This is a genomic window from Streptomyces speibonae, assembly GCF_984686075.1.
On sequence record NZ_OZ480260.1, the window covers coordinates 5384709 to 5441486 of the forward strand.

Consider the following 56778-nt stretch of genomic DNA (forward strand, 5'->3'; position numbering starts at 1 on the left):
CGGTGAGCGGCTCCCGTCTCCTCCAGGGAGAAGACCGTGTCCACCGCCGGGCGCAGCTCGCCCCTGGCCACATGACGGGCCAGGCCGTCGAAGTCCGCCCGCCGGGGGTTGCCGCTGAAGAAGCGCACCCGGCCGCGTCCGCGCAGCGCGCTTCCCGCGATGTAGCCCAGCGACGCGACGGGCCGGCTCAGGTCGAAGGCGATGGTGACCATGCGCCCGCCGGGGTTCAGCAGCCGCCGGAAGGCCCGCAGGTCGGTCCCGACGGTGTCCAGGACCACGTCGAAGCGGCCCAGGTCCGCCGGGCGCACGCTCCGGTGGTCGAAGGCCTCGTGCGCGCCGAGCCCGCGGACGAAGTCCAGGTTGGCCGCGCGGGCCAGGGCCGTGACCTCGGCGCTGTACGCCCGTCCGAGCTGGACGGCGGGGCTGCCGACACCGCCCGCCGCGCCCCGGACGAGGAGCCGTTCGCCGGGGCGCAGACCGGCCTTGTCCCGTAGCGCGATGACGGCCGCGGTGGCCACCGGGAGCGCGGCGGCGTCCACCGGGTCGAGGCCGTCGGGGAGCCGGCCGACGCGCTCGGCGGGCACGGTCACGTACTCGGCGGCGCTGCCGAACCCCGATGCCCGGCCCAGGACCCCCCACACCCGGTCACCGGCCGCGAACGCCGTGACTCCCGCCCCCGCTGCGGCGACCTCACCGGTGAAGTCCAGGCCCACGCGCTTGGGGAAGCGCCGGCCGAGCAGGAGGCGGAGACGGCCCGAACGGGCCGCCGTCTCCCCGCCGTTGACACTGAACGCGCTCACCTTCACCAGGATCTCGCCGGGTGCCGGCTCGGGACGGGGCACGCGGCCCACGTAGAGCACGTCGGGGCTGCCGTAGCGGTCGTACAGCACTGCCTTCATCTTGCCGTCGTTCATCGTTCCGCCTTCGCCGCGGGTCGTTCGGGGGGATGGCACCGACCGTAGGCTGGCAAACGGACGCGATCGTCCGTTTGGAGCGGAAGCGAGAGACAATGACGAGGGAATCCTCTCGGAACACGGCCCGGCACACGGTGCGGGCGGACGCCCGGCGCAACCGGGAGCGGCTTCTCGTCGCGGCCCGTGCGGTCTTCGCGGAGCAGGGGATCGACGCCCCGATGGCGACCGTGGCCCGGCGGGCGGGGGTCGGCGTGGCGACGCTGTACCGGCATTTCCCGACCCGGGAGGAGCTGGTGCGGGGTGCGTTCGCGCAGCAGATGAGGACGTGTGGCCAGGCTCTCGCCGATGCGCTGGCCGCCGACGACCCGTGGACGGGGTTCCGGCACCTGGTCGAGACGGTCTGCGCGCTGCACCGGGAGGAACGCGGATTCCCGGCCGCGTTCCTCGATGCCTTCCCCGAGACCAGGGCGGAGCACGCACGGTCCCGGGAACTGGCCGAGCGGGACCTCACGACCCTCGTGCGCAGGGCCCAGGCGTCCGGCGCGATGCGGGCGGACTTCCACCCCTCCGACCTCTTCGTGGCCCTGGTGGCCCACTGCGGTCTGGTGAACGCCCTGCCGGGCGACGACGCGGCGTCCCGGCGCCTGGTGGCCTATCTGCTCCAGTCCTTCCGCGCCGCCCCGGCGGACGAACCGCTGCCGCCGTCGGCCGCGCTGACCCTGCGTAACCTTCCTAAGCACTGCTAGTGCTCCGACCGAAGCGTCTGCCGCCAGATCTTCAAGCCCCGCAGTTGAGGAACGATCGTTCTTGACTGATCGTTCCTCAACTGTCTACTCTCGTGGTCATGGGCAGGCCAAGAGCGTTCGACGAGGACGAAGCGGTGCGTGCCGCCGTGGATCTGTTCGGTGGACGCGCCTATGACGGCGTGTCCGTCGACGACCTCGTCAGCCACCTCGGCGTGCACCGCAACAGCCTGTACAAGACGTTCGGCAGCAAGCGCGGCCTCTACCTGATCGCTCTGCGCCGCCACCTCGCCGACGATGTCCGCCCTTTGACCGACGCCCTCGGCGGCGCGTCGGATGCCGCGGCCGCGCTGCGACTCGTCACCTCGGCCGACCTCCGCCTGCTTCTGCTCGCGACGATCGAACGCGCACCGGTCGACGAGGAGGTCGCCTCCGAGGTGACGGCCGCGTTGGCCGCCGTCGATCAGGCGATCGCCGACGCGCTCGGCGTTCCCGCTGACCTGGCCGCCGCCCTCACCGCCGCCGCGCTGGGCATCCTCCTGCGTGGCAACCCCGACAACGGCACCACCGCGCTGGCCCGGCACCTCGGCCCATTCTCCTGCAAGGGACACCGACATGGCACTGCTACGTATCGACGGTGACGACCTCGTCGTCGTGATCGAGGGTCTCGACAAGCTCTGGTCTTTCAAAGGCAGCCTGACCATCCCGCTGGCCAACGTCCGTGGCGCGACCGCCGACCCCGGTATCGCCGCCGACCCCAAGGGAATCCGCGCGCCGGGCTCCCACGTACCCGGTGTGATCACCGCTGGCACCTTCCATCAGGATGGCGAGAAGGTCTTCTGGAGTGTCAGGGACCCATCAAAAGCTGTCGTGGTCGAACTCGCCGACGAGCGGTACGCGCGCCTGGTGCTCCAGGTCGATGATCCCCGCGCGGCTGTCGCCCTGGTCGAAAACGCCCTTGCATAGAAGGAGGTGAGTCGATGTTTCGCCACTTAGCGGCAGCAGTGCTGGCACTGGCCGCCGTCACCGCCGCCCCGGCCGAGGCAACACCCGGGCTCGTGCCTGCCGCCGACCGCGAGGTCACCTTCACGGCCGACGGTACGACCGTGTACGGCACCCTGCACGTTCCCGAGCATCGTGCCGGGCAACGGCTGCGGGCGGCACTGCTGCTGCCCGGCAGCGGACCCACCGACCGCGACGGCAACCAACCGCCCGCGTCCTCACCGGACACGCTGGCACAGTTGGCCGACGCGCTCGACGGGGAGGGAATCGCCACGCTGCGGTTCGACAAGTACGGCACCGGCCGCACCGGACTCGGCGCCTACCGGGACCACCCCGAAGAGCTGGACTACCCGGCATTCGTCCGCCAGGCACGGGCCGCCTACGAGTCGTTGCGCGATCAACCGGAGACCGACCCTCACGAACTGCTGGTCGTCGGACACAGCGAGGGTGCGATGACGGGACTGCTGCTCGGCGGCACCGTCCGCCCGCGCCCTGTCGGCCTGGCGCTGCTGCAACCCCAGGCGATCCGCCTGCTGGACCTGGTCGCGCTCCAACTCAAAGCCCAGATCGCCGAAGCAACCCGACAGGGCCGGTTCACACCGGAGCAGCAACGCACCGTCAACGCGGCCATCGACGCCGCCGTCACCTCCCTGCGCGAACACCGACCGGTCGACACCACCGACCTGCCTCCCGCGATCGCCCAGCTCTTCGAGGCATTTCAAGGCCCCAACGCCCGGTTCGTGGAAAGCGACGACGCCGTCCACCCACCGGACACCGCCGCCGCTCTCCGGCGGGGAACCAAGGTGCTGCTGACGTGCGGCACGAACGACGCCCAGGTCCCTTGCGTCACGACGAACGCCCTGACGAACGCCCTGCGCCACGCGCATGCCGGCGGACCGGGCCGAGTGACACTGCCAGCAGTGGACCATCTGATGCACGACCCTGACCACCCGAACACGCTCGCGCCGTCCGTACTCCGCGCCTTGCACCGGTTGGCCCGACGCTGACGCCGGCCGAGGACGCCCCCGCGCAGTACCAGGTACGGCAAGGACCGCTAGGTACGGCGCAGGGCGAACCACAGTTCCATGCGGACGTCCGGGTCGTCGAGGTCCGCCTCCAGCAGCGCCGCGCACCGCGCGATGCGCTGCCGCACGGTGTTGCGGTGCACGGACAGTGCCACCGCGGTGCGGTCCCAGCTGCCGTGCAGCGAGAGCCATGTGCGCAGGGTGTCCGTGAGGGCCGGGATGGCTGCTATCGGTGCGAGCAGCGCCCGCGCGTGGGCGTCCGCGTCCTGCGCCGGGACCAGGTCGGTGAGGGCGGGTCGGTCGTGATGCCGGACCATCCGGGCGCGGGTGGCGCGGGCGTGGGCCAGGGCGCGGGCGGCCTGGGTGTCGGCGGCGGGCCAGTCGGGCGGGGCGGCTGCGGAACTGACGCCGATGGTCCAGCCGGGGGGCGGGTCGATGCGGTGGCCGGCGGGGACGAAGACGCGGACGGTTCTGTCGTCGGAGAGGTCGACGAGGGGGGAGCCGAGGGCGGTGCCGAGGGCGGAGGCGGCCAGGGAGTCGGGGGCGGTGGGGGTGTCCGATTGTGCGTGCACCACGCGGTGGCGGGTTTCGCCCAGGAGCGGGGCGACTTCTTCGGGCTGCGCGCCCAGGAGGAGACGCACCAGTGCGGAGGAGCGGGCGGTGGCGGTGCGGCTGTGCTGTTCTCCGGTGAGGAGGGAGAGGAGGACGGCGGCGACGGAGGCGATGGCGTGGTCGCCGGGGTCGCGGTGCGGGGTGGCGATGCCGAGGACGAAGCCGTGGCCGGGGGCGAGGGTGTAGGCGGCGAGGTGGGTGCCGCCTACTGTGTCGCTGGCGGAAGTGGGGGCTGGGCGGGGGGTGCTTCGCTGCTCAGCGCCCCGAGGTGCCTCCCCCACTCTCGGCTTCGCTCGAGCGGGGGCACCCCCATCGCCCACCCTCCCCCACTCCCGGCTTCGCTCGAGCGGGGGGACCCCCATCGCCCCAGCGGCACGATTGCCCGCAGCTGCGGCGGCGGGGTTGACCCGTTGGGCCAGGTTGGCCAGGGTTTCCCTGGTCGTTGAAGGCGGCGGGCTGCCCGCTGTGGCTGTTTCACTGGTGTCCGGGGCGTAGAGGACGGCCCAGCCGCTGATGCGCTGGGCCAGTTGGTGGAGGACCGGGCGGACCGGGTCCGGGCGGGACGCCGCCGTGGCGAGGCTCTGCTGGGCCTCCGTGACCCGGCGCAGCTCCGCCATGCGGGCCTGTGCCATCAGCTGCCAGACCGCCCGCGCCACCCCCGAGAACGTGGTCCGCGGCGGCACCTCCAGCAGGGGCAGCCCGTGCATCTCGCACGCCTCCACCAGCGCCGCCGGCACCGTTTCGTGCACCGGCGCCACGCCGAAGCCGAGCGCCGCCCCGCCCGCCGCCACGATCCGCGCGACATAGGCGTCGAAGTACCCCGTGCCCGCCCCCTCCGGGATGTGCACGCCCGCCGACAGCAGCAGCTCCCCGCCCAGCAGGTACGGGTACGGGTCCGCCATCTCCGAGGTGTGCACCCAGTGGATGACGGCACCGGGGTCCTCGGGGCCCGCGATGCGGCGCAGCCCGAGGTCCGCGCGGGCCAGCAGCGCGTCCAGCGGCACGGGGGGCGTGGGCGGAACCGTGGGGTCCGGCATGGTGGACGTTTCCTCCATCCTGCGCGGCTCGTATGGATGAAACGTACACTTCGCAGTCGCTTTTCGGCCACCTAGGGTCGGGTCGACCGGAACACGCCACCGACAGCGCGCGAAGGAGGCCCCGCATGGCCGTCGACATCCGGTCGTCGTCGTCCGTCCGGCGCCCCGGCCCACCCGCGCCGCCGTACTCGCCGCCCGGCGTGAACGTCTCGCCGGCCGCACCCCCCGCATCCGAAACCGTGTCCGAACACGTCCCCGCCGCCCATTAGCATCATCAGGGCAGTCAGTACATACGCGACGAAGCGCAGAAAAGAGATCAGTTCCCCCATGAGCAGCAACGAGACGCCGCGCGGCCCCGTCGACTCCTCCCGCGTCCCGCGGTACGCCGGCCCCGCGACCTTCGCCCGGCTGCCCCGCCTCGACGAGGTCGGCCGCGCCGACGTCGCCGTGGTGGGCGTGCCGTTCGACTCGGGTGTCTCCTACCGTCCGGGCGCCCGCTTCGGCGGCAACGCCATCCGCGAGGCCTCCCGGCTGCTGCGCCCCTACAACCCCGCCCAGGACGCCTCCCCGTTCGCGCTCGCGCAGGTCGCCGACGGCGGCGACATCGCGGTCAACCCCTTCCACATCAACGAGGCCGTGGAGACCGTCGAGGCCGCCGCCGACGACCTGCTCGGCACCGGCGCCCGCCTGATGACCCTCGGCGGCGACCACACCATCGCCCTGCCGCTGCTGCGCTCCGTCGCGAAGAGGCACGGGCCGGTCGCGCTGCTCCACTTCGACGCCCACCTGGACACGTGGGACACCTACTTCGGCGCCGAGTACACCCACGGCACCCCGTTCCGCCGCGCGGTGGAGGAGGGCATCCTCGACACCTCCGCCCTCTCCCACGTCGGCACCCGCGGCCCCCTCTACGGCAAGCAGGACCTCACCGACGACGAGAAGATGGGCTTCGGCATCGTCACCTCCGCCGACGTCTACCGCCGGGGCGCCGACGAGGTCGCCGACCAGCTGCGGCAGCGCATCGGCGACCGCCCGCTGTACATCTCCATCGACATCGACTGCCTCGACCCCGCCCACGCGCCCGGCACCGGCACCCCCGAGGCGGGCGGCATGACCTCCCGTGAGCTCCTGGAGATCCTGCGCGGGCTGGCCTCCTGCAACCTGGTGTCCGCGGATGTCGTGGAGGTGGCGCCCGCGTACGATCACGCCGAGATCACCTCGGTGGCCGCGTCCCACACGGCGTACGAGCTGACCACGATCATGTCCCGGCAGATTGCGGAGGTCCGAGCCAAGTGACGCACGACCACGACCTGGTGCTCCGCCCGACCGCCGCACAGACGGAGGCGGCGCTGAATCCCCCTCCCGGCCGCAACGGCGGAGACCTCGTCGTGGAGACCCTGGCCGGGCTCGGCGCGACCACCGTCTTCGGCCTGCCCGGCCAGCACGCCCTCGGCGTGTTCGACGCGCTGCGCCGCTCCGACCTGCGGTACATCGGCCTGCGGGTGGAGAACAACGCCGGGTTCGCGGCGGACGCGTACGGCCGGATCACCGGCGAGGCCGCCCCGCTGCTGCTGTCCACCGGCCCCGGCGCGCTGACCTCGCTGGCCGCGCTCCAGGAGGCGGCGGCGGCCTCCGCGCCCGTGCTGGCGATCAGCAGCCAGGTCCCGACGGCCGGGCTGGGCGGCGGCCGACACGGCTATCTGCACGAGCTGCCCGACCAGTCGGCCTCGTTCCGCGGTGTGGTCAAGTCCGTCCACCCGGTGCGCACCGCGTCCCAGATCCCGTCCGCGATCACGGCGGCCTGGAAGTCGGCGCTGACCGTCCCACACGGCCCGGTGTGGGTGGAGATCCCGCAGGACGTCCTGCTCGCCGAGACGGTCCTGCCGGTGGTGACGGCGATGGACGCCACCCCGGACGAGCTGCCCCCGCGCCCGGAACTGACCGCCCTCGCCGCGCATCTGCTGGCGCACGCGGAGCGCCCGGCGATCGTCGCGGGCGGGGGAGTGGTCCGCTCGGACGCCTCCGGCAAGCTGAAGCAGCTCGCCGAGCTGATCCAGGCGCCGGTCGTCACCACCCCCGGCGGCAAGGGCGCCTTCCCCTGGACGCACCCGCTGTCGCTCCAGTCGTGGATGGAGGACCGGCACACCACCGAGTTCCTCCAGGACGCGGACGTCCTGCTCGTCGTCGGCTCCGGGCTGGGCGAGCTCTCCTCCAACTACCACACGTTCCGGCCGCGCGGCCGCGTGATCCAGATCGAGGCCGACCTCGGCAAGCTGGAGTCCAACCACCCGGGCATCGGCATCCACGCGGACGCCCGCCTCGCGCTCCAGGCGCTGCTGGAAACGGTGGAACCGCGCGAGGACGCGTCGGCCCCGGAGCGCGTACGGCGGCTGCTGGACCGGGTGCGCGCCCGCATCGCCGCCCAGGGACTCACCCTGGAGCAGCAGATCCTCGCGTCGGTCCGCAGTGCCCTGCCCACCAGCTCGCCGTCCTTCTGGGACATGACCATCCTGGCCTACTGGGCCTGGTCCGCCTTCGACGCCATGGGCCCCAACCACCTGCACTCGGCGCAGGGCGCGGGCGGCCTCGGCTACGGCTTCCCGGCCGCCCTCGGCGCGGCGGCCGCCGACCCCACCCGGCCGGTGCTGGCGGTCTCCGGGGACGGCGGCGCCCTGTACTCCGTCGCCGAACTGGCCACGGCCCGCCAGTACGACCTCGACGTCACCTGGCTGATCGTCGACGACGGCGGCTACGGCATTCTGCGCGAGTACATGACCGACACCTTCGGCGCACCCACGGCGACGGAGCTGACCCGCCCCGACTACGTGGCCCTGGCGGAGTCCTTCGGCGTGCCGGGGCTGCGCACCACCCCCGAGACCCTGGAGCAGGACCTCGCCAAGGCCCTGGCGACCCCGGGCCCGTCGGTCGTGGTCCTCCCCGCGGTGCTGCGGATGTTCGCGCCGACGCACCTGAACGGAGCGGTCGGAGCGGACGGAGGGGACTGAGCGGACGGAGCGGACCGAGCGGGTCCGGTCGCGCGGTGCGTGCTCCCGGTGCCTACCAGATCGACTCGACCCACTCCGGGTGGTCGATGAACGGGTTCCGGTTGTGCTGGTAGGAGTCGAAGATGACCTGGTTGCGGCGCTGCTCGAAGGCGTCCGGCGGGTCCTCGGCGTGCCAGGCCTTGAGGACGGCGAGCTTGCCGATGTACGGGGTGCTGCCGTTGTTCACCTGCCCGTTGGGCTCCAGGTCGGGCCAGCCGTCGTCGCCCTCGTAGCGGACCGCCATGTAGAGGATCATGCGGGCCACGTCGCCCTTGACGGCGTCGCGGGGCTCGAAGGAGTCGGAGTCGGTGAGGCTGCCGCCGCTGTCGGTGAAGGCGCTGCCGCCGTTGTCGAAGTCCTTGTTGCCCCGCACGCTGTTGACGCGGACGTCCGAGGGGCGCAGGTGGTGGATGTCGGTGCCGGGACCGGTGGAGGTGCCGAAGCCGCCGTGCGACTTGGCCCAGACGTGCTCGCGGTTCCAGTCGCCGCTGTCGCCGCCGTTGAGGGACTTGCTGCGGGAGATCCCGGAGTAGAGCAGGATCACGTTGCCGCTGTTGCCCGGGTCCTGGTCGGTGTCCTTCAGGGCGTCCCAGACGGCCGAGTAGGAGAGTTTCGTCTGGTCGCTGATGATCGTGTGGAGCGCGGCCTTCAGGCCGGCGCCGGTCTTGCCGAGCGCGTCCTGGTAGTACGTGTCGTCGTAGGCGGTGGCGGCGGCTGTCGAGGCCGTCGCCGTGGGGGTCAGGGCGGGGGCGGCGACGGCGAGGGCCGCCGCCGCGGCGAGGACCGCCGCCGTGCGGCGGGGTATGCGTATCGCGAGCATGTGGGGTGTCCGATCTACGCGGGTTGCACAAGGGAGATACCCGAGAGAGTGGCATGCACATGCAGTCAGGTGAGTGGAGGGAAGGTGGCGATTGCGTGACGAGACCCCGTCCGTCCGCTCTCGGCGTACGCCGCCGATCGTTGCGGAGGGATGAAATCCGCCGCTCGTCGCGTTGGTGCCTTGCGGAAGATCAGGACGATCGGAGGGCACCCGCGTGACACCGCAACGGGGATGGGCACGGCGACTGGCCGCATACGCGTGGCGGCACCCCAAGGACGTCGTCCTCGCCCTGGGCGCCTCCCTCGGCGGCATGGCCGTGATGGCCCTGGTCCCGCTGATCACCAAGGTGATCATCGACGACGTCATCGGCGACGAGACCAGGGACATGGCCACCTGGGCCGGACTGCTCGTCGGCGCCGCGCTCGTCGTCTACGCCCTCACCTACGTCCGCCGCTACTACGGCGGCCGGCTCGCCCTCGACGTCCAGCACGACCTGCGGACCGAGATGTACGGCACGATCACCCGGCTCGACGGCAGACGCCAGGACGAGCTGTCCACCGGGCAGGTCGTCGGACGCGCCACCAGCGACCTGCAACTGATACAGGGCCTGCTCTTCATGCTGCCGATGACCATCGGCAACCTGCTGCTGTTCCTGATCTCCCTCGTCATCATGACGTCGCTGTCCCTGCCGCTCACCGGCGTCGCCCTCGCCGTCGCCCCCGCCCTGTGGTGGATCGCCAAGCGCAGCCGCACCCGGCTGCACCCCTCCACCTGGTACGCGCAGGCGCAGGCCGGAGTGGTCGCCGGAGTGGTCGACGGCGCGGTCAGCGGCGTCCGCGTGGTGAAGGGCTTCGGGCAGGAGGAGCAGGAGACCGGCAAGCTGCGCGAGGTCGGACGGCGGCTGTACGCGGGCCGGCTGCGCACCATCCGGCTGAACTCCCGGTACACGCCGGCGCTCCAGGCCGTACCCGCCCTCGGCCAGGTCGCGATGCTCGCCCTCGGCGGCTGGCTCGCGGTCCAGGGGCACATCACGCTGGGCACCTTCGTCGCCTTCTCCACCTACCTCGCCCAGCTCGTCGGCCCGGTCCGGATGCTCGCCGTGGTCCTCACCGTCGGCCAGCAGGCCCGCGCGAGCACCGAGCGCGTCCTTGAGCTGATCGACACCGAGCCGACCCTGACCGACGGCACCAGGGAACTGCCCGCCGACGCCCCCGCGACCGTCGAGTTCGACGACGTCTCCTTCGGCTACGACCCCGACCAGCCGGTCCTCGACGGGCTCTCCTTCGGCATACGCCCCGGCGAGACCCTCGCCGTCGTCGGCGCCTCCGGCTCCGGCAAGTCGACCGTCTCCCTCCTCCTGCCGCGCTTCTACGACGTCACGGGCGGCGCCGTCCTCGTCGGCGGGCACGACGTGCGGGAGCTGACCGCCGAATCGCTGCGCGCGGCGATCGGACTGGTCCCGGAGGACTCCTTCCTCTTCTCCGACACCGTCCGCAACAACATCGCCTACGGCCGCCCCGACGCCACCGACGAGGAGATCACCGCCGCCGCCCGCGCCGCCCAGGCCGACGGCTTCATCCGCGAGCTGCCCGACGGCTACGACACCACCGTCGGCGAGCACGGCCTGACCCTCTCCGGCGGCCAGCGCCAGCGCGTCGCCCTGGCCCGCGCGATCCTCACCGACCCGCGCCTGCTGGTCCTGGACGACGCGACCTCCGCCGTGGACGCCCGCGTCGAGCACGAGATCCACGAGGCGCTCAGGAACGTCATGCGGGGCCGCACCACCCTGCTGATCGCCCACCGCCGCTCCACCCTCAACCTCGCCGACCGCATCGCCGTCCTCGACGGCGGCCGGCTCTGCGACATCGGCACCCACGACGAGCTCCAGCGGCGCTCCGCCCTCTACCGCAGGCTGCTCACCGACCCCGACGAGCTCGGCGCCGTCTCCCCGGGCCACACCCCGCCCGCCGGACCGCAGGAGGAGGACACCTCCGTCCGCGCGGAGCTGGACGCGGAGTTCGACGCCGAGCGCGGCGTCACCCCGCGGCTGTGGACGGGCGACCGGGAGCCCAAGGACACCGCCCTCGTCGAGGCCTCCGCCACCCCGGAACTCCTCGCCCAGGTCGACGCGCTGCCCCCGGCGGACGGCGTCCCCGACGTCGACGAGGCCCGCGCGGTCCGCCCCGAGGAGTCCTACGGACTGCGCCGCCTGCTGCGCGGCTTCGGACTGCCCCTCCTGCTCAGCCTCGGCCTGGTCGCCGTCGACGCCGGGATGGGCCTGCTGCTGCCGGTGCTGATCCGGCACGGCATCGACCAGGGCGTGACCCAGGCCGCCCTCGGCGCGGTCTGGGCGGCCTCCCTGCTCGCCCTGCTCACCGTGGCCGTCCAGTGGGCGGCGCAGATCGGCGAGACCCGGATGACCGGGCGCACCGGCGAACGCGTGCTGTACGCGCTGCGGCTGAAGATCTTCGCCCAGCTCCAGCGGCTCGGCCTCGACTACTACGAGCGCGAGCTCACCGGCCGGATCATGACCCGGATGACCACGGACGTCGACGCGCTGTCGACGTTCCTGCAGACGGGCCTGGTCACGGCGTTCGTCTCGGTGGTCACCTTCTTCGGCATCATGGTCGCCCTGCTGGTGATCGACGTCGGTCTCGCCCTGGTCGTCTTCGCCACCCTGCCCCCGCTGATCATCGGTACCTACTTCTTCCGCCGGGCCAGTGTGAAGGCGTACGAGCTGGCCCGGGAGCGGGTGTCGGCGGTCAACGCCGATCTGCAGGAGTCGGTCTCAGGGCTGCGGATCGTGCAGGCCTTCCGCCGCGAGCGGGACGGCGCACGCCGGTTCGCCGAGCGCAGCGCCGCCTACCGCAGCGCACGCATCCGCGGACAGTGGCTGATATCGGTGTACTTCCCGTTCGTGCAGCTGCTGTCCTCGGTCGCGGCCGTGGCCGTGCTGGTCGTGGGCGGCGCCCGGGTCCACGACGGGACGCTGGCGATCGGCTCGCTGGTGGCGTACCTGCTCTACATCGACCTGTTCTTCGCACCGGTGCAGCAGCTCTCCCAGGTCTTCGACGGCTACCAGCAGGCGTCCGTCTCGCTGGGCCGCATCCAGGAACTGCTGCGCGAACCCACCTCCACACGGCAGCCGGACAAGCCGCTCGACGTGCCGTCCCTGCGCGGCGAGATCGCCTTCGAGAACGTGCGCTTCTCCTACGGGGACGGCGAGGAGGCCCTCGACGGCATCGACCTCACCATCCCCGCCGGGCAGACCGTCGCCTTCGTCGGCGAGACCGGTGCCGGCAAGTCCACCCTGGTCAAGCTGGTCGCCCGGTTCTACGACCCGACGGCCGGCCGGGTCACCGCCGACGGCACCGACCTCAGGGACCTCGACCTCACCGCCTACCGGCACCGGCTCGGCGTCGTACCGCAGGAGGCGTACCTCTTCCCGGGCACCGTCCGCGACGCCATCGCCTACGGCCGCCCGGACGCCACCGACGCCGAGGTGGAGGCCGCGGCCCGCGCGGTCGGCGCGCACGAGATGATCGCCACGCTGGACGGCGGATACCTCCACGAGGTCGCCGAGCGCGGCCGCAACCTCTCCGCCGGGCAGCGCCAGCTGATCGCCCTGGCCCGCGCCGAACTCGTCGACCCCGACGTGCTGTTGCTCGACGAGGCGACGGCCGCGCTGGACCTGGCCACCGAGGCACAGGTCAACCAGGCCACGGACCGTCTGGCGGGCCGCCGTACGACCCTCGTGGTGGCCCACCGCCTCACCACCGCCGCCCGCGCCGACCGCGTGATCGTCATGGACCACGGCCGGGTCGCGGAGGACGGCACGCACGACGAACTGCTGCGGCGGGGCGGCATGTACGCGGCCCTGTGGCGGACGTTCGTCGGCGAGGACGTGCCGACGCCGGCCTGACGAGGACCGTCCCCCGGTGTGCAACCAACCGCCGTACGCCATGCGTCCGTACACGCGTACGCCGCCCGACGCGGCAGGCCTGGTGCAGGAGGACGACAGTGGGCAGTGGAGCGACACGCCGGCGCATCGCGCTGTGCCTTGCGGTGCTGACCACCTCGGGGCTGCTCACCGTGGCCACGCCCACCGAGGCACAGGCCGCCGCGTACTGCCCCGGCCGCAAGGCCCGCACCCTGTCGTTCTCGACGGGCTCGGTGCACGTCCACAGACGCGGCGGCTACGTCTGCGCCGTCACCGTCGCCAAGAAGGCGGGCGCCGCACGGAAGATGACGGTGAGTGTGCAGGCACGCGGCAGCCGCCCGGTGGTCGACGAAGGCCGCTACAGACACCACGCGGGCCCGGTGACGGTCCACGCCGGCCGCCGCTGCGTCTGGGTGAAGGGCAGAATAGCCGGACGCTCCATCAGCTCCGGCTGGATCCTCTGCTGACCGTCACCCGACCGAGGGTTAACCCTATGTCCCCTGGTGCTGCGGGGAGTTGGTCGAGTAGCTTCCGGCGCACATCTGTCTCACAGGGGAGTGCGCATGCGCAAGGCGCTCAGATGGCTGCTGGCGCTCACGGTGCTCATAGGCACACTGAGTACGGCCGGGGCGGCCACCGCCGCCGAGCCGGAGGCCACCGGCACCACTGACATCAAGGAGAGACTGCTCTCCGTTCCGGGCATGAGCCTGATCGAGGAGAAGCCGTACACCGGGTACCGCTTCTTCGTCCTCAACTACACCCAGCCGGTCGACCACCGCAGGCCCGCCAAGGGCACGTTCCAGCAGCGGATCACCGTGCTGCACAAGGACACCGCGCGGCCCACGGTGTTCTACACGGGCGGCTACAGCGTCTCCACGACGCCGCGCCGCGCCGAGCCGACCCAGATCGTGGACGGCAACCAGGTCTCCATGGAGTACCGCTTCTTCACCCCGTCCCGTCCCGAGCCCGCGGACTGGTCGAAGCTGGACATCTGGCAGGCCGCCAGCGACCAGCACCGCATCTTCAAGGCGCTGAAGAAGATCTACTCCAAGAACTGGATCTCCACCGGCGGTTCCAAGGGCGGCATGACCGCCACCTACTACGAGCGCTTCTACCCGCGCGACATGGACGGCGTGGTCGCCTACGTCGCCCCCAACGACGTGGTGAACAAGGAGGACTCGGCCTACGACCGCTTCTTCCGCACCGTCGGCACCAAGGAGTGCCGTGACCGGCTGAACGCCGTGCAGCGCGAGGCGCTGGTGCGCCGGGCGCCGCTGAAGGAGAAGTACAAGGCGCTCGCCGCCGAGAACGGCTACACCTTCGACACCATCGGCAGCCTGGACCGGGCGTTCGAGGCCGTCGTCCTCGACTACGTGTGGGGCTTCTGGCAGTACAGCACCCTCGCCGACTGCGAGGAGATCCCGGCGGACGCCGCGAACGCGACCGACGACGAGATCTGGGCCTCGGTCGACACGATCTCCGGCTTCTCGTTCTACACGGACCAGGGCCTGAGCCCGTACACGCCGTACTACTACCAGGCGGGTACGCAGCTGGGCGCGCCGACGATCCACTTCCCGCACATCGAGAAGAAGTACGTCCGCTACGGCTACCAGCCGCCGCGCAACTTCGTGCCCCGCTCGATCGACATGCGGTTCGAGCCGTGGGTGATGCGCAGCGTCGACAGCTGGGTGCGGCACAACGCCCGGCACATGCTGTTCGTGTACGGCGAGAACGACCCGTGGGGTGCCGAGCCGTTCCGGCTGGGACACGGCGCGCGTGACTCCTATGTCTTCACCGCGCCCGGCATGAACCACGGCGCGAACGTGGCCGGACTGGTCGCGAAGGAGAAGGCGTTCGCCACCGCCCGCATCCTCGACTGGGCGGACGTCGCCCCGGCCAAGGTCCAGGAGGACCCGGCGGCGGCCGAGCCGCTGGCGAGGTTCGACGCCAAGCTCGACAAGCGGGACGTCGAGCAGCGGCACGTGCTGCGGCCGTAGGGCCCCGGCGGGACTACACCGGGCGGGCGCAGCCCACCGGTGAGGTCCCGCCGAGCCGGACGTAGAGGGCCGTGGACGCCGGGCACCGGGACCGTGCGTCCACGGCCTTCGTCACCTTGAACTCCGGCTCGTGCTCGCCGCTCCCGTCGCAGGCGGTCTCCCGGACCTTGCTGTCGTCCACGCCGTGGACGCAGTCGCCGACGATGGTGCGCGGCCCGCCCCCGCCGCCCGGGTCGCCGGGGTGCGGCGGCTGGAGGTTGCGCATGCAGGCGTAGCCGCGCGGCACCGCCCCGTCGCCGTCCTCGTCGAAGGAGGGGCGCTGCTCGCTGATGTGCAGCACGAAGTCCGTGGTGGCAGGGCAGGGCGGGCCGTCGCGCACGGTGCCGTCGTGCCGGGCGACGACCCGGGCCGCCGCCCGCTCGCTCGCGCAGGACACTTCCGTCACACCGGTGCGGCCGAAGGAGCTGCACTCGTCGACCGCGAGGAACACCGCCCCGTACCCGGCCGGCCGGGTCGGCGCCGCGGGCACCGTGGCCGCCTGCTCGCCCAGCCGGTCCCGCTCGTCGGCCCCCTCGCAGCCGGTGAGCAGCACCGCGCACACCGCGGCGGCCGCGGCCGGCGCCCGCCACCTGCTTCCCACGCGCATCGTCATCCCCCCGGACACCCCCGTCCAGCGTGACCCGGCGGACCGGGTCACGCCAGCCATGTGGGCCGGTTTGCGCACGTTGGGTGCGGTGCGTCGGGTGTGTGACGTACGGGCGCTACGTCCGACGAGGTATGAAGGCCGCCCGGCGGCGGGCGCTAGTAGCGCAGCCCGTGGCCCACCGGGTAGAGGACCGCCGTCGGGTCGTCGGCCCGCTGGACCGGGACCGGCAGCGTCCCGCGCGGCTTCACCCGGCCCGCGATGACCCGGGCCGCCGCCCGCAGTTCCACGTCGGTCCAGGAGTACGCGGCCAGATACGCCGGCACGCCGGGCAGATGGGCCACGTCATAGGGGTTGCGGATCGCGACCGCGATCACCGGCTTCCCCGTCGCCAGCAGCTGCTCGACGAGCGTCTTCTGGCTGTTGGCCGCGCTGACGTTGTACGTCCCGACGACCACCGCGTCCACGTCCCGGGCCGCCGCCACCGCCTCGGCGATGGCCGCGGCCGACGGTGCCGTGCCCGTGGACAGGGCGGTGGCGGTGAAGCCCAGCTCGTTCAGCGCGCCGGCCAGCACGCCGGTCGGCGGTCCCGTCGTACCGGACGGGGAGGCCGGGTCGGCGCCGGCCACCAGGAGCTTTTGCCGGCCGCGCCGGGACAGCGGCAGCAGCCCGCCCTCGTTGACCAGCAGGGTCGTGGTGCGCTCGGCGATCCGGTCGGCGGCGGCCAGGTGCGAGCGGCTGCCGACGACGCGGTCGACGCCGGCGTGGGAGACGTACGGGTCGTCGAACAGGCCCAGTTTCGCCTTCATCCGCAGCACCCGCAGGATCGACTCGTCGAGTCGGGCCTCGGTCAGCTCGCCGTCCCGCACGGCGTTGCGGACCGCGTTCCAGGCGACCGCGAGATCGGGCGGGTTGAGCAGCTGGTCCACGCCCGCCTTGAGCGCGAGCACCGGCACCCGGTCGTCGCCGTACTTGGTGCGTACGCCCTCCATGCCGAGGGAGTCGGTGACCACCACCCCGTCGTAGCCCAGCTCCTCGCGCAGGATGCCGGTGAGGATCGGGCGGGAGAGGGTGGCCGGGTCCTCGGCGGGGTCGAGGGCGGGGACGACGATGTGCGCGGTCATGATCGAGTCGATGCCCGCGGCGACCGCCGCCCGGAACGGCGGCGCGTCGAGCCGCTCCCACTGCTCGCGGGTGTGGTGGATGTACGGCAGTTTGGCGTGGCTGTCGTCGACCGTGTCGCCGTGTCCCGGGAAGTGCTTGGCCGTGGCCGCGACGTGCGCCGACTCGTAGCCGCGGACCTCCGACGCGACGAGTCCGGCGACGGCCCGCGGATCGGAGCCGAAGGAGCGGACGCCGATGACGGGGTTGGCGGGGTTGACGTTGACGTCGGCCACCGGCGAGTAGTTCTGACGGATGCCCAGGGCGCGCAGCTCGCGGCCCGCGATCCGGCCGAGGCTGCGGGCGTCGGCGCGGGAGCCGCCCGCCCCGATCGCCATCGCCCCGGGGAACAGCGTCGCGGGCTCGCCCACCCGGGCCACGATGCCGTGCTCCTGGTCGGTGGAGATCAGCACGGGGAGCCCGCGCGGCAGGCCGAGGGAGGCCTTCTGGATGCCGTTGGACAGGTCGGCGATCTGGTGCGGGGAGCGGGTGTTGTGCGCCCAGGCGAAGTAGATGATGCCGCCGACCCGGTACTTCTCGAGCAGTTCGGCGGCCGTGCGGACGCCGATCTCCTTGAGGTTGGCGTCGATGTCGGCCTGGTCCGGGTCGGTGGCGGAGTGGCCGTAGACCCGCATCACGAACAGCTGGCCGACCTTCTCCTCCAGGGTCATACGGGAGACGAGGGCGCGCAGCCTTCTGTCGTGTGCCGCGTCGTGGGCGGGGGAGCCGGCGGCCGCGTGGGCGGTCCCGCCGGCCGCCAGGGCGGTGGTGACGCCCGCCGTCGCGGCGATGACGGCGCGTCTGGACGGACGTGCGGTGCTTCCATCCGGGCTTCCGGTGCTGCTGTCGGGCACGTGCGCTCCTTTGGAAGGTGATCCGCGGGGACCGGGGATCCGCTGAAGGAAACTGCCAGAAGGTCACCAATATCCGGGAAGTTTCTGCCAGTCAAGGGCGCGCGCAGCAACCGGAAGGGGCCGTCATCGGCGCTGAGGAGGGGGCCGCGCCGATGACGGCGTGCTGCCGGCCGCGGCACGGCGGAGAGGGTGAGTCGGCGATCGCCGCCGGCGGCGAGGGCCGACACCGCACCACGGAGACTCGTCCGGCAACCTGCCCATGGGACGGGCGGGGACGGCGACGGGTTCCCCACCCGGACCGGATTCCGCCAACCGCGGTGCCCGGGATCCTGGCGGGGTCAGCGGGGCGTGTGCGCCGACACCGCGGGCCAGTGCTCGCCCAGCGTGCGCACCGTCTCCGCGATCGCCGGACGACGGGCCGCCCCGGTGCGCCACAGCGCGTACAGCCGCCGTACGGGCATGGGGTCGAGGGGCACCTCCACCACGCCCTCGGGCAGCGGACCGCGCCCCAGCCGGGGGATCAGCGCGATGCCGAGCCCGGCCGCGACCAGCGCCACCAGGGTGGGGTTCTCGTCGGCCTGGTGGACGATCTCCGGCTCGTGCCCGGCCGCGCGCAGGGTGCGCACCAGCCACTCGTGGCAGACCCGCCCCGGCGGCTGGCAGATCCACCGCTCACCGCCCAGCTCCGCCCGCCGCACCGCCGTACGCCCCGCGAAAGGATGCCCCTCGGGCACCAGCAGATCGCACAGGTCGTCCCCGATGACCGCCTGCTCCACACCCGCCGGGGCGGGCAGCGGCGCGATGTCCCAGTCGTGCGCGATCACCAGGTCGACGGTGCCCTTGGCGACCAGGTCGACCGAGAGATGCGGGTCGATCTCGGTGAGCCGGGTGTCGAGCGCGGGGTGACGGCGGGCCAGGTCGGCCAGGACGGGCGGCATCAGCCCGCGTGCCGCCGAGGCGAACGCGGCGACGGTCAGCCGCCCGGCCGGCACCCCGCGCCGCTCCTCCAGCTCCGTCTCCGCCCGCTCCACGATGGCGATCAGCTCCCGGGCGGCGCGCACCAGTTGATGCGCCTCGTCGGTGAGCCGTACGCCCCGGCCCTCCCGCTCCAGCAGCACGGTCCGGGTCTCCCGCTCCAGCTTGGCGATCTGCTGGGACACGGCGGAGGAGGTGTACCCGAGCGCCGCGGCGGCGGCGCCGACGGTGCCGTGCACGGAGACGGCGTGCAGGGCGCGCAGACGCTGGAGGTCGAGCATGACGGCGGCCCCCCGATCGGTTAGCGGTTCTTCATCCAACCATGCAGGAATCATCGCTGGTGCTGAAGTGTGACGGGCGGTGATGCTCGACGCATGCGACCTTCCCACGTGCTCCTCGCCGTCCTCGTCACCGCCGTGTGGGGCGTCAACTTCACCGTCATCGAGGTCGGCCTCGACCACTTCCCGCCGCTGCTCTTCTCCGCCCTGCGCTTCCTCGTGGCGGCGCTGCCCGCGGTGTTCCTCGTGGGGCGGCCCAAGGTGGCGTGGAAGTGGATCGTGGGCGTCGGCCTGGCGCTGGGGGTGGCCAAGTTCGGGCTGCTGTTCGTCGGCATGGACGCCGGGATGCCGGGCGGCCTGTCCTCCCTGGTGCTCCAGATCCAGGCCGTCTTCACCGCCCTGTTCGCCTTCGCGCTGCTCGGTGAACGCCCCTCCCGGGTCCGCCTGGTGGGCATGGCGGTGGCGGTGGCCGGCATCGGGGTGGCGGCGGTCGACGAGGGCACCTCGGGGCCGCTGCTCGGCTTCGCCCTGGTGGTCGCGGCGGCGGCCTGCTGGGGCGTCTCCAACATCCTCACCCGCAAGGCGGCACCGCCGGACGCCCTCAACTTCATGATCTGGGTGAGCACGGTTCCGGTCCTGCCGCTGCTCGCGCTCTCGCTGCTGCTGGAGGGGCCCGCGGCCGGCCTCGACGCGCTGCGCGGCCTGGACTGGCGGGGCGCGGGCACGGTGCTCTTCGTCGCCTGGGGCGCCACGGTCTTCGGCTTCGGCGCCTGGGGCTGGCTGCTGCGCCGCCACCCCGCCTCCACGGTCGCGCCCTTCTCCCTGCTCGTCCCGGTCTTCGGCATGTCCTCGGCCGCCCTGTTCCTGGGCGAACCGGTCACCGCGCTGCGGTGGTGCGCGGCGGCGCTGCTGGTGGGCGGGGTGGCCCTGGCATCGCTGCCGCCGCGCCGCCGCCCGGCGCCGGCCACGCCGTCCGTGCGACGCCGGGAGGACTCCCCGGTGGGCGGATGAGAGCGACGATCGCCGGACTACGCGGAAGGGGGAACCTGTCGGCGCACCCACGCGGGATCGGGGTTGGTGTGGGCCCGCCCCGCCACGACGACGGTGGGCACGGTCTCGTTGCCGTCGTTGACCGCCCGCACGGCTGCGGCGCCTTCCGGGTCGCGCCAGATGTCGACCCAGTACAACCGCCGGGCGCTGCGCCCCAGCCGGAGGCGCAGCCGCATGCAGTACCGGCACCCCGGCCGCCAGTACACAATCGGCCGCCCGTCGACCGCACTGCGGCGCTCCGCCTCCTTCGCCCCGACCGGCCGCGGAAAGACCAGGGGCGAGTACAGACCACCGAGCACCAGAAACACCGTCAGCAGCACCACGGCCATGCCGGGGCTCCCGTCGAGCAGGCGCACGGCCGCGACGACGGAGCCGCCGGCCACGAGCAGCATCGGCAGAATCCAGGCGCGCATCATGATGGCAGCAGACTATCGATGCGCCGAGGGCCGTGCGGGGGCGCGCACGCTCAGGCGGACTCGGTCAGCAGGCGGGCCAGATGCTCGCGCCCCGGGGTGAGCAGGCCGGGCAGCGGCGCCGCGTCGGTGTACCAGCGCTTCTCGTACTCCCAGCACAGCCAGCCGTCCCAGTGGTGGCGGGAGAGGACCTCCACGACCTCGGCGAGCGGCAGGACGCCCGCGCCGAGCGGGAGCGGAGTGGTGTCCTCGGCGGAGGCGATGTCCTTGACCTGGACATAGCCGAGGTGCGGGGAGAGCGCCGCGAAGCTCTCGGCGGGCTGTTCGCCGCCGATCCAGGTGTGCATCACGTCCCACAGCGCGCCCACGCGGGGGTGGCCGACCAGGCCGAGGACCTGCATCGCGTCGGCGCCCGTGCGGTGGGAGTCGTGGGTCTCCAGCAGGATGCGTACGCCCTGGTCGACGGCGTGCTCGGCGGCCACGCCCAGCCGTCGCGCGGCCGTGGCGTCGGCCTCCTCGGGGCTCTGCTCGGTGCCGCCGCCCGGGAAGACCCGGACGAAGGGGGCGCCGATGTCACGGGCGAGGTCCAGGAGGGCGCGCATCTCGGCGAGCACGGGCTCGTCCGCACCGGGAGCGGCCACCCGGGCATACCCGGCCAGGCCCAGGACCTCGACCCCGGCCGCCTTGAACCGCGCGGCCACGTCCGCGCGTTGCGCGGGAGTCAGGCCGGCGTGAACGGGCTCCTCGGCGTGGGCGCGCAGCTCGACGCCGTGATACCCGTGCGCCGTGGCGAGCCCCACCACATCGCCGAGTGCCAGACCGGGAACACCGAGGGTGGAGAACGCGAACTTCATGAGCCGGACACTACCCCGCCCACCCCGCCCCCACGGGGACCCGCACGCCCGACCCACACCCTCAAGAAACCCCGCGCTCGGCCCCCCTCGGCGGCTCACCGACCCACGGACGGGTCACCCCCGCGAGGAGCGCGGGGAACTGCGCGCTCGGCCCCGACGGCGGGTCACTGGTCCACGGACGGGTCACTCCCACCAGGGGCGCGGGGAACTGCGCGCTCGGCCCCCACGGCGGCTCACTGGTCCACGGACGGGTCACCCCCACCAGGGGCGCGGGAGACTGCGCGAAACGCTCACTGTCCCCGCGGCACTCCCGTGGACCCCCGCACCACCAACTCCCCCCGCACGGACGCGACCCCGCCCGGCGGGGCGTCCTCGCGGCCCATCGCGACGCGGCCCGCACGGGCACCCGCCTCCGCCAGCGGCAGCCGCACCGTCGTCAGCGCCGGCACCGCGTCGACGCTGCACGGGAGATCGTCGAAGCCCGCGACCGAGACATCGTCCGGAATGGCCCGCCCCGAGTCGCGCAGCGCCGCGCACGCGCCCAGGGCGACGGAGTCGTTCGCCGCGACGACGGCCGTCAACGACGGGTCGCGCCGGAGCAGTTCGAGGGCGGCCTCGTAGCCCGACGCCCGGTCGTACCGTCCGTGCACGGTCCAGCGCGCGTCCTCCTCGATGCCGTGCGCGGCCAGCGCGTCCCGGTGGCCCTCGAGCCGGTGACGTGTGGTCGTCCGCTCCCGGGGGCCCGCGATGTACCCCACGCGCCGGTGCCCCAGGCCGATCAGATGCCCGGTGAGTTCCCGCCCGCCGCCGCGGTTGTCGAAGGTCAGTGCGATCGCCCCGGTCTCCGGCGCCTGCGGCCGCCCGCACAGCACCACCCGCGTCCCGGCGGCCACCAGCTTCCGCAGCTTCGCGTCGAGCGCCGCCTGGTGCTGCGCGTCCTCGACCGCACCGCCGGTCAGCACGACCGCCGCTGCCCGCTGCCGCTGGAGCAGGGTGAGATAGGTGAGTTCACGCTCGGGAGAGCCGCCCGTGTTGCAGACGACCGCGAGTCTCTCCCCGCCGGCCCGCCCGCCCGGCCCCCCGATCTCCGACTGGATGGCGCTCGCCATGATCCCGAAGAACGGGTCGGCGATGTCGTTCACCAGGATGCCGACCAGGTCGGACGTGGCGGCGGCCAGGGAACTGGCGGGACCGTTGAGGACGTAGTCGAGTTCGTCCACGGCCTTCAGCACCCGCTCGCGGGTGGAGGCGGCCACCGGATAGTTCCCGTTGAGCACGCGCGACACCGTCGCGGGTGAGACCTGTGCGCGCGCCGCCACGTCCGCCAGGGTCACCGTCATGTCTCGTCCTCCGGTCGCGCGTCTCGTCGGGGTTCCGAGCAGACCCTACGGCTCCACGCCCGTTTGTTCGCCCCCTCGAACGAGTCGGCCGCACGGCGGTCTTGTCCACAGCGCTGTGCAGGGGCTAGCTTCCCCCCGTATGGAAAGCGCTTGCTATGACGGCGGCGCGCGGGACCGCGTACGAAGGGAACGACGTGACACGCAAGACGGTGCGTATCGCCATGAACGGTGTGACCGGACGCATGGGACACCGGCAGCACCTCGTCCGCTCCATCCTGGCCCTGCGCGAACAGGGCGGCCTCGACCTCGGCGACGGCACCGTGCTCTGGCCCGAGCCGGTCCTGGTCGGCCGCCGCGAGCACGCGCTGCGGGCGCTCGCCGAACGCCACGGCCTCGACCACGTCTCCACCGACCTGGACGCGGTCCTCGCCGACGACACCATCGACATCTACTTCGACGCCCAGGTCACCTCGGCCCGCGAGGACGCCCTGAAGAAGGCGATCGCCGCCGGCAAGCACATCTACACCGAGAAGCCCACCGCCACCGGCCTCGACGGCGCCCTGGAACTCGCCCGCCGGGCCGACGCGGCCGGCATCAGGCACGGTGTCGTGCAGGACAAGCTCTTCCTCCCCGGCCTGCTGAAGCTGAAGCGCCTCGTCGACGGCGGCTTCTTCGGCCGGATCCTGTCCGTGCGCGGCGAGTTCGGCTACTGGGTCTTCGAGGGCGACTGGCAGGAGGCGCAGCGCCCCTCCTGGAACTACCGCGCGGAGGACGGCGGCGGCATCGTCGTCGACATGTTCCCGCACTGGGAGTACGTGCTGCACGAGCTGTTCGGCCGTGTGACGTCCGTCCAGGCCCTCACCGCCACCCACATCCCGCGGCGCCGGGACGAGAGCGGCAGGCCCTACGACGCCACCGCCGACGACGCCGCCTACGGCATCTTCGAACTCGACGGCGGAGTCATCGCACAGATCAACTCATCCTGGGCCGTGCGCGTCCACCGCGACGAACTCGTCGAGTTCCAGGTCGACGGCACCGAGGGCTCCGCCGTCGCCGGCCTGCGCACCTGCCGCGTCCAGCACCGCTCCGTCACCCCCAAGCCGGTGTGGAACCCGGACGTCCCCGCCGCCGAGGTCTTCCGCGGCCAGTGGCAGGAGGTCCCCGACAACCAGGACTTCGACAACGGCTTCAAGGCCCAGTGGGAGCTGTTCCTCCGGCACGTCCACGCCGGCGCCCCCTACCACTGGGACCTCCTGGCCGGCGCCCGCGGCGTCCAGCTCGCCGAACTGGGCCTGAGATCCTCGGCCGAGGGCCGCCGCCTCGACGTACCGGAGATCGCGCTGTGACCCTCCACCTGCCCGGCGCGGACGGCACCCTGCGCCCCTACGAGCCCCGCACCGACCCCCGCGCCACCACCCCCGGCGCCCCCTTCACCTCCCGTACGGTCTTCTCCGCCGCGCACGTCGTCGCCGACCCGTACGCCGACACGAGCCCCGACTCCCCGGCGGCCGTCGACTGGGACGCCACCCTCGCCTTCCGCCGCCATCTGTGGTCCCACGGGCTCGGCGTCGCCGAGGCCATGGACACCGCCCAGCGCGGCATGGGCCTGGACTGGGCCGGCGCCGCCGAGCTGATCCGCCGTTCCGCCGCCGAGGCGAAGGCCGTCGGCGGCCGCATCGCCTGCGGCGTCGGCACCGACCAGCTCACCGGCCCGGCGACCCTCGACGCGGTCCGCGATGCCTACGAGGAACAGCTCGCGGTCGTCGAGGAGTCGGGCGCGCAGGCCGTCCTGATGGCCTCCCGCGCCCTCGCCGCCACGGCCCGCGGCCCCGAGGACTACCTGGAGATCTACGGCCGTCTGCTGCGCCAGGCCGCCGAGCCGGTGATCCTGCACTGGCTCGGCCCCATGTTCGACCCCGCGCTGGAGGGCTACTGGGGTTCGTCCGGACTCGACGCGGCCACCGGCACCTTCCTGGAGGTCATCGCCGCCCACCCCGACAAGGTCGACGGCATCAAGGTCAGCCTCCTGGACGCCGGGCGCGAGATCGGGCTGCGCCGCCGCCTCCCGCGGGGTGTGCGCTGCTACACCGGCGACGACTTCCACTACCCGGAGCTGATCGCGGGCGACGACCAGGGCTTCAGCCACGCCCTGCTCGGCATCTTCGACCCGCTCGGCCCGCTCGCGGCCGAGGCGGTCCGCGTCCTGGACACCGGGGACACGGAGGGCTTCCGCGCCCTCCTCGACCCCACCGTCACCCTCTCCCGCCACCTCTTCCGGGCACCCACCCGCTACTACAAGACCGGTGTGGTGTTCCTCGCCTGGCTGGCCGGCCACCAGAGCCACTTCGCCATGATCGGCGGTCTGCAGTCGGCCCGCTCCCTGCCGCACCTCGCCCGCGCCTACGAACTCGCCGACCGCCTCGGCCTGTTCCCCGACCCGAAGCTCGCCGAGGAACGGATGAGGACCCTGCTGCACCTGTACGGAGTGACCCCATGACCGCCGGCCTCACCCGCTTCAGCATCAACCAGATGACGGTCCGGCAGCTGTCCCTGCCGGACCTCGTCGACGCCTGCCGGGACCTGGGCGTCCCCGGCGTGGGCCTGTGGCGGGAGCCGGTGCGGGCGTACGGCGTCCGGGCGGCCGCGCGCCTCGTCCGCGACGCGGGCCTGGCGGTGACGACCCTGTGCCGGGGCGGCTTCCTCACCGCGAGCGAACCCCGCCGAACGGACCGCCGCCCTCGCCGACAACCGCCATGCCGTCGACGAGGCGGCCGCCCTCGGCACCGACACCCTGGTCCTGGTCTCCGGCGGCCTCCCGCCCGGCTCCCGTGACCTGCGCGGCGCCCGGGAACGGATCGCGGACGCGCTCGCCGAACTCGCCCCCTACGCCGAGGAGTACGGAGTGAAGCTGGCCATCGAGCCGCTCCACCCCATGTTCGCCGCCGACCGCTGCGTGGTCTCCACCCTCGCCCAGGCCCTCGACCTCGCCGAACGCTTCCCCGCCCACCAGGTCGGCGTCACCGTCGACACGTACCACATCTGGTGGGACGACACCGCGCCCGCGGAGATTGCCCGCGCGGGCGCCCAGGGCCGTATCCACACCTTCCAGCTCGCCGACTGGACCACCCCGCTGCCCGAGGGAGTGCTCAACGGCCGCGGCCAGATCGGCGACGGCGCGGTCGACATGCGGGAGTGGACGGGATACGTGGAGGCGGCCGGGTACACCGGCGCGATCGAGGTCGAACTCTTCAACGAGGCCCTGTGGGCGAGGGACGGCCGCGAGGTCCTCGCCGAGACCGCGGCCCGCTTCGTGGAGCACGCGGGGTAGCGGACCGGGGAGCGCGTGGGGTAGCGGACCGGGGACGCGCGGGCGGTCGGAAGCGGCCCTCGATCGCCGCGGGGGGATGAAGCGGAACGTGCTGCCGCCCACAGTCGTATGGTCACCGCGCGCTCCCCGCCGCCTACGCGTCGCGCAGGAGAAAACGTCCCGTCCGTACAACCCTCCCGGGCGCCGGCGGGTCGTATGAGATGTCAGGACGTCCAGGGGAGGGACCCGAGGGGGGATTTCGGGGGTTCTGACAGGGGGAGGGGACCGAGGTGGCCCGGTCGACGGACCGGGCCACCTCGATGCCGTTCCGGCCGCGCGCCGGTGACGCGGCGCCGGCTCAGCCTTCCGTGCCGCCTCCCAGCGCGGCCGCCTCCGCCGCCGTCGGGAAGGACGCCTGCGCCCCTTCCTTCGTCACCGTCGCCGCCCCGACCCGGGCCGCGTACGCCGCCGCCTCGGCGAGGGGCTCGCCCCGGCCCAGCCGCCAGGCCAGCGCGGCCGTGAACGCGTCACCCGCACCGGTGGTGTCCACGGCGTCCACCTTCACGGACGGAACCCGGGTGACCCCGTTCCCGGAGGACACCAGCGCGCCCCCGGCGCCCAGCGTCACCACCACCGAACGCGGGCCCTTCGCCAGCAGCAGCCGCGCCCAGTCCTCCGGGTCGTCGCTCACCCCGGCGGCGTCCCCCAGGACGACCTTCGCCTCGTGCTCGTTGACGATCAGCGGATCGCAGGCCGCGAGCACCTCCGCCGGGAGCGGGCGCGGCGGGGACGGGTTCAGGACGAACCGGCTGCCCGGCACCAGGTTGCGCACGGTCTCCACCACCGTCTCCAGCGGGATCTCCAACTGCGTGGACACCACCCGGGAGGCGTGGAAGAGGCTCGCGGCCGCCCGTACGTCCTGCGGGGTGAGCCGGCCGTTGGCGCCGGGGGAGACGACGATGCTGTTGTCCCCCGACGGGTCCACGGTGATCAGTGCGACCCCGGTGGGTGCCCCGCCCACCAGCACCCCGACCGTGTCCACCCCGGCCGCCCGCTGCGAGTCCAGCAGCAGCCGCCCGTGCCCGTCGTCGCCCACCCGCGCCAGCAGGACCGTACGGGCACCGAGCCGGGCGGCCGCGACCGCCTGGTTCGCGCCCTTGCCACCCGGGTGCACGGCCAGGTCGGAGCCGAGCACCGTCTCGCCGGCACCCGGCCGGCGCTCGACACCGATCACCAGATCGGCGTTGGCGGATCCGACGACCAGGAGGTCGTAGTCGTACATGAATGCGCTCCCCGCTCTCGGCGCCGGCGGCAGCCCTCGGCGCCGGCGACGTTCTCTCCGGTGACCACCTTCACCGGACCGCCATCATCTTCCCCGCCTTTTCGCCCGTGGCGGAGCAGAACGCGCTTTCACCCCCGGCGTACCCGGCCCGCGGCTCGCTACCTCCGGTCGAGACCGAGCAGCGCCGTGGTGGCCTCCCACAGCTGCGGTCCGACGGGAGGCGCCTTGATCGTGCGCACTGTGCCGTTCTCGTAGTAGGCACCGGACTCGAAGCCGTCCCCGGGCGCGGGGGTGACGAAGCGCAGCACCTGCCGTGCCGCCTTGTGCGGGGACTGGAAGAACAGGCGGGGCACGGGTGTCCGGAACAGTGCGCCCACCGGGCTCCGGCTGGTCCTGGCGAAGTTCGACGCGACACCGCCGGGATGGAAGGCCACCGCGGACAGGCCCTGCCCGTGGTGCCGGTCGTGCAGCTGCCGGGTGAAGAGCACGAGTGCCAGCTTGGCGCTGCCGTAGGCGCGGACGGGTGAGTAGTTCCGCGCGTGGTTGAGGTCGTCGAGGTCGACACGTGCCGACAGCCGCGCGGCGTTGCTCGACGTCTGCACGACGAGGGCCCGGGAGGCCAGCAGGGTGTCCAGCAGCAGGTGGGTCAGCAGGAACGGAGCGAGATAGTTGACCTGGAACGTCTCCTCGAATCCGTCCGCCGTGACCTGGCGGTCCCCGAGGATCCCGCCGGCGTTGTTGACCAGGACGTCGATGTGTGGGCAGTGATCGGTGAGCTGTGCCGCCAGGGTGCGGACCTGCTGCAAGTCGGCGAAGTCGGCGACGAAACAGCGCACGCCGAGCTCATCCGCGACCGCCTTGGTCTTGGCCTCGGACCTGCCCACGACGACCACACGGTGTCCGTCCGCCACCAGTTGGCGTGCCGCGGCGGCGCCGATTCCGTCGCTGGCACCCGTGATGACAATGGTCTTCGGCACGCCAGGCTCCCTTGGGGACTCCGCGCTCAAGCACGGTGTCGCACAGCATAGTTGGCGGTTTCACCGAGGCGACGTGGGCAGTCGGTCCGGCCTCTCCACCGGGTGGGCTACTTCTGGGTGGCGTCGGTGCACTGGACGTCCTTGTCCGGCAGGTTGCCGGTGGTCAGGAAGTCGATGGTGGCCTTGTCGGCGCAGTCGGAGCCTTCGTCGTAGACGCGGTGGCCGCCGTTGTCGACGCCGACGAAGGCGGAGCCGCTGCCGAGGGCCTTGTGCAGTCCGACGCCGCTTTCCCAGGGGGTGGCGTTGTCCCGGCGGTTCTGCAGGATCAGGGTGTTGCGGGGGCCGCCTTCGACGACCTTGACGGTGTCCTCGACGGGCTTGTCCCAGTAGGCGCAGGCCCAGATGTTGCCGGGCATGCCGGCGGTGAGCGGCCACTTCTCGCGGTCGGCGGCGGTGCGGTCGGCGTAGCCCTCGACGTCGTGCGGCCATTCGGCGTCACCGCAGGTGAGCGCCATGAACATGGTGGCCTGGTTGTCGGCGGGGATGCCAGGGGCCTGGGGTGCCTGGGCGAAGATCTCCTTGAGGACCGCGGCGTCGTCGGCGGTGGTGGTGCCGCGGGAGAGGTTGTCGGCGGCCTTCCAGAACTTGACGAGTACGGGGAGGGTGTCGTTGTCCAGGAGGAGGGCGTAGGTCATGTTGCGCAGCAGTGCGCCGTCCAGCGGGACCGGTGCGCCGGGGATGGTCGCGGGGGTGTGGTCCAGGCGGTCGGCGAGGCCGAGGTAGGTCCGGGTCACTTCGTCGACGTCGGTGCCCAGTTGGAGGGTGTCGGCCTGGGCCGCGGCGACGCGGGCGGCGTCGGGGAAGCGGTCGGCCATGCCCTTGCCCCAGGTGTCCGAGACCTGGTTGGCCCATACCTTGGTGGGGTCGACGTTGCCTTCCAGGATCATGCGGTCGGTGCGGTCCTGGAAGAGGGAGCGGTAGACGGCTCCGAGGTAGGTGCCGTAGGACTGGCCCCAGTAGGAGATCTTCTTCTCGCCGAGGGCCTGGCGGATGAGGTCCATGTCGCGGGCGGTGTTGGCGGTGTTGTAGTGGCGCAGGTCCTTGCCCACGGTGTCGGCGCACTGTTCGGCGTTGGCTTCGGCGAGGGCCGCGTTCTTGGTGATGGAGCCGTCGGCGGCGGGGTAGGGGAAGAGTCCGGCCACGCTGGGGTCCTTCAGGCCGCAGCTCTGGGGGGTGCTGTGGTCGACGCCGCGGGGGTCGAAGCCGATGAGGTCGTAGCGGTCCAGTACGGACTTGGGCAGTGTGGGTGCCATGGTTTCGGGCAGGCCGAGGCCGCCCAGGGCCGGCCCGCCGGGGTTGAGCAGCAGGACGCCGCGTCGCTTCCCGGGCTGTGCGGTCGACAGGCGGGAGACCGCCACGTCGATCTTTGTGCCGTCGGGCTTCTGGTGGTCCAGCGGTACCTGCAGCGTTCCGCACTCGAGGTCGGCGTCACGGGTCTGTCCCTCGGCCGGCGCCGGGCACTCGCCCCAGGTGATCTTGGCGTTGCCCGGGGCCTCGGTGGCGCCCTTGCCGGAGGCCTTGGCCGGTCGCGGGTCCTTGGCGTCGGCACTGCAGGCGACCAGTGAGGTTCCTGCCAGCGTGGAAACCAACAAGGCCGCGGCGATTCGGCGGCCCCTGGGGGAAACGTGCCGCGGGGTGCTGTGGGTCGTGGTCATGGTGGGGTCCTCACGCTGTGAACTGGTCGGCCTTGTCCGGTCGTTGTGCTGACCCTTCGAGTCAACGGCAGACCACCAGGGGCGCGAGTCACCCCGAAGTCGACAGAACGAGTAGCTCGCTCGGGGGAGCCTGCCCGGACAACACTGCTAGTCCCAGACGTCCCCGTCGTGGGGCAGGGCGGCGAAGTGGCCCGGGTCGTGGGAGAAGAAGACGCGGACGCCCGAGCGGTCCAGGTGGCGCAGACGGCCGTAGGTGAGCAGCTTCTGCTGGACGTTCCAGTCGCTGAGCATGGGGACGTTCTTCGCCGGCTCCTCCTGGAGGTGGGCGGCGTCCCCCATGAACGCGATCCGGCCGTGGTGGTCGAGGTCGAGGACGATGCCCTGGTGGCCGGGCGTGTGCCCGGTCGTGCGCAGCACGGTGACGCTGCCGTCCAGGAACAGGTCGGTGTCGCCGTCGAGTTCGAGGAAGTCGAAGTCCCGGCAGTCCCGGTAGTCGTGGAAGGAGTAGCCCCGGGCCGTCCAGCGGTCCGGCCACCAGGCGTGGCGCAGTTCGTCGTGCTGGGCCACGTGCACGGCGTGCGGGAAGTAGGCCATCCCGCCGGCGTGGTCCAGGTGCAGGTGGGAGTAGACGACGTACCGGACGTCGGCCGGGCGGTGGCCGAGGCGTTCCAGCTGGGCGTCGATGGCGTCCTCCCGCCCGAGCTGTCCCCGGTGCGCACCACACATACGTGCCCGGTGCCGCGCAGCCGGGGGCCCTTGACATTGTTCGTAATGCCAACCACTATCGAGGTTAGTCGTTGGCATTACGAACCAATACGGTCGGTGGGGCGCGTGACGTCCTCACCGCCCCGGCCGCAGGGAGGAACCCATGTCCACATCTCGAAACAGGCGGGCCGCAGGCCTGGTCACCGCGGGCGCACTCGCGCTCGGTACGCTCGCCGTCTACTCGGCGCAGGCGGCGAGTCCGTCCTGGGATCCGAAGGGCCGCATCATCACGGCCACCGCCTCCACCACTTCTGTTTCCGCTTCTGGGACCGCGGGGGAGGCGGTGAGTCCGTCCTGGGATCCGAAGGGCGGCATCATCACGGTTCCCGCCTCCACCACTTCTGCTTCCGCTTTCGGGGCTGCGGGGGAGGCGGTGAGTCCGTCCTGGGATCCGAAGGGCGGCGTCATCACGGTTCCTGCCTCGGCCTCCACCGCTTCTGCTTCCGTTTCCGGGACTGTGGGGGAGGCGGTGAGTCCGTCCTGGGATCCGAAGGGCGGCATCATCACGGCTCCCGCCTCCACCACTTCCACTTCCGGGATCCGTCTGTGACCGATCCCGAAACCGACCTGGGACGGCACACGCCCGGACCGGAGCCAACCTGGTCCGACTCGCTCTACTTCACCAGCTCGGTGAAGGCGGACGGGCACGACTTCGGAATCCAGGTGCACACCCGCGTCCTCCCGAACGCGGGGCAGTACCGCTGGACGTTCGCGGTCACCGACAAGAACACCGGATGGTACGAGTACTACGCAGCCGGCGTCGACGAGGACGACTACCGGTGGACCGAGAGCAAGCTCGACATCAAGGCGCCGGGACTGAGCTGGACGGGCGACTCGGCCCGCCAGCAGGTGCAGCTGAGTACGCCGTTCGGGTCTCTCGACGTACAGCTGGTGGCCAACGGTCCCGCCCTGAAGTACGCCTCGACCGGCGTCTTCACCCTGGTCGACGTGCCGACCTACCAGTTCGCGCTGCCCGAGATGCGGACATCCGGAATGCTCGAGATCGGCGACGAGAAGCACGCGATCAAGGGGACGTCATGGTTGGACCGGCAGTGGGGCGCGATGCCGAAGTCCCTGCGGCGGTGGTCGTGGATGAACCTCGCCATGCCCAACGGTGACAAGGTCGCCGTCTGGGACATGGTGGGGGAGGAGACCACGGACAGCTGGGCGACCGTGCTCCACCGGGACGGCTCCCACGACGTGGTCGAGGTGGAACCGCTCGCACGGCACGCTTCCAGGCTGTGGACCAGTCCGGAAACGGGCCAGACGTATCCCACCCGCTGGCGCCTTCGCATCCCCTCGCTGGACACGGAGCTGACCGTGACCGTCGTCGGCACCCTGGGACAGGAACTCACGTCCCCGACCCCCGCAGGGGGTTACCTGGAGGCCGCGGCGGAGTTCCACGGCACGTACAACGGCAAGGAGGTCAGGGGCGAGAACTACGTCGAGCTGAGCGGCAACTGGCGCTCGTAGCCCCCAACCCGTGACGGCCCGGCGGTTGCTCCGGCGGGCCGTCACGGCCGTCCGGGCGGCGGGCGCCGGCGACCCCCTCGGGGCGGCTATGGGGAGGAACCGGTACGCTTCCGGGCAGCCCGAGGTCAAGGATGGGGGGGGGATCATGACGTCCGACGCCCTGGTGGACGCCCTGGTGCGCAGCACCTTCCAGGTGGCGGGCATGCTCACCCGCATCGGGGCCAGGCATGACCTCTCGTTCACCCAGCTGCGGGTGCTCGGCATCCTGCGCGACCGCCGCCCGCGCATGACCGAACTCGCCTGCTTCCTCGGCCTGGACAAGTCGACCATGTCCGGCCTGATCGACCGTGCCGAACGCCGGGGGCTCGTGACCAGGGACAGGAACCCCGAGGACCGCCGCGTCGTCGACGTGGTCATCACCCCGGCAGGCCGGGAGCTGATGGAGCAGGTGTACGAGGAGATTTGCAGCGCGCTGGAACCCGTCACGACCGGGCTCGGCCCCGAGCGCCACGACCGGCTCGTCGAGCTCCTCGACGCCGCCCGCGGGTTCGGCGGCCCGCCGCCGGACGGACCGGACGTCCGCGAGCCCGGGCGCGCCTCCTCCTGACCGGCCCCGCCGGTCGGGGCACCCCGTGTCCCACCCCGCCGGTACCGTCGGATCATGTCCAACCAGCCATCGGCGGCCTCCGGTGAACGCCGACTCGCCACGCTCGCAGGCGTGCTGGAGCGCATCACGTACGCCAACGAGGAGAACGGCTGCACGGTCGCCCGCGTCGACACCGGGCGAGGCGCGGGCGACCTGCTGACCGTCGTCGGCGCGCTGCTCGGCGCGCAGGCCGGGGAACTGCACGACGGCGCTGCCGGCCACGGTCCAGGGCACCCGCCCCTACCTCGGGTCCCGGTTGCGCGGGCACCGAACGCGCCACGCCCGCCCTCGCCCTAAGCGGCACCCAGTTCGCACCACACGAACTTGCCTTCACTGCCGTCCCGGACCAGCGGCTGCCAGCCCCATACGTCGGCACACGCCCGCACCAGCGCGAGGCCCCGCCCGTCCTCCCGCTCCACCGCCCGCTCGAACGGCTCCGGCGGCCGGGGCGGTTCGGGGTCCGCGTCCCACGCCCCGATCCGCAACGTCCCCGGCGGCGACCAGCGCACGCGCAGGGCGGCGGGGCCCTTGGTGTGCCGTACGGCGTTGGAGATCAGCTCCGTGGCGAGCAGCTCGGCCACGTCGACCAGTCGGATCAGTCCGTGCATGGTGAGGACGAGGCGCAGGGTACGGCGGCTGATGGTGACGGCGCGCGGGTCGTTGGGGATGTGGAGGGAGTACTCCCAGGGGGCGTTTTCGAGCATGCGGAACTCCGATGTGGGGGTGGGGAGGGGTTGAGTACGGATCCGGTGTCATTGCCGCAGCCGTCATGGCAGGACGGGGCGGTGCGCTTCCGGCGGTCCGGTTTCGCACGGTGTGCGTCGCGTCACCGACAGTAGGGATAAATGTTTAAGTTTGGCAAGCCCATCGCGTACTCTGACGCTCGAACGAGTCGCTCCGAAAGGTGTGTTGGGAGGAGTGAACGATGGTGCTGAGGAGCGAGCCGACAGGTCGTCAGTTGCGTCTGGCTGTAGAACTTCGCAGGCTTCGCGAGGCAGCAGGCCTTTCCGCCCGTGAGGCGGCGGCACTGCTCGGCGTAAGCGCTCCGCAAATCAGTCAGATCGAGTCCGGCCTCGCAGGGCTCAGCGAGAAGCGTCTGCGCCGCCTTGCGGCCCACTACGTCTGCGAGGACGAGGCGTTCGTGGACGCTCTTGTGGCCATGGCGACCGATCGAACGCGTGGGTGGTGGGAGGAATACCGGGAGCTGCTGCCCACTGCCTTCCTCGATCTCGCCGAACTGGAGCACCACGCCACGCTTTTGCGTGAAGTTCAGTTCCTGTACATCCCCGGTCCGCTCCAGATCGAGGACTATGCTCGCGCCGTTTTCGCCTACCGGATTCCTGAGCTACCGCAGGAAGAGCTTGAGACGCGGGTCCAGCATCGGATGAGACGCAAGACCATCTTGGAAGGCTCGACTCCGACGCCGTACGAAGCGATCGTTCACGAGGCTGCGTTGCGCATCATGGTCAACGATCGGGCCACGTCACGGGCACAGCTCACCCACCTCCTGGAACTCTCCGTTCCCGAGCATGTCATCGTGCGCGTCATCCCCTTCAACCTGGAAGGCTTCGCCGGCGCCGCGAGCGCCATGACGTACGCGGGGGGTCTTGTGCCCAAGCTGGACACCGTGGTGCGGGATGGCCCGCACGGTGCGTCCTTCATCGACTCGGAAGCCCAACTCAGCGCGTACCGAACGCTCTTCCATAGGGTGGAGGACGTGTCGCTCGACCCGAATCGGTCGCGTGACTTCATCCGCAGGCTGGCCAAAGAGCTGTGAGGCACTCCATGGACACTACTGAGAACTGGCGGAAGTCGTCCTACTCCGGTCCCGGCGACGGTGACTCCTGCGTGGAGATCGCGTGCATCCCGGCCCGCATAGCCATACGCGATTCGAAAGATCGCCGCAGAGCCCCGCTCACCTTTCCCGTACCTGCCTTCACAGTATTCGTCGAAGAGCTGAAGAAGTCGACGAGCGGATCATGACGTACACCGATACCACGCTCGACAACTGGCGCAGGTCGTCCTACTCCGGCGGCGGCGACGGCAACAACTGCGTCGAGATCGCGAACGCCCCCACCCACATAGCCGTCCGCGACTCCAAGGCCCCGGACCGAGCCACCCTCACCTTCTCCACCGGCACCTTCGCCTCGTTCGTCGAGGAGCTGAAGAAGGCGACGGGCAAGCCGTGACGCACGCTGCCACCACCTACAGCAACTGGCGAAAGTCGTCCTACTCGGGTCCGGGCGACGGCAACGAATGCGTCGAGGTCGCGAACGCCCCCACCCGCATAGCCGTCCGCGACTCCAAGGCCCCCGCCCGGGCCACCCTCACCTTCCCCGTCGAAGCCTTCGCTCCCTTCCTCGAAGCCCTGAAGGGGTCTGCAGGGAAGCCGTGACGGGGGCGCTCAGTGGCCGCGTCCGCCAGGGACATCACCCGGTGACCGTGCGGCCGTTCCTCCACTGCCAGTCCCACAGCTTGCTCCACCGGTGGTCGTCCGCGAAGCCGACGTCGAGGTGCCTCACCCGCTCGTACGCCTCGGCGGTGCGCGGATCGTCGCGCAGGGCGAGGCCGTAGGCGGCCTCCAGGCAGGTAAGCGGATCGTCCGCGTCCAGCAGGGCGGCCAGGGCGTCGGCGACGGCAGGGGTACGGTCCCGGCAGGAGGCCAGGAGTGCCGTGGCCTCGCCCTGCGGCCCGGCGTCCGGACCTTCGGCCGGCATGAGCAGGGCCCGCACGGCCGGTGCCAGGAGGGTGTCGTCGTTCACGGCCACCCTGCCGGCGAGGAGCCGTACCTCAGTGTCCTGGTCGCCGATGAGCGCGAGCAGCGCGGCCCGGGCCGGGGGCGTCAGGGAAGCGTCCTCGGGGGGACAGAAGAGCGCGGGCACCCGTTGGCGGACTCGGGGGTCGGGGTGAACGGCGTAGCGCAGCCCGGCGGCCTCCAGGCCGGGATGCTCGTACTCGGCGAAGGCTTCGAGCACCTTCGCGAGCATCTCGGGGTCCGTCTCCTCCGCCGCCCAGGTGCTGAGGAGATCGCCCTCCTGTTCCCCGTGCGGGTAAGAGTGGTCGAGGACTCCCCGGCACCGCAGGTACTCCGCGAGGAACCGGCGGTGCGCCGGATCGGGATGGTGGCGGTGGGAGGACACGGCCGACCAGGTCCCGGCGGCGCCGCGGCGCTCCAGGAGGACGGAGATCCCCTCCCACCAGACGGGGTGGTCCTGGTCCGGCTCGACGGCGGCACGGGTGACCAGTTCGCCGACCGGGGTCGGGATGCGGAACTCCCACTCCAGTGCGGTCAGGATGCCGCCGTGTCCGTCCCGGACGACGAGACCACCGAGTGAGAGCTGCCGGACATGGTGGAACGCGTCCGGGTCGTCCGGTACGCGGACCGTCTCCGCCGGCCCCTTCGCACCCGTGCGGCGCCGCAACTCCTCGGCCGCGCCTGTCTCGTACCAGGTCCGGGCCAGCGAGAGCAGCCGCTCCCGCGCATCCTCCGACAGGCGCAGTGCCGGCTCGGCGCCGAGGACGGCCTTGCAGACGGCCGGGGAGCCGCCGTGGACGGCCCGCCACAGCGGTGTGGTCCCGTCCGGCAGCACCCGGTCGGGATCGGCGCCGCCCTCGACCAGCACATCGGCCACGACGACGTCGTACGCGGCGATGGCGGCGCACAGCACCGGAAGCCCGTCCACGCCCGGCGTGTCCGGGTCGGCGCCCTCCTCCAGCAACTCCCGTACCGCGTCACCGTCTCCGGCCCGGACCGCCGCCGGGAGGCGCCGGTCGTCGTCACTTCCGCTCACGCGCGGCCCCCGTCGTCGGGGGCGGGCCATGTCGCCACGAGCGCCTGCCGATCCGGGAATCGAGGGCTGCCGAGCATCTCCTGGGTCGTCTCCCCGTTGACCCAGCACACCTGCTCGGGGCCGCCGTCGCCGGTGTCGAACAGGCAGCAGACTCCGCCACTGGCGGCCGCGAGGCCGGTGAACACCTCCCGGACGCGGGCCGACCGCGCGAACAGGCGGCTCATCCTCGAGCTCGCCGCCCAGAAATCCATGGACGCGTAACCAGGGTGCAGCGAGGACCGGAACCGGACCGTCAGGTAGACGTACCCGATCTGGACGCGCCCGTCCTCACCGACTTCATGGCCGCACTCCTCCGCGTACTCACGCACCGCGTCATCGGCGTCGAACATGATGGACGTGTCGAGATGGAGCGTGTCGCTCGTGGAGCAGTCGACGGGCTCCCTCTCGAAGCGCGACGTGTAGGGGAGGACGATCCGGTCACCGCCGGGCAGCGTGACCTCGAGCGGCGGCACGTCACGCGTCGGTGGCGCCGGCTCGGCCAGACGCAGAAGCGCTCCGGCGACGTTCCTGGGAGGCAGGTGGATGTCATATCCGTAGGTCAGACCGATGTGTTCCCCCTCTGCCGGGCCGAACGGCACCTTCTCACGGCCGGCTCTTGGGGGCCTCCCATTTTCGGAGAGGGTGTACGTACGGGTGCTGCCGGACGGCTCACCCCCTGTCACACCCCACCGGTACCGTCGGATCATGTCCAACCAGTCCGCAGCCGCCGCCCCCGGTGAACTCCGACTCGCCACGCTCGAGGGCGTACTGGAGCGCATCACGTACGCCAACGAGGAGAACGGCTACACGGTCGCCCGCGTCGACACCGGGCGCGGCGCGGGCGACCTGCTGACCGTCGTGGGCGCGCTGCTCGGCGCGCAGGTCGGGGAGTCCCTGCGGATGGAGGGGCGCTGGGGGTCGCATCCGCAGTACGGCAAGCAGTTCCACGTGGAGAACTACACGACGGTGCTGCCGGCCACGGTCCAGGGCATCCGCCGCTACCTCGGCTCCGGGCTGGTCAAGGGCATCGGCCCGGTCTTCGCCGACCGCATCACACAGCACTTCGGCATCGACACGCTGACCGTCATCGAGGAGGAGCCCAAGCGGCTCATCGAGGTCCCCGGGCTCGGCCCCAAGCGGACCAAGAAGATCGCCGACGCCTGGGAGGAGCAGAAGGCGATCAAGGAGGTCATGCTCTTCCTCCAGACCGTCGAGGTGTCCACGTCCATCGCGGTCCGCATCTACAAGAAGTACGGCGACGCCTCGATCTCCGTGGTGAAGAACCAGCCCTACCGGCTCGCCGCCGACGTGTGGGGCATCGGCTTCCTCACCGCCGACAAGATCGCCCAGTCGGTCGGGATACCGCACGACAGCCCCGACCGGGTACGGGCCGGACTGCAGTACGCGCTGTCCCAGGCCACCGACCAGGGGCACTGCTATCTCCCCGAGGAGCAGCTGATCGCCGACGCGGTGAAGCTGCTTCAGGTCGACACCGGACTGGTCATCGAGTGCCTCGCCCAGCTCGCCGCCGAGCCCGAGGAGCCGGGGGAGGACCCCGGCGTCGTCCGGGAGAAGGTGCCCGATCCGCAGGGCGGGGACCCCGTCACCGCCGTCTACCTCGTCCCGTTCCACCGCGCGGAGGCCGCCCTGTCCGGGCGGCTGCTGCGGCTGCTGCGCGCGGACGAGGACCGGATGGCCGGCTTCCAGGACGTCGCCTGGGACAAGGCGCTCGGCTGGCTCGCCTCCCGTACCGGCACCGACCTCGCCCCCGAGCAGCAGGCGGCCGTGCGGCTGGCGCTCACCGAGAAGGTCGCCGTCCTCACGGGCGGGCCCGGCTGCGGCAAGTCGTTCACGGTCCGCTCGGTCGTGGAGCTGGCCCGCGCGAAGAAGGCCAAGGTGGTCCTCGCCGCGCCGACCGGCCGCGCCGCCAAACGGCTCGCCGAGCTGACCGGCGCCGAGGCCTCCACCGTGCACCGGCTGCTCGAGCTCAAGCCCGGGGGCGACGCCGCCTACGACCAGGACCGGCCGTTGGACGCCGACCTGGTGGTGGTCGACGAGGCGTCCATGCTGGATCTGCTGCTCGCCAACAAGCTGGTCAAGGCGGTCCCGCCGGGTGCGCACCTGCTCTTCGTCGGGGATGTGGACCAGCTGCCCAGCGTCGGCGCGGGGGAGGTGCTGCGGGATCTGCTGGCCCCCGGCAGCCCCGTGCCCGCCGTGCGGCTCACCCGCGTCTTCCGCCAGGCCCAGCAGTCCGGCGTGGTGACCAACGCGCACCGGATCAACGCCGGGAAGCACCCCGTCACCGACGGCATGAAGGACTTCTTCCTCTTCGTCGAGGATGACACCGAGGAGGCCGGCCGGCTCACCGTGGATGTGGCGGCCCGGCGCATCCCGGCGAAGTTCGGCCTCGACCCGCGCCGCGACGTCCAGGTCCTCGCCCCCATGCACCGGGGACCGGCCGGCGCGGGCACGCTCAACGGGCTGCTCCAGCAGGCCGTCACCCCGGGCCGCCCCGGCCTCGCCGAGAAGCGGTTCGGCGGGCGGGTCTTCCGCGTCGGCGACAAGGTCACCCAGATCCGCAACAATTACGAGAAGGGGGAGAACGGGGTCTTCAACGGCACGGTGGGTGTGGTCACCTCGCTCGACCCGGTCGACCAGCGGCTGACGGTGCTGACCGACGAGGACGAGGAGGTGCCGTACGACTTCGACGAGCTGGACGAGCTCGCGCACGCCTACGCGGTGACCATCCACCGCTCCCAGGGCAGCGAGTACCCGGCGGTCGTCATCCCGGTGACCACGGGCGCGTGGATGATGCTCCAGCGCAATCTGCTCTACACGGCGGTCACCCGGGCCAAGCGGCTGGTCGTGCTCGTCGGTTCCCGCAAGGCGATCGGGCAGGCGGTGCGTACGGTGTCGGCGGGCCGCCGGTGCACGGCTCTCGACTTCCGCCTCGCCGGATCCCGCCTCTCGGGGACGGGGAGCGGCCCTGTGAGGGGATCGTCATCAAAAAATGATCGATCAAATGAGTCATGAAGGTCACAGAGCCCTTCCGGATGGGGAACACAGGGGGCAGGATGGGCAAGTTGGCGGCACTCAGTGCCGCCAATAGGCCCGATGGTCGACCCCGAGTGCACTCTCCTGAGCCGTGTGGGGGATGGTAGAGACAGTCAGGGCACCTCGAAGATGAGGCACAACGTCGGTGAGGGAAGACGTGAGCGACAACTCTGTAGTACTGCGGTACAACGGCAGCGAGTACACCTACCCGGTGATCGACAGCACCGTCGGTGACAAGGGCTTCGACATCGGGAAGCTCCGCGCCCAGACCGGTCTGGTGACACTGGACAGCGGCTACGGCAACACCGCGGCCTATAAATCCGGGGTCACCTATCTCGACGGCGAGGCCGGCATCCTCCGGTACCGCGGCTACCCGATCGAGCAGCTGGCCGAGCGCTCCACCTTCCTGGAGGTCGCCTACCTGCTGATCAACGGCGAGCTGCCGACCGTCGACGAGCTGGCCTCGTTCAAGAACGAGATCACGCAGCACACCCTGCTGCACGAGGACGTCAAGAACTTCTACAAGGGCTTCCCGCGCGACGCCCACCCGATGGCCATGCTGTCGTCGGTCGTCTCCGCGCTGTCGACGTTCTACCAGGACAGCCACAACCCGTTCGACGAGCGTCAGCGCAACCTTTCCACGATCCGTCTGCTCGCCAAGCTTCCGACGATCGCGGCCTACGCGTACAAGAAGTCGATCGGCCACCCCTTCGTCTACCCGCGCAACGACCTCGGGTACGTCGAGAACTTCCTGCGCATGACCTTCTCCGTGCCCGCGCAGGACTACGAGCCCGACCCGGTCGTCGTCTCCGCCCTGGACAAGCTGCTCATCCTGCACGCGGACCACGAGCAGAACTGCTCGACCTCCACGGTGCGTCTGGTCGGCTCCTCGCAGGCGAACATGTTCGCCTCGATCTCCGCCGGCATCTCCGCCCTGTGGGGCCCGCTGCACGGCGGTGCCAACCAGTCGGTGCTGGAGATGCTGGAGGGCATCCGCGACTCCGGCGGTGACGTCGACTCCTTCATCCGCAAGGTGAAGAACAAGGAGGACGGCGTCCGCCTGATGGGCTTCGGCCACCGGGTCTACAAGAACTTCGACCCGCGCGCCAAGATCATCAAGGCCGCCGCGCACGATGTGCTCTCCGCCCTCGGCAAGTCCGACGAGCTGCTGGACATCGCGCTGAAGCTGGAGGAGCACGCGCTCTCCGACGACTACTTCGTCTCGCGCAGCCTCTACCCGAACGTCGACTTCTACACCGGTCTGATCTACCGGGCCATGGGCTTCCCGACCGAGATGTTCACGGTCCTGTTCGCCCTCGGCCGGCTGCCGGGCTGGATCGCCCAGTGGCACGAGATGATCAAGGAGCCGGGCTCCCGCATCGGCCGCCCGCGCCAGATCTACACGGGAGTCGTCGAGCGCGACTTCGTCCCGGTCGAGGAGCGCTGACACCTGCCGGTGGGGTGCGCGGTGTCCATAGGGTCCCGCGCCCCTTCAGGTGCCCTGCGCAGCCGCAGGCGTGAGGCGTGAAGAGAGAAGGCGCCCCGGCCGCCGGTCCCCCCACGGGCCGACGAACCAGGGCGCCTTCCCATGTCCCGGTGCGGATTCCCCCCACGGGATCCGGCCGGGCGCCTGTGAAAACAGCGCCTGAATCGCTGTGTGAGCACGGGCGGACCTGAACCCGCCGCACTCGTCGGTGTGCGGTCTGCCGGGACAGCGCACGCTCGGGGAGGGCCGCTCAAAGCTTCCCGCTGGTACGTGTCCCGGCAACGCAATCTCTGGGAAAGTCCCCCAAGACAATCCCAGTTGTCAGGACGCGCCCCCCAAGACGCTGCCTGACATCGCCAACTTAGACCTTCGAACCCCTTCGATGGTTACGTTCAGATCACTGTGATCTGCGTCTCTTGCATACCCTCCAAGCTGCGCAAGAGCCCGCAAACCTCTCACGGGACCCAAGCGTAAGGATGATGCGCGAGCCTTGTGAAGAGCTTATGTGAGGGTCGCGCCCGGACTCCAGTGGTACACCCCAACTTGAGACCTCAATGAAACGCCCGCAGCCGCAGGCTGTTCGTCACCACGAACACCGAGGAGAAGGCCATGGCCGCACCGGCGATCATAGGGTTCAGCAACCCGGCCGCGGCCAGCGGCAGCGCGGCCACGTTGTAGCCGAAGGCCCATACGAGGTTGCCCTTGATGGTGGCGAGCGTGCGCCGGGACAGCCGAATCGCGTCCGCCGCCACCCGCAGGTCGCCGCGCACCAGGGTCAGGTCGCCCGCCTCGATCGCCGCGTCCGTGCCCGTGCCCAGGGCGAGACCCAGATCAGCGACAGCCAGCGCGGCCGCGTCGTTGACGCCGTCGCCGACCATGGCCACGCGGTGCCCCTCCTCCTGAAGGTCGCGTACGACGCCGGCCTTGTCCTCGGGCAGCACCTCGGCGATCACCCGGTCGATGCCGACCGCCTGGGCCACCGCCTCGGCCACGGTCCGGTTGTCGCCGGTCAGCAGCACCGGTGTGAGCCCCAGCGCGCGCAGGTCGCGCACCGCCTCGGCACTGGTCTCCTTGACCGCGTCGGCGACGGCGAGGACACCGCGTGCCACTCCGTCCCAGCCGGCCACCACGGCGGTACGCCCGGCGCGCTCGGCCTCCTCCCGGGCCCGGGCCAGCTCCGGCGGCAGCTCACCCAGGTGCTCGGAGAGCCGCCCGACGACGACCTCATGGCCCTCCACACGCCCGCGTACGCCCCTGCCGGGGACGTTCTCGAAGTGCTCGGCCTCCGGCAGCGCACCGGCGCGCTCCTGCGCTCCCGCGGCGATCGCGCGGGCCACGGGATGCTCGGAGGCGTGCTCCAGGGCGCCCGCGAGCCGCAGCAGCTGACGCTCGTCGGTGCCCTCGGCGGCGTACACTTCCTGGAGGGACATCCGTCCGGTGGTGACGGTGCCGGTCTTGTCCAGGACGACGGTGTCGACGTCGCGGGTGGTCTCCAGGACCTCGGGGCCCTTGATGAGGATGCCGAGCTGGGCGCCCCGCCCGGTGCCCACCATCAGCGCGGTCGGCGTGGCGAGCCCGAGGGCGCACGGGCAGGCGATGATCAGGACGGCGACGGCGGCGGTGAACGCGGCGACCGTGTCGCCGGTGGCGCCGAGCCATCCGCCGAAGGTGGCGACCGCGATCAGCAGCACCGCGGGGACGAAGACCCCGGCGATCCGGTCGGCCAGGCGCTGCACCTGCGCCTTGCCGTTCTGCGCCTCCTCCACCAGCCGCGCCATCCGCGCGAGCTGTGTGTCGGCGCCGATCCGGGTGGCCTCGACGACCAGCCGCCCGCCCGCGTTGACCGTGGCGCCGGTGACGGTGTCGCCGACGGTGACGTCCACCGGCACGGACTCGCCGGTCAGCATGGACGCGTCCACGGCGGAGGTGCCCTCGAGCACCGTGCCGTCGGTGGCGATCTTCTCCCCGGGGCGTACGACGAACCGGTCGCCCACGGCCAGCCGTTCCGCCGGGATCCGTACCTCGCGGCCCTCGCGGAGCACGGCCACGTCCTTGGCGCCCAGCTCCATCAGCGCCCGTAGGGCCGCTCCCGCGCGGCGCTTGGAGCGGGCCTCCAGATAGCGGCCGAGCAGGATGAAGGCGGTGACCCCGGCGGCGACCTCCAGGTAGATCATGGAGGCGCCGTCGCCGCGCGAGACGGTGAGTTCGAAGGGGTGCCGCATGCCGGGCATGCCGGCGTCGCCGAGGAACAGCGCCCACAGCGACCAGCCGAATGCGGCGAGGGTGCCGACGGAGACCAGCGTGTCCATGGTGGCCGCGCCGTGCCTCAGGTTGGTCCAGGCGGCCCGGTGGAAGGGCGCGGCGCCCCAGACCACGACGGGCGCGGCGAGGGTGAGCGAGAGCCACTGCCAGTTGTCGAACTGCAGGGGCGGGACCATCGCCAGGAGGACGACGGGCAGGGCCAGGAGCGCGGAGACGGCCAGCCGCCGGCGCAGGGCGGCCGGCTCGGGGTCGGCCTCGCGTGCGGAGTCCTCCGCGGGCTCCTCACGCGCGGGTTCCTCGGCGGTGTAGCCGGTGCGCACCACGGTGGTGATCAGATCGGCGACCTCGAGGCCCGGCGGGTAGGTGATCCGGGCCTTCTCCGTCGCGTAGTTCACCGTGGCGGTGACGCCGTCCATGCGGTTGAGCTTCTTCTCGACGCGGGCCGCGCAGGCGGCGCAGGTCATCCCGCCGATGAGCAGCTCGACCTCGGAGAGCGCCGGCTGCTCGGCGGTCGGTGTCTCGGCGGCGGTGGTGCTGGTCATGTCCGTACTCCAGGGACGTCCGGGATCCGGGGGCGGGCGGCGCGCCGGGCCGCGGGGAACGGGTGGCCGGTGCGGCCCGGTTCACGCCGCGCGGGGGCCCCGTTTCAGACGGTGCCGGTCAGCTCGTAGCCGGCCTCGTCGACGGCGGCGCGCACGGCGGCCTCGTCGAGCGGGGCGGCGGAGACCACGGTCACCTCGCCGGAGGAGGCGACGGCCGTCACCGAGCTGACGCCGGGGAGCGCGGAGAGCTCGCCGGAGACGGCGCCCTCGCAGTGCCCGCAGCTCATTCCGCTCACCTTGTAGACGGTGGTGACGGAGCCCTGGGTGTCGGTCTGGGAGGTCATGTCGTTACTCCTCGTCGGGGCGTAGGGGATGGAACGGGTCGGTGGGGCCACGGGGGCCACACCGCCCAGACTATACCCCTAGGGGGTATTAATCCACGACGAGCGGTTCGAGGTAGCGCAGGAGGACGTTCTTCAGCTCCTGGACGTACGCCTCGCGCTCGGCGCCCTCGTGGGCGAGGACCAGTTCCAGGCCGGCCATGTAGAGCCCCACACACATGTGGGCGATGCGGTTCACCTCGGCGGCCGGCCTGCTGGGCATGAACGGGGTGATCAGCGTCTCGACCCTGGTGATCAGGGTGGCGTGCAGGGCGTCGTGCTCCTGGGCGATGCGGCCGGGGATGTCCGGGCCGTGCATCAGCGCGAAGAAGACCGGGTTGCGGCAGTTGAAGTCGATGAAGCGGTCCACGGCAGCGGCGACGGCCTGCTCCAGCGGGGTCGCCGGGTCGAGGGGCGCGAGGGCCTCGCCGTAGGTCTCGCGCATCTCGTGCATGAGCCGGCCGCCCAGCTCGATGGCGATCGCTTCCTTGTTCGGGAAGAACTGGTACAGGGTGCCCGGCGAGACACCGGCCTCCCGGGCGATCGCGTTGGTGCTGGCGGCCGTGTAGCCGGTGGTGCAGAAGACGGAGGCGGCGGCGTCGAGCAGTTGCCTGATGCGGCGTTCGCCGCGCGCCTGCCGACGGACGGGCCGCTCGTCGGCCGCCTGTCGCTTCCCGGGCTCCCCGGGCTTCTCGGTCCTGTCGGGCACGCGTTATCCCCAGCTCTCGGCACGCGATTGACAAACACGAGTGGCCACTCGCATTCTTGTGAAACGCGAGCGATCTCTCGTGTTTGCCAGTCTATGGCAATGGCACAGCCATGCCGCCTGCCCGTGCGCGTCCGGGGCCGTCCAGGCCCCGAAGAGCGCAAGACCACTCGGGGGCACGCGGGCGGACGGCATGGTGCACGGTGAAGGGGACACCGCAGGATGACCGAAGTCAACGTCGCGCCGCGCCAAGGGGCCTGGACCCGGTTCGTGACCGCCCGTCCCCGGCTCGCCCTGCTGGCGGCCCTGGTGCTCACCGTGCTCGCCGTGCTGGCCGGCAGCGGCGTCGCCGACCGCATGGGCAGCGGCGGCTGGGAGGACCCGGACGCCGAGTCCAGCTACGCGATGCGGGCGCTCGAGCGCGAGTTCCCCGAGGCCCAGCCCAACCTCCTGCTGCTGGTGGACGCGGGGGACGCCACGGTCGACGATCCGGCCGTCGCCACCGAGGCGCGGCGGCTCGCCGAGCGTCTGGCCGGCGAGCCGGGCGTCACCGGCGTCGGCTCCTACTGGCAGTCGCGCTCGCCCGCCCTGCGCGCCGAGGACGGGCACGAGGCGCTGATCGCCGCCCGCCTCACGGGCGACGAGACCGCCGCGGGGGAGACGCTGGAGCGCATCGAGTCCTCCTTCCGGGGCGGACAGGGTGTGGTGGAGGTGAGCCTCGGCGGACCGGTCGCCGTGCGGCACGAGATGCAGACGGTCATCCAGGAGGACCTGCTGCGGGCCGAGATGATCGCCCTGCCGGTGACGCTGGTGCTGCTGGTGATGGTCTTCGGCAGCGCCGTCGCCGCCCTGCTGCCGCTCGGCATCGGCATCGTCGCGATCCTCGGCACCAACGCGGTGCTGCGCGGGCTCACCGAGTTCACCGACGTCTCGGTCTTCGCGATGAACCTCACCACCGCCCTGGGACTCGGCCTGGCGATCGACTACGCGCTCTTCATCGTCCGCCGCTTCCGCGAGGAGCTGTCCACCGGCGCCGAGCCGCTCACGGCCGTGGGCGCCACCCTGCGCACCGCCGGGCGCACGGTGCTGTTCTCCGCCCTCACGGTCGCGGTGTCCCTGGCGGCGATGCTGCTCTTCCCGCAGTACTTCCTGCGCTCCTTCGCCTACGCCGGGATCGCCGTGGTGCTGCTGGCCGCGGCGGCCGCCCTCATCCTGCTCCCCGCCGCCCTCGTGCTGCTGGGCCACCGGGTCAACTCCCTCGACCTGCGCAGGCTGTTCCGGCGCGGCCGGCCGGCCGCGCGGCCCGCCCGCGAGGAGGGCGCCGCCTGGGGCCGCGCGGCGACCCTGGTGATGCGCCGTGCCCCGTTCTTCGCCCTCGGCACCACGGCCGTGCTGGTGCTGCTCGGACTGCCCTTCCTCGGCGTGAGGTTCGGTACGGCGGACGACCGCCAGCTGCCCTCCACCGCCGAGTCGCACGTGGTGCAGCAGCACATCCGCGAGGGCTTCCCCGGCAGCCCCGGCGGAGGTCTCGACGTCCTCGCCGAGGGCCGCGCGACCCCGGAGCAGTACGCCGCGTACAAGGAGCGTGTCGCCGCCCTGCCCGGCGTGGTGCGGGTCGACGGACCGCTGGTGAAGGGCGACACGGCCTACTTCACCGTGCTGCCCGAGGGAGAGGCGGTCGACGATCCCGCCCAGCGGCTGGTGGGCGACCTCCGCGCGGTGGACGCCCCGTTCGACACCGGCGTGACCGGAGCGGCGGCCGTCCTGGTCGACTCCAAGGACGCCATCGGCGAGCGCATCCCGGCGGCGGCCGTGTTCATCGTCGTCGTCACCCTGATCCTGGTGTTCCTGCTCACCGGCAGCGTGCTGATACCCGTGCAGGCGGTGGTGCTCAACGCCCTCAGCCTCACCGCGATGTTCGGCGCCGTGGTCTGGGTGTTCCAGGACGGCCATCTCTCCGCCCTGCTCGGCTTCACCACCACCGGCTCCATCGAGACCACGCTGCCGGTCCTGATGTTCTGCGTGGCCTTCGGACTCTCCATGGACTACGGGGTCTTCCTGCTCTCCCGCATCAAGGAGGAGTACGACCACACCGGTGACCACGAACAGGCGGTGCGCCACGGGCTGCGGCGGACGGGCGGGCTGATCACGGCGGCGGCGGTCATCCTCGCGGTGGTCATGGTCGCCATCGGCACCGCGCGCGTGACCAACACCAAGATGCTCGGCCTGGGCATCGCGCTGGCGGTCCTGATGGACGCGATGATCGTCCGCAGCCTCCTGGTCCCGTCCGTCATGCGCCTCACGGGCCGCGCGACCTGGTGGGCCCCGGGCCCGCTGCGCCGGTTCCACGAGCGGTTCGGGCTGAGCGAGGGCGAGCAGGCGCGGGGCGGGGCGGAGCCGACGACCGGCCGCGAGGACGAGCCGGAGGACACCACCCGCGACACGGTGGAGGCGGCCCGGGGATAGCGCTCCACCGCGAGCGCGCCGTGCCCCCGCCGTCCGGGCGGGGGCACAGCGCGCTTCCTCGCGGTCAGTCGGCTCTGCGGCCGCGATTGCCCGGGCGGGCGGCCACCCAGGTGCGGATGGTGTCGGCGTACCAGTAGGGCTTGCCGCCCTCCACGTGGTCGGGCGGGGGCAGCAGGCCGTGCTTGCGGTAGGAGCGTACGGTGTCCGGCTGCACCTTGATGTGGGCCGCGATGTCCTTGTAGGACCACAGCCGTCGGTCGGTCATCGGGGTTCTCCTTCGTGGATGCCCCCGGCTTCAGCCGGGGGAGGAAACGACGCTCCTGCGGAGCAGGGCAGGGAAAGCCGGTTCGCCGCCAGGGCGGACCGGCGTCCGCCTCCAACTGCCCGCCCTCTACAACGCCACGTCGGCGATGCTGACGGCCTGGAAGAAGACCGAGAAACTCGCGTACCTCAACGAGGTCTCCTCCGTCCCGCTCCAGCAGGCGCTGCGGCACCTCCAGACGGCGTTCACGAACTTCTTCGGCAAGCGGGCGAAGTACCCGCGGTTCAAGTCGCGGAAGAAGTCGCGGAAGTCGGCGGAGTACACCACCAGCGCGTTCCGGTTCCGGGGCGGCAGGCTGACGCTGGCGAAGATGGCGGAGCCGCTCGACATCGTGTGGTCCCGTCCCCTGCCTGAGGGCGCGTCGCCGTCCACGGTGACGGTGTCGCAGGACGCGGCCGGGCGCTGGTTCGTGTCCCTGCTGTGCGAGGACCCGTCCGTTCAGCCACTCCCCGCCACCAGCGCGGCCGTCGGTATCGACGTCGGGCTCGACCACCTGCTGACCCTGTCCACCGGGGAGAAGGTCGTCAACCCCCGGCATGAGCGGCGTGACCGCGCCCGCCTCGCCAAGGCGCAGCGGCAGCTTGCCCGCAAGGCCAAGGGTGACGGAGCGAACCGGGCAAAGGCGCGCCGGAAGGCTGCCAAGGTCTACGCCCGAATCACCGACCGCAGGCGTGACCACCTGCACAAGCTCACCACTCGGCTCGTTCGTGACAACCAAACGGTCGTGATCGAGGACCTCACCGTCCGGAACATGGTGAAGAACCGGAACCTGGCCCGCGCCATCAGTGACGCGGCCTGGTCGGAGTTCCGGAGCATGCTGGAGTACAAGGCCCAGTGGTACGGCCGCGAAGTGATCGCGATCGACCGCTGGTTCCCCTCCTCCAAGCTGTGCTCGACCTGCGGCACCTTGCAGGACAAGATGCCGCTGCACGTCCGCACCTGGACGTGCGACTGCGGGACGACCCATGACCGGGACGTGAACGCGGCGAAGAACATCCTGGCCGTCGGGCTGACGGTGTCTGTCTGTGGAGCTGGTGTAAGACCTCAACGGAGTACTCCGGGCGGGCAGTCGGCGATGAAGCAGAACACCCCACGGCGCGAGCCGTAGGAATCCCCCTCCTTCAGGAGGGGGAGGAAGTCAAGGCGTTGCACCTCCCCGCGCGCACCGCGGCGGCGGCCGGGGGCGGCCGTCAGGGGGAGCCGGGCGCTGCGCTGGTGTTCAGGCATGCGTTGTGCCCGGTGAACGAGGCCGGGCGGCGACAGGGCAGGGGCTGTGCTCCGGGTGTGACCGAAGGCCCGCGCCGGCGTGACACCCGTGACAGTACGGGCGTTTTTGTGACAGAAGTGACGCACGGGCGCACGACGGCTCACCGGCGGGGCGCGTTGACCCGGTCCCGCACGAGGGTGTCCAGCTCGGCGGCCGACTCCGGCGTCGGCCGGTGGATGCCGTGCCCGCTCACCGCTCTGCGCAGCTCGCCGTCGACGACGTGCTTGATGTGCCGCTCGCCCTGCCGTGACCGGTAGGTGAGCCGGGCCGGCAGGTCGGACGGGACCGTCGAAGGGGAGCGGGCTGCCGGCTGCTTGCGGAAGACCCGTATCGGGTGGATGACGTCACCCGGGCGCACGCCGGCGCTCATGAAGCTCGGCAGCGACTGGTGGGGCCCGCCGAACAGTACGGTCAGGCGTTCACCCGTGTGCCCCGCGCGGGCGAGGCCATCGCACGGGAGCGGCGGCCACCGACAACGGGACCCGGCAAGGACCGGACGACCGGCGACCGGACGCGTTTTCGTCCGAATGTCCGGACAAAACATTGACAGGGCTTCACACTCGAGGCTAGAAACCGGGGTGAGCCGTATGCACCGCAGAACCGGCGAGCCGTACGAAGGGAACGCGATGGCGTACGACCTGATACTCCGGCGGCGACCGCCGGGTCACCGCCGTCCCGGGCCCCCACCGATCGCCTCCGGCGCGGGAGACCGCCTCGCTTTGGCAGGAGCGAAGTGCGAGCGACGACTCCCCGCCCGCCGCGGCCCCGCGCCGGAGGTTTCGCCGACGTACCGGCCGGAGTCCGGGCCGGAGTCCCATGTGTCCACTCGCGGACCCGAACGGCCGACACTGTGTCGGTCCCGTCCGGGGGCCGGGCACTGGTGGGATGAGGACATGGCCCGGTCCGCGGCATCGGCCCCCGCGTCCGGCGCACCCGAGCTGTACGAGCTGCACCCACGGCACGTCTCCACCCGACGCCGCCATCTGCGAAGGAGTTCTCGGTCATGACGAAGATCGTCAACCACTGGATCGGCGGCAGGACCGTCGAAGGCGCCTCGGGCAACCACGGGCCGGTGACCGACCCGGCGACCGGCGAGGTCACCACCCAGGTCGCGTTCGCCTCCGTCGAGGAGGTGGACGCCGCGGTCGCCGCCGCCAAGGAGGCGTACGCGACCTGGGGCCGGACCTCGCTGGCGGCCCGCACCGCCGTCCTCTTCAAGTTCCGCGCCCTGCTCGACGCCCACCGCGACGAGATCGCCGAACTGATCACCGCCGAGCACGGCAAGGTGCACTCCGACGCCCTCGGCGAGGTCGCGCGCGGCCTGGAGATCGTCGACCTGGCCTGCGGCATCAGCGTGCAGCTCAAGGGCGAGCTGTCCACGCAGGTCGCCACCCGCGTCGATGTGGCGTCGATCCGTCAGCCGCTGGGCGTGGTCGCGGGCATCACCCCGTTCAACTTCCCGGCGATGGTGCCGATGTGGATGTTCCCGCTCGCCATCGCCTGCGGCAACACGTTCGTGCTGAAGCCGAGCGAGAAGGACCCGTCCGCCTCCGTCCGCCTCGCCGAGCTTTTCGCCGAGGCCGGCCTGCCCGACGGCGTGTTCAACGTCGTCCAGGGCGACAAGGTGGCCGTGGACCGCCTTCTGGAGCACCCGGACGTCAAGGCCGTCTCCTTCGTCGGCTCCACCCCGATCGCCCGCTACATCCACACCACCGCCTCCGCGAACGGCAAGCGCGTGCAGGCCCTGGGCGGCGCCAAGAACCACATGCTGGTCCTGCCCGACGCCGACCTCGACGCGGCGGCCGACGCGGCCGTCTCCGCGGCCTACGGCTCGGCGGGCGAACGCTGCATGGCGATCTCCGCGGTCGTCGCGGTCGGCGCGATCGGCGACGAGCTGGTGCAGCGGATCCGCGAGCGCGCCGAGAAGATCAAGATCGGCCCCGGCAGCGACCCCACCTCCGAGATGGGCCCGCTGATCACCAAGGCCCACCGCGACAAGGTCGCCTCCTACGTCGCCGGCGCCGCGGACGAGGGCGCCGAGGTCGTCCTCGACGGCACCGGCTACACCGTGGACGGCCACGAGAACGGCCACTGGATCGGCATCTCCCTCCTCGACCGGGTGCCGACGTCCGCGAAGGCCTACCAGGACGAGATCTTCGGCCCGGTCCTGTGCGTCCTGCGCACGGAGACCTACGAAGAGGCCCTGGACCTCATCAACAGCTCCCCGTTCGGCAACGGCACCGCGATCTTCACCCGCGACGGCGGCGCCGCCCGCCGCTTCCAGCTGGAGGTCGAGGCCGGCATGGTCGGCGTCAACGTCCCGATCCCGGTCCCCGTCGGCTACCACTCCTTCGGCGGCTGGAAGGACTCCCTCTTCGGCGACCACCACATCTACGGCAACGACGGCACGCACTTCTACACCCGCGGCAAGGTCGTCACCACCCGCTGGCCCGACCCGGCCGACGCCCCCGCCGGCGTCGACCTGGGCTTCCCCCGCAACCACTGACTCCGCGACCACTGACCCCGCGACCACTGACCCGCGCGACCACTGACCCGCGCAGACCCCGCCCGGCCCGGCCGGGACCGCTCCCCGGCGGTCCCGGCCGGGCCGGTTCGTAGTGCGCAGGCACCAGAGCGGGGGAGCGACTGGTCCTGAGGCACCAGGCCAGGACGGCTGCCGGGGACGATGCCCGCCGGGGGCACCGCAGGGAAGTGTGGGCAGCGCGCGGAATCCCGCGCGTTCCTCATTTCCTGTGGTGTCTGGAGTGATCAACAGGTGGCGACCTATCCCCTCGCCTTACCCGGTACCGCGTCACGGAAGGCGCTCGGCCGGCTGGGCGGGCGCCGGTGAACAAGACGAAGACGTCCGTATCCGAAGCCGTGGCCGCCCCCGTCCGCCTCGGGTGGCCGGCGATCGGTGCCCTCGGCATCCTGGCCCTCGCCCTCGGCAGCCTGCAGTCGGTGGTGGAGCCCGCCCTGCCGCTGCTGCAACGTGAACTGGCAGTCGACGCGTCCGAAGGGGCGCTGATCGGCAACGCACTCCTCATCACCGGCGCGGTCGCCACGCCCGTCGCGGGCAAGCTCGGCGACCGCTACGGCGGAAAGCGGGTGCTGGTCCGGCTGGCGGCCGTGGTCTCGGCTGGCGGTCTGATGGCGGCTCTGGCACCGAGCCTGCCCGTGCTGTTGTTCGGTCAGGTACTGCAGGGCGTCATGGTGGGCGCGCTGCCCCTCTCCTTCATCCTGGTGCGCAAGCACCTCGCGGCAGGAGAGTCACAAGCGGTGATCGGGCTGGTCGTCGCGCTGTTCACCGGCGGCAGCATGGTGGGCATGCTGTTCGCCGGGCCGATCGCGGAAGGGCTGGCCTGGCAGTGGATGTTCGGGCTGCCGACGATCGTGGTCGTCGTGGCGACAGCGGCCGTGGCCCGGCTGGTGCCGCACGATCCGCCGGTCCCGTCGGAGCACGGGATCGACTGGCCCGGCACGGCCCTGCTCAGCGGCACGCTGCTGGTGTTCATGATCGGGCTCGTGACGGTGACGGGGGACGACGGCATGCCGCCGCTCGCGATCGGCGCCCTCGCGCTGGTCGTGGCCGCCCTCGCGACCGGCTGGGTCGTCGTCGAGCGCCGGGCGGTCTCGCCGATGGTCGACCTGCGCATGCTGGCGAAGTCCGCGGTCTGGCGGGCCTGTGCGCTCACGTTCGTCATCAGCGCCAGTTCCGGCATGGTGCTCCTGCTCTTCCCGCAGATGTTCGCGGCCCCGGCCGACGGGTACGGCTTCGGCGCCAGCACCACCGACATCGGACTCCTCCTGCTGCCCGGTGCCATCGCCGGGGTGGTGAGCGATTCGGTCGGCGGGATCGCGTCGCGGCGGTTCGGCCCGCCCGCCGTGGTCGTCGTGGCCGCCGTCGCCACGGCGGCCACGCTGACCGCCCTGGCCTCGCTGCACACCGCGCAGTGGCACCTGGTCCTCGCGAAGGTGCTGACCGCGTTCGCCGCGGGCGTGGCCACCACGGCGCTGCTCGCCGCTACGGCCACCGCCATCGAGACCGAGGACATCGGCATCGCCACCAGCCTGCTCGTGGTCACGCGCGTGATCGGCGTCGCGCTGGGCGCCCAGGTCGCCGCCGCGATCCTCGACGCCGGGAAGGAGCCGGCGATGGGCCTGCCGGCCGAATCGGCCTTCGTCACGGCGTTTGTCGTCGCCGGCCTGGTCGCCGCCTTGTCACTGCTGTTCGTCCGAAGCGTCAAAGTCCGCACCACGAACGTCCGTATCACGGAAAAGGAAGCCCAGGCATGACACCCCATGGACTCAAGCGCAAGGTCCTGATCTCCGGGGCCAGCATCGCCGGACCCGCGCTGGCGTACTGGCTGCACCGGTCCGGGTGCGAGGTCACCGTGGTGGAGAAGTCGGGCGCGCTGCGCGGCGGCGGGTACCCGATCGACATCCGCGGTACCGCGCTGGAGGTGGTCCGGCGGATGGGGATACTCCCGCGGCTGCGGGACGCGCACATCGATTCGCGTCGCCTCACCTTCCTCGACGCCGACGGGGGCGAAGTGGCCTCACTCGCCCCGGCGGCCGTGGCGGGGGGTGCCGAGGGGCAGGACCTCGAGGTGCGTCGCGGGGATCTGGCCGAGATCCTCCACGGGCTGGTCCGCGACGACGTGGAGTTCCTGTTCGGCGACTCCGTCGACACCCTCGACCAGTCCGGGCCCGGGGTCGACGTCGTCTTCCGCAGCGGGCGGCGGCGTACGTTCGACCTGGTGGTGGGCGCCGACGGCATGCACTCGTACACCCGGGGGGCGGTGTTCGGCCCCGAGGAGGATTTCCACCACTACCTCGGGTACTGCTTCGCCATCTTCACCATGCCGAACACCCTGGGGCTCTCCCGGGAGGTCGTGCTGTGGAACACCCCGGGGAAGGCCGGGGCCCTCTACGCCACCGGAGGCGACGACGAGGTGCACGCCTTCCTCACCTTCCACCAGCCCCAGCCGCCGGCCGGCGTCGTCCGGGACCCCGGCGCCCAACAGGACCTGATCGCCGCCACCTTCGCGGGCGCGGGATGGGAGATCCCCCGGATGGTCGGCGCCCTGCGGGACGCGGACGACCTGTTCTTCGACACGGTCGGCCAGATCCGCATGCCCCACTGGTCCAGCGGCCGGGTCGCGCTCGTCGGCGACGCCGCCCACGCACCGTCGTTCCTGACCGGGCAGGGCTCCAGCCTCGCGCTGGCCGGTGCCTACATGCTGGCCGCCGCGCTGGCCGAGCACCGGGACCACACGGCGGCCTTCGACGCCTACGAGCGCGACACCCGCGAGTTCGTCACTATGAACCAGGCGCTGGTCGGCCAGGGCTCGGCCACGCTCTTCCCCACCACCGCCGAGGCCCTGGAGCAACGCAATACGGCGCTGCGCGGCCTGAAGACCCTCCCCACCGCCACACCCCGGCCGGCCCACACGGCCCTCACACTGCCCGCGCTCCCTTCGCTGCAGTGAGCCCGTGCGGGCAGCACAGCAGCACGGCAGCACAACAGCACGGCGCGGTCCGCGGGACACTCCCGCGGACCGCGCCGGTTTTTTCAGGTCACTGCACGTGGTCCTCGTCGCCGCCGGGCGCGACGCGGACCAGGCCCGTCCGGTAGGCGATGACGACGAGTTGGGCCCGGTCGCGGGCCTCCAGCTTCGTCATTGCGCGCTGCACGTGGGCGCGGACGGTGAACGGACTGAGGAACATCCGCTCGGCGATCTCCTGGTTGGACAGGCCGGTCGCGACCGCGGCCACCATCTCGCGTTCGCGCGGGGTGAGCGTGGCGAGTTGCTCCAGGTGGTGCGGCGGGACCGCCTCCGGTGTGGCCAGGAAACGGGCCACCAGGGAGCGGGTGGCGTTCGGGGACAGCAGGGTGTCGCCCTCGGCGATCGTCCGTACGGTACCCAGCAGTTCCTCGGCCCCGATGCCCTTGCCGATGAAACCGCCGGCCCCCGCGCGCAGCGCCTGGGCGACGTACTCGTCGGTCTCGTAGGTGGTGAGGATCAGGATGCGGGTGGCCCGCAGGGCCGGGTCCGCGCAGATCTGCGCCGTGGCGGTGATCCCGTCCAGCTCGGGCATACGGATGTCCATGATCACCACATCGGGGCGCAGCTCCCGGGTGAGCCGCACCGCCTCCCTGCCGTCGGCGGCCTCGCCGACCACGGTGATGTCGTCGGCGCTGTCGAGCAGCATTCTGAAGGCGTCCCGCAGCAGGGCCTGGTCGTCGGCGAGGAGCACCCGGTACGTCATGACGTCCTCCCGGCCTCGCCGGCGCCCGCCGGCCCCTCGGTGGGCACCGCCGCGTCGGTTCCGCGCGGCGTGTCCTTGGCGGAGGGCAGGGGCAGCCGGACGGAGACGAGGAAACCGCCCTCCGGACGCCTGCCCGCGGAGAGGTGTCCCCCGACCGCGGTGGCGCGTTCCCGCATGCCGATCAGACCGTAACCGGGCGGCCGGTCCGGCGCCCTGAACGCGGCCGGCGTGGTACGGGGGCCCGGCCCGTCGTCGGCGATGGTGAGGGCCACATGGTCGCGGTGATAGACGATGCGCACCCGGGCGTGGTCGGTGCCGGCGTGTTTGGTCACGTTGGTCAGGGCCTCCTGGACGATGCGGTAGGCGGTGAGGTCCACTCCCGGCGCCAGCGGCCGGGCCGTGCCCTCCTGGTGGACCGACACCTCCAGGCCCGCGCGGCGGAAGGACGCGAGGAGCGTGGGCAGGCGGGACAGCCCGGGTGCCGGTTCGGCGGGCGCGGCCGCGTCCCCGGTCTGACGCAGCAGGCCGACCGTGGCCCGCAGGTCGTTGAGGGCGTCGGAGGTGGTCTCGACGAGTTCGTCGAGCTTCTTGCGGGTCTGCTCCGGACGGTTGTCGAAGAGGTGGGCGGCGACCGTGGCCTGTGCGTTGGCCAGGGTGATCTGATGGGCCACGAGATCGTGCAGTTCGCGGGCGATGCGCATCCGTTCCTCGGTGACCCTCCGGCGCGCCTCGTCCTCCCTGCTCTGCTCGGCCCGCCGGGCCCGCTCCTGCACGGCCGCCAGGTAGGCCCGCCGGTTCTGCACCGAGTAGCCGAGTACGCCGGCCAGCGGCGGGACCAACGCCATCACCACCATCCGGCTCGCGTCCTTCCACGAGAAGTCCCCGGACTGGGACGTGGCGGCCGCCAGCGCCGCGGACATGAGCAGCACCGCGCCCGCCGCGCGGCGTCCGGTGCGCGCGGCGAGCGAGAAGGAGTAGGCGGCGACCAGGGCGGGGGCCACGAGGGGCGGGGTGAGCAGGAGGTCCAGGAGCGGCGCCAGCACGCTGATCGCGGTCGTGGCCGCCAGGGTGGCCAGGGGCGCCCGGTGCCGCAGTGGCAGCACGGCACAGGACGCCACGGCCACGACATAGGCGCCGGCGGGCGGGGCCGACAGGGTGTCGTCCACCCGCACGGCCCCGCCGGACAGGCAGAACACGAACGCCGTCCCCGTGATCACTGCCTCCCGCAGCCACGCGCGGCGCGGCCGCGCGTGGCGTGCCGGTTTCACGGCCTGCTCAGTCACGGCCCACGGGGAGCCGCCGCACCGCCGGGTCCGGCACGGT

At 71.9% G+C, this 56778-nt stretch carries 49 protein-coding genes and 4 pseudogenes (2 of these 53 running past the window's edge); 28 read left to right on the forward strand and 25 right to left on the reverse strand.

Annotated features, from left to right (window positions below):
- Window positions 1-914, reverse strand: the 5' portion of a protein-coding gene (locus AC5L3C_RS24315) for an NAD(P)-dependent alcohol dehydrogenase (protein WP_493650823.1). Its footprint begins 52 nt before the window's first position; only the first 914 of its 966 coding nucleotides appear in the window; the start codon lies at window positions 912-914; its stop codon lies beyond the left edge, outside the window.
- A 95-nt stretch (window positions 915-1009) separates the two neighbouring features.
- Here AC5L3C_RS24315 and AC5L3C_RS24320 point away from each other — a divergent pair, with 95 nt between their 5' ends.
- From AC5L3C_RS24320 to AC5L3C_RS24335, 4 genes are all read left to right on the forward strand, one after another.
- Window positions 1010-1660, forward strand: a complete 651-nt coding sequence (locus AC5L3C_RS24320) for a TetR/AcrR family transcriptional regulator (protein ID WP_493650824.1) — start codon at window positions 1010-1012, stop codon at window positions 1658-1660.
- A 98-nt stretch (window positions 1661-1758) separates the two neighbouring features.
- Window positions 1759-2298: a TetR/AcrR family transcriptional regulator gene (locus AC5L3C_RS24325; protein WP_493650825.1), complete on the forward strand. Its 540-nt coding sequence runs from the start codon at window positions 1759-1761 to the stop codon at window positions 2296-2298.
- The gene (locus AC5L3C_RS24330) at window positions 2273-2623 is read left to right on the forward strand and encodes a hypothetical protein (RefSeq protein WP_493650826.1); all 351 of its coding nucleotides are present in this window, start codon (window positions 2273-2275) and stop codon (window positions 2621-2623) included. The genes AC5L3C_RS24325 and AC5L3C_RS24330 overlap by 26 nt, the downstream gene beginning before the upstream one ends.
- Window positions 2624-2637: 14 nt before the next feature.
- A complete protein-coding gene (locus AC5L3C_RS24335) occupies window positions 2638-3666 on the forward strand; it encodes an alpha/beta hydrolase family protein (protein ID WP_493650827.1) in 1029 nt (342 codons plus the stop codon).
- A gap of 47 nt (window positions 3667-3713) precedes the next feature.
- Here the strand turns inward: AC5L3C_RS24335 and AC5L3C_RS24340 are convergent, their stop codons facing one another.
- Window positions 3714-5333, reverse strand: coding sequence for a PucR family transcriptional regulator (locus AC5L3C_RS24340; protein ID WP_493650828.1), 1620 nt, complete (start codon window positions 5331-5333; stop codon window positions 3714-3716).
- Window positions 5334-5660: 327 nt separating this feature from the next.
- Here AC5L3C_RS24340 and speB point away from each other — a divergent pair, with 327 nt between their 5' ends.
- Window positions 5661-6629, forward strand: a complete 969-nt coding sequence (speB, locus tag AC5L3C_RS24345) for an agmatinase (RefSeq protein ID WP_493650829.1) — start codon at window positions 5661-5663, stop codon at window positions 6627-6629.
- A complete protein-coding gene (locus AC5L3C_RS24350; protein ID WP_493650830.1) occupies window positions 6626-8338 on the forward strand; it encodes a thiamine pyrophosphate-binding protein in 1713 nt (570 codons plus the stop codon). The genes speB and AC5L3C_RS24350 overlap by 4 nt, the downstream gene beginning before the upstream one ends.
- Window positions 8339-8390: 52 nt before the next feature.
- Here AC5L3C_RS24350 and AC5L3C_RS24355 read toward each other — a convergent pair whose 3' ends face one another.
- On the reverse strand, window positions 8391-9197 hold the full coding sequence (locus AC5L3C_RS24355) for an endonuclease I family protein (RefSeq protein WP_493650831.1): 807 nt from the start codon (window positions 9195-9197) through the stop codon (window positions 8391-8393).
- A 214-nt stretch (window positions 9198-9411) separates the two neighbouring features.
- Here AC5L3C_RS24355 and AC5L3C_RS24360 point away from each other — a divergent pair, with 214 nt between their 5' ends.
- The 3 genes from AC5L3C_RS24360 (at window position 9412) to AC5L3C_RS24370 (ending at window position 15134) form a co-directional block, all read left to right on the forward strand.
- Window positions 9412-13119, forward strand: coding sequence for an ABC transporter ATP-binding protein (locus tag AC5L3C_RS24360; RefSeq protein WP_493650832.1), 3708 nt, complete (start codon window positions 9412-9414; stop codon window positions 13117-13119).
- Window positions 13120-13217: 98 nt separating this feature from the next.
- Window positions 13218-13604, forward strand: a complete 387-nt coding sequence (locus AC5L3C_RS24365; protein ID WP_493650833.1) for a hypothetical protein — start codon at window positions 13218-13220, stop codon at window positions 13602-13604.
- A 96-nt stretch (window positions 13605-13700) separates the two neighbouring features.
- Window positions 13701-15134 (forward strand): S28 family serine protease, encoded by a 1434-nt coding sequence (locus tag AC5L3C_RS24370; RefSeq protein WP_493650834.1) that lies wholly within the window; start codon window positions 13701-13703, stop codon window positions 15132-15134.
- A gap of 13 nt (window positions 15135-15147) precedes the next feature.
- Here AC5L3C_RS24370 and AC5L3C_RS24375 read toward each other — a convergent pair whose 3' ends face one another.
- The 3 genes from AC5L3C_RS24375 to AC5L3C_RS24385 form a co-directional block, all read right to left on the reverse strand.
- Window positions 15148-15774 (reverse strand): hypothetical protein, encoded by a 627-nt coding sequence (locus tag AC5L3C_RS24375; RefSeq protein ID WP_493650835.1) that lies wholly within the window; start codon window positions 15772-15774, stop codon window positions 15148-15150.
- A gap of 161 nt (window positions 15775-15935) precedes the next feature.
- Window positions 15936-17792: a glycoside hydrolase family 3 protein gene (locus AC5L3C_RS24380; protein WP_493650836.1), complete on the reverse strand. Its 1857-nt coding sequence runs from the start codon at window positions 17790-17792 to the stop codon at window positions 15936-15938.
- Between the two features lie 338 nt (window positions 17793-18130).
- Window positions 18131-19048 (reverse strand): LysR family transcriptional regulator, encoded by a 918-nt coding sequence (locus tag AC5L3C_RS24385; RefSeq protein ID WP_493650837.1) that lies wholly within the window; start codon window positions 19046-19048, stop codon window positions 18131-18133.
- Between the two features lie 93 nt (window positions 19049-19141).
- Here AC5L3C_RS24385 and AC5L3C_RS24390 point away from each other — a divergent pair, with 93 nt between their 5' ends.
- On the forward strand, window positions 19142-20056 hold the full coding sequence (locus AC5L3C_RS24390; RefSeq protein ID WP_493650838.1) for an EamA family transporter: 915 nt from the start codon (window positions 19142-19144) through the stop codon (window positions 20054-20056).
- 17 nt (window positions 20057-20073) lie between these two features.
- Here AC5L3C_RS24390 and AC5L3C_RS24395 read toward each other — a convergent pair whose 3' ends face one another.
- From AC5L3C_RS24395 to AC5L3C_RS24405, 3 genes are all read right to left on the reverse strand, one after another.
- Window positions 20074-20511: a glutaredoxin domain-containing protein gene (locus AC5L3C_RS24395; protein ID WP_493650839.1), complete on the reverse strand. Its 438-nt coding sequence runs from the start codon at window positions 20509-20511 to the stop codon at window positions 20074-20076.
- Between the two features lie 50 nt (window positions 20512-20561).
- Window positions 20562-21362: a sugar phosphate isomerase/epimerase family protein gene (locus AC5L3C_RS24400; protein ID WP_493650840.1), complete on the reverse strand. Its 801-nt coding sequence runs from the start codon at window positions 21360-21362 to the stop codon at window positions 20562-20564.
- Window positions 21363-21652: 290 nt separating this feature from the next.
- A complete protein-coding gene (locus AC5L3C_RS24405) occupies window positions 21653-22702 on the reverse strand; it encodes a LacI family DNA-binding transcriptional regulator (RefSeq protein WP_493650841.1) in 1050 nt (349 codons plus the stop codon).
- Between the two features lie 194 nt (window positions 22703-22896).
- On the opposite strand from AC5L3C_RS24405, the gene AC5L3C_RS24410 reads away from it, so the two are divergent.
- The 3 genes and pseudogenes from AC5L3C_RS24410 (at window position 22897) to AC5L3C_RS24420 (ending at window position 26030) form a co-directional block, all read left to right on the forward strand.
- Window positions 22897-24048, forward strand: a complete 1152-nt coding sequence (locus tag AC5L3C_RS24410; RefSeq protein WP_493650842.1) for a Gfo/Idh/MocA family protein — start codon at window positions 22897-22899, stop codon at window positions 24046-24048.
- Window positions 24045-25199, forward strand: coding sequence for a dihydrodipicolinate synthase family protein (locus AC5L3C_RS24415; RefSeq protein ID WP_493650843.1), 1155 nt, complete (start codon window positions 24045-24047; stop codon window positions 25197-25199). The genes AC5L3C_RS24410 and AC5L3C_RS24415 overlap by 4 nt, the downstream gene beginning before the upstream one ends.
- A pseudogene (locus AC5L3C_RS24420) lies at window positions 25196-26030 on the forward strand (sugar phosphate isomerase/epimerase family protein). The gene AC5L3C_RS24415 and the pseudogene AC5L3C_RS24420 overlap by 4 nt, the downstream one beginning before the upstream one ends.
- A gap of 337 nt (window positions 26031-26367) precedes the next feature.
- On the opposite strand, the gene AC5L3C_RS24425 reads toward AC5L3C_RS24420, so the two are convergent.
- The 5 genes from AC5L3C_RS24425 to AC5L3C_RS24445 form a co-directional block, all read right to left on the reverse strand.
- Complete coding sequence (locus AC5L3C_RS24425) at window positions 26368-27291, reverse strand: ribokinase (RefSeq protein ID WP_493650844.1); 924 nt, start codon at window positions 27289-27291, stop codon at window positions 26368-26370.
- Window positions 27292-27449: 158 nt separating this feature from the next.
- A complete protein-coding gene (locus AC5L3C_RS24430; RefSeq protein ID WP_493650845.1) occupies window positions 27450-28268 on the reverse strand; it encodes an SDR family NAD(P)-dependent oxidoreductase in 819 nt (272 codons plus the stop codon).
- Window positions 28269-28375: 107 nt separating this feature from the next.
- Window positions 28376-29983, reverse strand: a complete 1608-nt coding sequence (locus tag AC5L3C_RS24435) for an alpha/beta hydrolase (RefSeq protein WP_493650846.1) — start codon at window positions 29981-29983, stop codon at window positions 28376-28378.
- Window positions 29984-30130: 147 nt separating this feature from the next.
- Window positions 30131-30709, reverse strand: coding sequence for an N-acyl homoserine lactonase family protein (locus AC5L3C_RS24440; RefSeq protein ID WP_164555714.1), 579 nt, complete (start codon window positions 30707-30709; stop codon window positions 30131-30133).
- 216 nt (window positions 30710-30925) lie between these two features.
- A complete protein-coding gene (locus AC5L3C_RS24445) occupies window positions 30926-31279 on the reverse strand; it encodes a hypothetical protein (RefSeq protein ID WP_493650847.1) in 354 nt (117 codons plus the stop codon).
- Between the two features lie 15 nt (window positions 31280-31294).
- On the opposite strand from AC5L3C_RS24445, the gene AC5L3C_RS24450 reads away from it, so the two are divergent.
- From AC5L3C_RS24450 to AC5L3C_RS24460, 3 genes and pseudogenes are all read left to right on the forward strand, one after another.
- Entirely contained in the window at window positions 31295-32221 is a 927-nt protein-coding gene (locus tag AC5L3C_RS24450; RefSeq protein ID WP_206302314.1) for a lipocalin-like domain-containing protein, read from the forward strand.
- 145 nt (window positions 32222-32366) lie between these two features.
- Entirely contained in the window at window positions 32367-32828 is a 462-nt protein-coding gene (locus tag AC5L3C_RS24455) for a MarR family winged helix-turn-helix transcriptional regulator (RefSeq protein WP_125506377.1), read from the forward strand.
- Window positions 32829-32882: 54 nt separating this feature from the next.
- A pseudogene (locus AC5L3C_RS24460) lies at window positions 32883-33126 on the forward strand (YrrC family ATP-dependent DNA helicase); the annotation flags it as partial.
- A 34-nt stretch (window positions 33127-33160) separates the two neighbouring features.
- Here AC5L3C_RS24460 and AC5L3C_RS24465 read toward each other — a convergent pair.
- Window positions 33161-33571 carry an ATP-binding protein gene (locus tag AC5L3C_RS24465; protein ID WP_493650848.1) on the reverse strand — a complete coding sequence of 137 codons (411 nt, stop codon included), beginning with the start codon at window positions 33569-33571 and terminating at the stop codon, window positions 33161-33163.
- A 221-nt stretch (window positions 33572-33792) separates the two neighbouring features.
- Here AC5L3C_RS24465 and AC5L3C_RS24470 point away from each other — a divergent pair, with 221 nt between their 5' ends.
- From AC5L3C_RS24470 to AC5L3C_RS24485, 4 genes are read left to right on the forward strand one after another with little or no spacing between them, the layout of a single operon-like run.
- Complete coding sequence (locus AC5L3C_RS24470) at window positions 33793-34644, forward strand: helix-turn-helix domain-containing protein (protein WP_125506379.1); 852 nt, start codon at window positions 33793-33795, stop codon at window positions 34642-34644.
- Between the two features lie 8 nt (window positions 34645-34652).
- On the forward strand, window positions 34653-34850 hold the full coding sequence (locus AC5L3C_RS24475; RefSeq protein WP_125506380.1) for a DUF397 domain-containing protein: 198 nt from the start codon (window positions 34653-34655) through the stop codon (window positions 34848-34850).
- Window positions 34847-35056 (forward strand): DUF397 domain-containing protein, encoded by a 210-nt coding sequence (locus AC5L3C_RS24480; RefSeq protein WP_493650849.1) that lies wholly within the window; start codon window positions 34847-34849, stop codon window positions 35054-35056. The genes AC5L3C_RS24475 and AC5L3C_RS24480 overlap by 4 nt, the downstream gene beginning before the upstream one ends.
- The gene (locus tag AC5L3C_RS24485) at window positions 35053-35262 is read left to right on the forward strand and encodes a DUF397 domain-containing protein (RefSeq protein WP_493650850.1); all 210 of its coding nucleotides are present in this window, start codon (window positions 35053-35055) and stop codon (window positions 35260-35262) included. The genes AC5L3C_RS24480 and AC5L3C_RS24485 overlap by 4 nt, the downstream gene beginning before the upstream one ends.
- A 34-nt stretch (window positions 35263-35296) precedes the next feature.
- Here AC5L3C_RS24485 and AC5L3C_RS24490 read toward each other — a convergent pair whose 3' ends face one another.
- Together AC5L3C_RS24490 and AC5L3C_RS24495 are read right to left on the reverse strand one after the other, a co-directional pair.
- A complete protein-coding gene (locus tag AC5L3C_RS24490; RefSeq protein ID WP_493650851.1) occupies window positions 35297-36658 on the reverse strand; it encodes an ankyrin repeat domain-containing protein in 1362 nt (453 codons plus the stop codon).
- On the reverse strand, window positions 36655-37380 hold the full coding sequence (locus tag AC5L3C_RS24495) for a hypothetical protein (RefSeq protein WP_493650852.1): 726 nt from the start codon (window positions 37378-37380) through the stop codon (window positions 36655-36657). The genes AC5L3C_RS24490 and AC5L3C_RS24495 overlap by 4 nt, the downstream gene beginning before the upstream one ends.
- Window positions 37381-37402: 22 nt before the next feature.
- Between AC5L3C_RS24495 and recD2 the strand changes: the two genes are divergently transcribed.
- Window positions 37403-39730, forward strand: a complete 2328-nt coding sequence (recD2, locus tag AC5L3C_RS24500) for an SF1B family DNA helicase RecD2 (RefSeq protein ID WP_493650853.1) — start codon at window positions 37403-37405, stop codon at window positions 39728-39730.
- 178 nt (window positions 39731-39908) lie between these two features.
- A complete protein-coding gene (locus AC5L3C_RS24505; protein WP_493650854.1) occupies window positions 39909-41198 on the forward strand; it encodes a citrate synthase in 1290 nt (429 codons plus the stop codon).
- A gap of 590 nt (window positions 41199-41788) precedes the next feature.
- On the opposite strand, the gene AC5L3C_RS24510 is transcribed toward AC5L3C_RS24505, so the two are convergent.
- The 3 genes from AC5L3C_RS24510 to AC5L3C_RS24520 all read right to left on the reverse strand — a co-directional run bounded on the left by AC5L3C_RS24510 (window position 41789) and on the right by AC5L3C_RS24520 (window position 45130).
- Window positions 41789-44041, reverse strand: a complete 2253-nt coding sequence (locus AC5L3C_RS24510) for a heavy metal translocating P-type ATPase (protein WP_493650855.1) — start codon at window positions 44039-44041, stop codon at window positions 41789-41791.
- Window positions 44042-44145: 104 nt separating this feature from the next.
- Window positions 44146-44385, reverse strand: coding sequence for a heavy-metal-associated domain-containing protein (locus AC5L3C_RS24515; protein WP_125506386.1), 240 nt, complete (start codon window positions 44383-44385; stop codon window positions 44146-44148).
- Between the two features lie 88 nt (window positions 44386-44473).
- Complete coding sequence (locus tag AC5L3C_RS24520; protein WP_493650856.1) at window positions 44474-45130, reverse strand: TetR family transcriptional regulator; 657 nt, start codon at window positions 45128-45130, stop codon at window positions 44474-44476.
- 219 nt (window positions 45131-45349) lie between these two features.
- On the opposite strand from AC5L3C_RS24520, the gene AC5L3C_RS24525 reads away from it, so the two are divergent.
- Window positions 45350-47593, forward strand: a complete 2244-nt coding sequence (locus tag AC5L3C_RS24525; RefSeq protein ID WP_493650857.1) for an MMPL family transporter — start codon at window positions 45350-45352, stop codon at window positions 47591-47593.
- Between the two features lie 64 nt (window positions 47594-47657).
- Here AC5L3C_RS24525 and AC5L3C_RS24530 read toward each other — a convergent pair whose 3' ends face one another.
- Window positions 47658-47858, reverse strand: coding sequence for a helix-turn-helix transcriptional regulator (locus tag AC5L3C_RS24530; protein WP_190164332.1), 201 nt, complete (start codon window positions 47856-47858; stop codon window positions 47658-47660).
- A 127-nt stretch (window positions 47859-47985) separates the two neighbouring features.
- On the opposite strand from AC5L3C_RS24530, the pseudogene AC5L3C_RS24535 reads away from it, so the two are divergent.
- Window positions 47986-49023: pseudogene (locus AC5L3C_RS24535) on the forward strand (RNA-guided endonuclease InsQ/TnpB family protein); the annotation flags it as partial.
- 259 nt (window positions 49024-49282) lie between these two features.
- On the opposite strand, the gene AC5L3C_RS24540 reads toward AC5L3C_RS24535, so the two are convergent.
- Window positions 49283-49552, reverse strand: a complete 270-nt coding sequence (locus AC5L3C_RS24540; protein ID WP_493650858.1) for a hypothetical protein — start codon at window positions 49550-49552, stop codon at window positions 49283-49285.
- A 319-nt stretch (window positions 49553-49871) separates the two neighbouring features.
- Between AC5L3C_RS24540 and AC5L3C_RS24545 the strand changes: the two are divergent.
- The 4 genes and pseudogenes from AC5L3C_RS24545 to AC5L3C_RS24560 all read left to right on the forward strand — a co-directional run.
- A pseudogene (locus AC5L3C_RS24545) lies at window positions 49872-49961 on the forward strand (5-deoxy-glucuronate isomerase); the annotation flags it as partial.
- 224 nt (window positions 49962-50185) lie between these two features.
- Window positions 50186-51688, forward strand: coding sequence for a CoA-acylating methylmalonate-semialdehyde dehydrogenase (mmsA, locus tag AC5L3C_RS24550; RefSeq protein WP_493650859.1), 1503 nt, complete (start codon window positions 50186-50188; stop codon window positions 51686-51688).
- Between the two features lie 341 nt (window positions 51689-52029).
- On the forward strand, window positions 52030-53478 hold the full coding sequence (locus tag AC5L3C_RS24555; RefSeq protein WP_493650860.1) for an MFS transporter: 1449 nt from the start codon (window positions 52030-52032) through the stop codon (window positions 53476-53478).
- Window positions 53475-54674 carry an FAD-dependent monooxygenase gene (locus tag AC5L3C_RS24560; RefSeq protein WP_493650861.1) on the forward strand — a complete coding sequence of 400 codons (1200 nt, stop codon included), beginning with the start codon at window positions 53475-53477 and terminating at the stop codon, window positions 54672-54674. Before AC5L3C_RS24555 ends, AC5L3C_RS24560 begins: the two co-directional genes overlap by 4 nt.
- Before the next feature lie 88 nt (window positions 54675-54762).
- Here AC5L3C_RS24560 and AC5L3C_RS24565 read toward each other — a convergent pair whose 3' ends face one another.
- The 3 genes in view from AC5L3C_RS24565 to AC5L3C_RS24575 are tightly spaced (each overlapping or abutting the next) and all read right to left on the reverse strand, a layout consistent with a single transcriptional unit that may run on beyond the window.
- Window positions 54763-55455 carry a response regulator transcription factor gene (locus tag AC5L3C_RS24565; protein WP_493650862.1) on the reverse strand — a complete coding sequence of 231 codons (693 nt, stop codon included), beginning with the start codon at window positions 55453-55455 and terminating at the stop codon, window positions 54763-54765.
- Window positions 55452-56738: a sensor histidine kinase gene (locus AC5L3C_RS24570; protein WP_493650863.1), complete on the reverse strand. Its 1287-nt coding sequence runs from the start codon at window positions 56736-56738 to the stop codon at window positions 55452-55454. The genes AC5L3C_RS24565 and AC5L3C_RS24570 overlap by 4 nt, the downstream gene beginning before the upstream one ends.
- Window positions 56731-56778 carry the 3' portion of an MMPL family transporter gene (locus tag AC5L3C_RS24575; protein ID WP_493650864.1) on the reverse strand. It continues 2199 nt past the right edge of the window, so the window shows 48 of its 2247 coding nt (coding positions 2200-2247); its start codon lies beyond the right edge, outside the window — the gene reads right to left on this strand; its stop codon occupies window positions 56731-56733. Before AC5L3C_RS24575 ends, AC5L3C_RS24570 begins: the two co-directional genes overlap by 8 nt.

Coding starts and splice junctions, on each gene's coding strand:
- AC5L3C_RS24530 (WP_190164332.1), bottom strand. CDS start 47,858: ATGACCGACCGACGGCTGTGGTCCTACAAGGACATCGCGGCCCACATC.
- AC5L3C_RS24405 (WP_493650841.1), bottom strand. CDS start 22,702: ATGACGGTGACCCTGGCGGACGTGGCGGCGCGCGCACAGGTCTCACCC.
- AC5L3C_RS24565 (WP_493650862.1), bottom strand. CDS start 55,455: ATGACGTACCGGGTGCTCCTCGCCGACGACCAGGCCCTGCTGCGGGAC.
- AC5L3C_RS24440 (WP_164555714.1), bottom strand. CDS start 30,709: ATGTGTGGTGCGCACCGGGGACAGCTCGGGCGGGAGGACGCCATCGAC.
- speB (WP_493650829.1), top strand. CDS start 5,661: ATGAGCAGCAACGAGACGCCGCGCGGCCCCGTCGACTCCTCCCGCGTC.
- AC5L3C_RS24325 (WP_493650825.1), top strand. CDS start 1,759: ATGGGCAGGCCAAGAGCGTTCGACGAGGACGAAGCGGTGCGTGCCGCC.
- AC5L3C_RS24560 (WP_493650861.1), top strand. CDS start 53,475: ATGACACCCCATGGACTCAAGCGCAAGGTCCTGATCTCCGGGGCCAGC.
- AC5L3C_RS24515 (WP_125506386.1), bottom strand. CDS start 44,385: ATGACCTCCCAGACCGACACCCAGGGCTCCGTCACCACCGTCTACAAG.
- AC5L3C_RS24510 (WP_493650855.1), bottom strand. CDS start 44,041: ATGACCAGCACCACCGCCGCCGAGACACCGACCGCCGAGCAGCCGGCG.
- AC5L3C_RS24540 (WP_493650858.1), bottom strand. CDS start 49,552: ATGAGCGCCGGCGTGCGCCCGGGTGACGTCATCCACCCGATACGGGTC.
- AC5L3C_RS24330 (WP_493650826.1), top strand. CDS start 2,273: ATGGCACTGCTACGTATCGACGGTGACGACCTCGTCGTCGTGATCGAG.
- mmsA (WP_493650859.1), top strand. CDS start 50,186: ATGACGAAGATCGTCAACCACTGGATCGGCGGCAGGACCGTCGAAGGC.
- AC5L3C_RS24385 (WP_493650837.1), bottom strand. CDS start 19,048: ATGCTCGACCTCCAGCGTCTGCGCGCCCTGCACGCCGTCTCCGTGCAC.
- AC5L3C_RS24465 (WP_493650848.1), bottom strand. CDS start 33,571: ATGCTCGAAAACGCCCCCTGGGAGTACTCCCTCCACATCCCCAACGAC.
- AC5L3C_RS24370 (WP_493650834.1), top strand. CDS start 13,701: ATGCGCAAGGCGCTCAGATGGCTGCTGGCGCTCACGGTGCTCATAGGC.
- AC5L3C_RS24400 (WP_493650840.1), bottom strand. CDS start 21,362: ATGAAGTTCGCGTTCTCCACCCTCGGTGTTCCCGGTCTGGCACTCGGC.
- AC5L3C_RS24395 (WP_493650839.1), bottom strand. CDS start 20,511: ATGATGCGCGCCTGGATTCTGCCGATGCTGCTCGTGGCCGGCGGCTCC.
- AC5L3C_RS24455 (WP_125506377.1), top strand. CDS start 32,367: ATGACGTCCGACGCCCTGGTGGACGCCCTGGTGCGCAGCACCTTCCAG.
- AC5L3C_RS24390 (WP_493650838.1), top strand. CDS start 19,142: ATGCGACCTTCCCACGTGCTCCTCGCCGTCCTCGTCACCGCCGTGTGG.
- AC5L3C_RS24480 (WP_493650849.1), top strand. CDS start 34,847: ATGACGTACACCGATACCACGCTCGACAACTGGCGCAGGTCGTCCTAC.
- AC5L3C_RS24355 (WP_493650831.1), bottom strand. CDS start 9,197: ATGCTCGCGATACGCATACCCCGCCGCACGGCGGCGGTCCTCGCCGCG.
- AC5L3C_RS24340 (WP_493650828.1), bottom strand. CDS start 5,333: ATGCCGGACCCCACGGTTCCGCCCACGCCCCCCGTGCCGCTGGACGCG.
- AC5L3C_RS24470 (WP_125506379.1), top strand. CDS start 33,793: ATGGTGCTGAGGAGCGAGCCGACAGGTCGTCAGTTGCGTCTGGCTGTA.
- AC5L3C_RS24525 (WP_493650857.1), top strand. CDS start 45,350: ATGACCGAAGTCAACGTCGCGCCGCGCCAAGGGGCCTGGACCCGGTTC.
- AC5L3C_RS24435 (WP_493650846.1), bottom strand. CDS start 29,983: ATGACCACGACCCACAGCACCCCGCGGCACGTTTCCCCCAGGGGCCGC.
- AC5L3C_RS24425 (WP_493650844.1), bottom strand. CDS start 27,291: ATGTACGACTACGACCTCCTGGTCGTCGGATCCGCCAACGCCGATCTG.
- recD2 (WP_493650853.1), top strand. CDS start 37,403: ATGTCCAACCAGTCCGCAGCCGCCGCCCCCGGTGAACTCCGACTCGCC.
- AC5L3C_RS24475 (WP_125506380.1), top strand. CDS start 34,653: ATGGACACTACTGAGAACTGGCGGAAGTCGTCCTACTCCGGTCCCGGC.
- AC5L3C_RS24320 (WP_493650824.1), top strand. CDS start 1,010: ATGACGAGGGAATCCTCTCGGAACACGGCCCGGCACACGGTGCGGGCG.
- AC5L3C_RS24335 (WP_493650827.1), top strand. CDS start 2,638: ATGTTTCGCCACTTAGCGGCAGCAGTGCTGGCACTGGCCGCCGTCACC.